We start from the raw sequence: 49,525 nt of genomic DNA, 5'->3' as shown, positions 1-49,525 counted from the left end.
CCGCCGGTGGGGCCAGGCACCGACATGACCGCGGTGCGCACCACCACGCCGACCACCGATCCGGCCGAACAGTATCGGGCACCGCGGCCGCGACCGCAGCCGACGCAGGTGATGATCACGCTGCCCGGTCTGCCGCCGATCCCGTGCGGGATCTTCTGCCCGGCTCCCGAGCAGGTGAATCCGTGCGTGGGGCAATCGGTTCCAGCACCGATGCCGTTCCCGGACCTACCGGGGACCGCCCGGGTACCGCTGGCGCCACAGCAACCCAACGGCGCCGCACCGGCCGAGCCCCACAAGTTCGGTCCAGCCGACCCGGGGGCGGCCGAGAGGCCCGCGGAGGCCGCCTCCCCGGCACAACCCGGCACCGCAGGGCGGCCCGGTACCCCGGGACAGCCCGGCACGCAGGACCAGCTCGCCGCCGGATGCGGTCAGCCGGACACCACGCTCGCCACCGCGGAACCGACCCCCATCCCGGGTGACCTACCCGCCCGCGACGACGAATCCCGCCGCGAATCCGAAGCCGTCACCACCACGCCGACCGCGCCCCAGCCCGAATCTGCCCCCGCCGCCGAGCCCACACCCCCGCCGCCGCCCGGCATCACCTTGCCCTTCGGCATCGTCATCCCGCTGCCCGCGCCACCGGCCGCGCCCCAGCAGTGATTCAAACCTCGCATCAGATCACGAAGCAGTAACAAACAGATCTCGGATGCGGTACCCTTCCCCTTGGTTCCATAACAAAGGGCTCACAGCGAGTCATGGGAGGGTCACCACACCGTGGGGCGTCATCGAAAACAACCGCCTGCCACCGTCCGACGGAGTTCCGTCATCGCGTTGACCGGATTGGTTCCCGCAGGGCTGGTATCCGTCACGGCCGCCTCCGAGGTAGGCGACACCGCGCCGCTCGCGACCGCCGTCCACACCCCGGATGATCAGGACGTTCTCGGCGCCGCGCAAATGGTCGCCGAGCCCGTCGCCGGGGCCGAATTCGTCGCGCACGCCATGGCCAAGGCCGCGCCCACCGCGACGCCCGTGGTGAAAACCGTTGCGCTCCCGAGTGGCAGGCAGGCCGCCGCGATGCCCGCCGGGCCACTGGGCGTCCCCGGAGTCGCCGTCGCGGCCTACCAGAACGCGGAACGGATCCTCGCGGCCGAGAACCCGGTGTGCGGCATGCCGTGGTCGCTGCTGGCCGGTATCGGCCGGGTCGAGTCCACCCACGCGTACGGCGGCAAAGCCGACGCCGACGGCAACCCGCTCAGCCCCGTCTACGGCCCCGTGCTGGACGGCTCGCTCACGGGCAACCACGTCGTCCGGGATTCCGACGACGGCGCGCTGGACGGCTTGGACGGCTACGACCGCGCGATCGGCCCGATGCAGTTCCTGCCCGACACCTGGAAGCGCTACGCGGCCGACGGCAACGGCGACGGCATCGCCGATCCGCAGAACCTCTTCGACGCCGCGCTGACGGCGGGAAGATACCTCTGCGACGGCGGCCTGAACATGCGCGACCTGGCACAACAGTCCAAGGCGATCCTCCGTTACAACCACTCCATGGCCTACGTCGCGAACGTCATGGCATGGGAGACCTCCTACAGCACGGGGGTCGCACCCCGGGCCGGAGACCTGCCCAAAATTTGACACGCCTAAAATTCCTGCCATGCCAGTGGTTACGGAATCGGATGTGCGGGGTGCCCTCGCGAAGGTCGACGACCCGGAGATCCGCAAGCCGATCACCGAGCTGGGCATGGTGAAAAGCGTCGTCATCGGCGCTGACAGCGATGTCCACGTGGAGATCTATCTGACGACGGCGGGCTGCCCCCTGCGCACCGAGATCACGCAGCGGGTGAGCAAAGCCATCGCCGACGTGCCCGGTGTGGGCGCGATCACCGTCGACCTCGACGTGATGGACGACGAGCAGCGCACCGCACTGCGCAAGCAGCTGCGCGGCGACTCCGCCGATCCGGTCATCCCGTTCGCCCAGCCCGGCTCGCTCACCCGCGTCTACGCCGTCGCCTCCGGAAAGGGCGGGGTCGGCAAGTCCAGCGTCACGGTGAACCTGGCCGCCGCCATGGCCGCGCGCGGCCTGTCGGTCGGCGTGCTGGACGCGGACATCTACGGTCACTCCATCCCCCGCATGCTCGGCACCGACGCCAGGCCGACGCAGGTGGAGCGGATGATCATGCCGCCGATCGCGCACGACGTGAAGATGATCTCGATCGCGCAGTTCACCCAGGGCAACACCCCCGTGGTCTGGCGCGGCCCGATGCTGCACCGGGCGCTGCAGCAGTTCCTCGCCGACGTGTTCTGGGGCGATCTGGACATCCTGCTGCTCGATCTGCCGCCTGGCACCGGTGACGTCGCGATCTCCATCGCCCAGCTGATCCCGAACGCCGAGATCCTGGTCGTCACCACACCGCAGCCCGCCGCCGCCGAGGTGGCCGAGCGGGCGGGCGCGATCGCGCTGCAGACTCGGCAGCGCATCGCGGGCGTGGTGGAGAACATGTCCTGGCTGGACCTGCCGGACGGCACCAGGATGGACCTGTACGGCTCCGGCGGCGGCCAGGCCGTCGCCGACCGGCTCACCCGCGCCGTGGGCGCGACGGTACCGCTGCTCGGCCAGATCCCCATCGAACAGTCGCTGCGCGAAGCGGGCGACGAGGGCACCCCGATCGTGCTGCGCGACCCCGAGAACCCCGCCGCCAAGGCTCTGGCCGAGGTCGCCGACAAACTCGCCGTCCGCCGACGCGGCCTCGCCGGCATGTCACTCGGCATCGACACCACCCGGCACTTGTAACGCCACGCGTGAGCCCACCTGTCGGGACTCCCTAATAAGCTCGGGCCATGCTCACCATGCTGTTGTACGTGCTGATCGTCGGCTTGGTCGCCGCGGTGCTGTTCCTCTTGGCCAGTGCGGTGTTCGGGCGCTCGGAGGAGCTGGGGCCGCTGCCGGAGGGCACGACGGCCACCGTGTTGCCGGTGGAGGGGATCACGGGGGCGGACGTGCGCGCGTTGCGATTCCAGCAGGTGGTGCGCGGCTACAAAGCCGGGGAGGTGGATTGGGCGCTGGCCCGGCTGGCCGCGCGGATCGATGAACTCCAGCACCAGCTGGCCGAGGCTCGAGCCGGGCGGTGGCAGACGCCGATCGCGCCGGAGTCGAAATGAACGCCACCGCCGACGACGGGCTGGTCCGCTGCGCGTGGCCGCTGGATTCTCAGCTCTACCGCGACTATCACGACAACGAGTGGGGCAAGCCGCTGCACGGCGACGACGCCTTGTTCGAGCGACTCTGCCTGGAGGCGTTCCAATCCGGGCTGTCCTGGCTGACCATCCTGCGCAAACGACCGGCTTTCCGCGCCGCGTTCGCCGATTTCGCGATCGAGCGCGTAGCGGAGTTCAGCGACGACGATGTCGCCCGGCTGATGGCCGACGCGGGCATCGTCCGCAACCGCAGCAAGATCGACGCGGCCATCGCCAACGCCCGGGTCGCGCGTGACCTCGACGTGGGCTTGGACGAGTTGCTCTGGTCGTTCGCCCCGCCGCCGCGCCCGCGGCCGCGCTCCGGCGCCGAGGTGCCCGCCACCACACCCGAATCCATCGCCATGGCAAAAGAATTGAAGCGGCGCGGATTCCGGTTCGTCGGGCCGACCACGGCGTACGCCCTGATGCAGGCGACCGGAATGGTCGATGATCATGTGGCCGACTGCTGGGTGGGCAGCGCCCGCCTCGACACGGGCCGACCGGTCACTTTTTGAACTCAGCTATCCGTCCACATCGGCGATAGGGAAGAATGGGACGGGTGTAGCTCGCCAAACGCCGGCGAGCTCGCTGGTTGGTGACAACTGGAGTTCCAAGAAAGTGCGCAAGGACCGCGCAGATCTGGAGGGAGCAGAGGATGGCGGCCATGAAGCCCCGTACCGGGGATGGTCCCCTCGAGGCAACCAAAGAAGGGCGTGGAATCGTTATGCGGGTTCCACTCGAGGGTGGCGGGCGTCTGGTCGTCGAACTCACGCCGGACGAAGCGGCGGCGCTCGGTGACGAACTGAAGAGCGTCACGAGCTGAGTGGCACCGGCTGACCCCTCGGCGCTCGCCGTCGCGGCCGGCGTCCTGGCCTGCCCGGAATGTTCGCGGGCGCACCGGGACGCCGCGCCGCTCGCGCTCGAACCTCGGGATCGAGCGCTGCGCTGCGGGCGCGGGCACAGTTTCGACGTGGCCAGACAGGGCTACGTCAGCCTGCTGACCGGTGCGTCGACCAAGATGACCGGGGACACCGCGGCCATGCTCGACGCCCGCGCCGCCTTCCAGGGCGAAGGCCACTTCGAGCCGATCGCCGACGCGGTGACGTGCGCCGCCACGGCGCGCGGGACCGACGGCCCGGTGCTGGAGATCGGTGCGGGCACCGGCTACTACCTCGCCCGGACCCTCGACGCCGCTCCCCCGGCCGTCGGCATCGGGCTGGACGTGGCCAAACCCGCCGTCCGCCGGTGTGCCCGCGCCCACCCGCGCGCCGCGGCGGTGCTGGCCGACGCCTGGCGCGGGTTGCCGATCCGCGACGGCGCGCTGGGCTGCGTGCTGTCCGTCTTCGCCCCGCGCAACCCCGGCGAGATCGCCCGGGTGCTCGCCGAGGACGGTCGCTTCGTGGTCGCCATACCCACCGCGCGTCACTTGCGGGAGCTGATCGAGCCGCTGGACATGGTGCGCGTCGACCCCGACAAGAACAGCAGGCTCGACGCCGCGATGGCGGGACATTTCGAGCCCGTCGACCGGACGCTGGTCGAGTATCCGATGACGCTCGCCAGAACCGATGTCGGCCATGTGGTCGGCATGGGTCCGTCCGCGCATCACGCCGCCGCCGGAGCGAAGCGGCTGGCCCGGCTGCCGGAGACCGTCGAGGTGACCGCGTCGGTCGTCGTCGGCGCCTATCGCCTGGCGGCATGATCGCCCGGCTCAGCCCTTCCTGACCTCGTCGTAGACCGCGACGGTGCGGGCCGCGATGCGCGCCCAGTCGAACTCGGAGACGGCGCGCTCGCGCCCCGCCGCGCCGAGCCGGGCGGCCAGCTCCTGGTCACCGGCCACCTCGTTCACGGCGGCGGCGAGCCCGCGCTCGTAGTCGGCGGCGGTGCCGGCGTCGTAGTGCACCAGTCGTCCGTTGCGCTCGTCGACCACCTCGGGGATGCCGCCGACGTCGGAGGCGACCACGGCGGTCGCGCAGGCCATCGCTTCGAGGTTCACGATGCCGAGCGGTTCGTACACCGACGGGCACACGAACACCGACGCGGCGGCGAGGATCTGCCGGATCCGCTCGGTGGGCAGCATCTCGCGCACCCAGAACACCCCGCCGCGCCGCTTGCGCAGCTCCTGGACCGCCGCGGCCACCTCCTGCGCCAGCTCGGGCGTGTCCGGCGCGCCCGCGCACAGCACGAGCTGGATGTCGGGGTCGAAGTCGCGGGCGGCGGCCAGCAGGTGGCCGACGCCCTTCTGGCGCGTGATGCGGCCGACGAAGGCGACGATGGGAAGATCGGTTCGCACGCCGAGTTCGGCGAGTACCGGCGGTTCGTCTCCCGCCGCGGGGCCGGGATGCCAGACGGCGCCGTCGATGCCGTTGTGCACCACGTGGACGCGGTCCGGGTCGACCGAGGGATAGGCGTCGAGCACGTCGTGGCGCATGCCTTCGCTCACCGCGATGACGGCGTCGGCGTGCTCGACGGCGTTGCGCTCCGACCAGGACGAGAGCCGGTAGCCGCCACCGAGCTGCTCGGCCTTCCACGGCCTGCGCGGCTCCAGGGAATGCGCGGTCAGTACGTGCGGGACGCCGTAGAGGGCCGCGGCCAGATGACCGGCCAGGCCGCTGTACCAGGTGTGCGAGTGCACCACGTCCACATCGCCCACCGCGTCGGCCATCCGCAGCTGGGCGGACATCATCTGCAGCGCGGCGTTGGCGGCGTAGAGCGACGGATCCGGTTGATGGACCACCGCATCGGCGCGCTCGACTCCCATGCAGTGCACGGTCACCTCGCACAGATGACGCAAATGCGCCGTCAGTTGCGTGACGTGCACGCCCGCTCCCCCGTACACCTCGGGGGGATACTCGCGGGTCAGCATCGCGACGCGAAGCCGGTCCCGCTCGCCGGATTCCACCGCCGAGTGCCCGCCGTTCGTGCCGAAACTCACCGATCCAAACTAGACGTTCGGCTCCGCGGCGGCCACTCACAGGCGGTTCACCCGGTAGTTTGGCAGGTGTGAGGAGCCAGCCGCACGTACTCGGAATCGTGCTCGCCGGTGGTGAGGGCAAGCGACTCTTTCCACTCACGGCCGACCGCGCCAAGCCCGCCGTCCCGTTCGGCGGCGCGTACCGTCTCATCGATTTCGTACTCAGCAACCTGGTCAACGCGGGCTTCCTGCGGCTGTGCGTGCTCACCCAGTACAAGTCGCATTCGCTCGACCGGCACATCTCGCAGACCTGGCGGTTGTCCGGTTTCGCGGGTGAGTACATCACCCCCGTTCCCGCGCAGCAGCGGCTCGGACCGCGCTGGTACACCGGCAGCGCGGACGCGATCCTGCAATCGCTGAACCTGATCTACGACGAGGACCCGGAGTACATCGCGGTTTTCGGCGCCGATCACGTCTACCGGATGGACCCGGAGCAGATGGTGCGCCATCACATCGATTCCGGCGCCGGTGTGACCGTGGCCGGCATCCGGGTCCCGCGCAGCCAGGCGAGCGCGTTCGGGTGCATCGACAGCGACGAGTCCGGCCGCATCACACAGTTCCTGGAGAAGCCAGCGCATCCGCCCGGCACCCCGGACGACCCCAATGTCACTTTCGCGTCGATGGGCAACTACGTCTTCACGACCAAGGTGCTCGTGGACTCGATCCGCGCGGACGCGGACGACTCCGATTCCGATCACGACATGGGCGGTGACATCATCCCGGCCCTGGTCGCGGCGGGGCAGGCCGGTGTCTACGACTTCGCCGACAACGACGTGCCCGGCGCCACCGACCGCGACCGCGGCTATTGGCGCGATGTCGGCACCATCGACGCGTTCTACGACGCGCACATGGACCTGGTCTCGGTGCATCCGGTGTTCAACCTCTACAACCGCCACTGGCCGATCCGCGGGGCGGCCGAGAACCTGCCTCCCGCCAAGTTCGCCCAGGGCGGCTTGGCGCAGGAGTGCATCGTCGGCGCGGGCAGCATCCTGTCGGCCGCCACCGTCCGCAATTCGGTGCTCAGCGCCAATGTCATGGTCGACGACGGCGCCACCGTCGAAGGGTGCGTGCTCATGCCGGGCGTGCGGATCGGGCGCGGAGCGGTGGTGCGGCGCGCCATTCTGGACAAGAACGTCGTCGTGGGCGAGGGCGAGATCATCGGGGTCGACCTGGCGCGTGATCGCAGCCGCTTCGCCGTCAGCAACGGAGGGGTCGTCACGGTGGGCAAGGGCGTCTGGGTGTGACGGCGCCGGGCTGTTCCTACGGCGCGCCCGGCTCCGGCGCGGGCGAGTTGATGCAGAACGGCGCGCAAGGCCCCGGCGTGCGCGGGACGGTCGATTTCGAAGCGCCACCGAAATCGGCGGTACTGACCAAATAGACCACCAGCACGGCGAACAGCAGCACGCCGGCGAAAGCGATCATGGTCCGGCCCCAATGGATCGGCTTGGGACGACGCTCGTCTTCGTCCCAGAGAAACATCATCATGACCATGCCGCACCCGCTTCCCGATCCATTCGGAACGTGACTTCTACCAGTATCGGCGATCTTTCGGATTTCGCGGCATCATGCGCCGAACCGTGGCGCTACGGTGGCAGTTTCGCGAACGCCGCCGGTCACCGGCGGGTAGTGCGCCGGATGGCCACTGCCGTCGGCGGATTACTGCGCGGGCGGGGCGACGTTCTGGGTGCAGAACGGTTCGCAGGATCCGGGCGGCGGAGTGGTTTTCTCGGGGCCGGTGTCGAAATCGGTGTTGCTCACCACGATCATGACCGCCACCGCTCCCAGAATCACGAGCAGCAGAGCCAACATCGTCGGCCGCAGCCAACTCGTTCGCCGTTCGGTCACGACTTCCCCCATCGCCGCTACTTCCAGGGGAGTTAGTTCACGCATAACTGTTTTCCTCACTGAGTTCTTTCTCAGCGCATACCCCGGATTCCGGGATGGAATCAGATCGTGGCGCGAACCGCTATCCTCGTGCGGCGCAGAGCAATCCGTCGCCGACCGGAATCAGCACACAGGTGAGTTCCGGATTCTCCGCGATGGCGCGGGTCGCGGCGCGCACCGCTTGCGTGGCCGGATCGCGTTGCGCCGGATCGGGTACGCGCCCGCCGAGCAGCGCGTTGTGCAGCAGGATGGCGCCGCCCTCGCGCAGCAGTCGCACCGCCTGGGCGACGTACTCCGGGTGCTCCAGCGGCGCGGCGTCGATGAAGACCAGGTCGTAGGCGCCGTCGGCCAGCCGGGGCAGCACGTCCAGCGCGCGCCCGTTGATCATGCGGGTGCGCGCGGGCGGGATGTCGGCGGCGCGGAACGCCTCCTTGGCCGCGCGCTGATGTTCCGGCTCCGAATCGATCGTGGTCAGCGTGCCGTCCTCGCGCATGCCGTCGAGCAGCCACAGCCCGCTGATGCCAGCGCCGGTGCCGACCTCGACCACCGCCCGCGCACCGAGCAACTGCGCGTACATGCTCAGCAGCGCGCCCACCGAGGGCGGCACCGGTACCGCGCCGAGTTCGGTGGCCCGTTCCCGCGCGCTGACGAGGATTTCGTCTTCCACGACGGATTCCTCCACATAGGCGAGATTCCGCTCCAGATTCGATGCCACGGGTATGAGGCTAACGCCGGGCGGGTGATCTCGGCGTTCCGGACAACACGCGCCGCCCGCCATTTCCGCCGCCGGTTTTCTCAGGCGACCCTCAGGATCTCCATAACCCGGCCATATCAGGACCAGAAAGAGTATGGGCAACGCAAGACCACCGACCGTGTTTACACGGGACGCGGGAACAACGACATACCGGATGTCGGTTGTAACCGTACGTGACGGACCGTAGACCCGGTCTCGAGCGAGTTCCCTACGTTTGCGGTCCCTAGTAGGAGGTAGCCCCATCCACATGGTCGATGCGGCGCGCGAATACGCCACCCTGCCCGAGCAGATCCTGCCGGTCGAGTCCGAGTCCGCCGAGGACGCGGTCGAGCTGACCGGGACTGCTGCCTTCGATGCCACCGGTGACCGGTCGGCGATGCCCACGTGGGACGAACTCGTCCGCGAGCACGCGGACCGGGTCTATCGCCTCGCCTACCGCCTCTCCGGCGACGCACAGGACGCGGAGGACCTCACCCAGGAGACGTTCATTCGGGTGTTCCGTTCGCTGTCGAACTACCAGCCCGGCACCTTCGAGGGATGGCTGCACCGCATCACCACCAACCTGTTCCTGGACATGGTGCGCCGCCGCAACCGGATCAGGATGGAAGCGCTGCCCGAGGACTACGACCGGGTGCCCGCCGACGGCCCTGGGCCGGAGCAGGCCTACCACGACGCCCGGCTGGATCCCGACCTGCAATCGGCCCTGGACTCGCTCGCGCCGGAGTTCCGCGCCGCCGTGGTCCTGTGTGACATCGAGGGGCTGTCCTACGAGGAGATCGGCGCTACGCTCGGCGTGAAACTGGGCACCGTGCGCAGTCGGATCCACCGTGGACGCCAGGCCCTGCGCGACTACCTTGCGCATAATGGAAGTGAGCAGCGGTTCGCCGCTGAAGCGAACATCGGGTGATTCGTCGGAAGCCGGCATCGCCCGAACGGTCGATGTCGGTTGGAAGGGTGAGCACCGAATGAGTGGCGACTTCAGCACGTCCGGTCGTCGTCCGCCCCGTTTCCGCCCCACCGAGCATCTGGCGAGTGAGGCGATCGCGGCGTACGTGGACGGTGAGTTGCGGATGAACGCCTACCTGCGTGCCGCTCAGCACCTCTCGCTGTGTCCGGAGTGCGCGGCGGAGGTCGACGCCCAGCAGCAGGCGCGCATCGCCCTGCGGCACGCGGGCCAAGTCGCGATTCCGACCGGGCTGCACGACAGCCTCACCAGGATCCCCCTCGCGGAGCTGACCGGCGGCGCGTCCAGTGGCCGCACGCCGTCCCCGGCGTCCGGTCAGTCCGGGCGCAACGACGCTGTTTTCGGGTTTCTGACCGATTCGTTCACCGCGACCAAGTGGACCACGTGGTGGCGCAAGTAGAGTTTCCCGAGTGACCACCGAATCGACGAATTCCGGATCGGCCGACACCTCGGATTCGGCGGCCAACCGCGGGAATCTCCGTCCGCCGGACGCACCCGTGCTCGGTCCGCGCCCGGTCTACCGGCCCCATGTCGACACGCACACCGCGCGGGCCTTCCGCAGACCGTCGGGCCTGTCCGGTTCGTTCGCCGAGCCGCTGCCGCTGCGCAAGTCGGGTCCCGCGCCGCAGTCCGGTCCCGAACTGCAGAACCGGCCGCCCGACGCGGTGCTGGCCGAAGCTTTCGGCCGTCCCGAAGGCTCCACCGAACTCTTGCAGCGCGATCCCGACGCGGCCGGCGGTCAGGCTCCCGCCGCCGCACCGGCCGATCCGTGGCGTGACCCGGAGGCCGTCGCGCGCCTCGGCGCTCCCGCGGTGCCGACCCCGAAGCCGGAGGCGCTGCCGCAGGCGGAGAAGCTCAGCGCCCGCGAAGTGCTGTTCGGCTCCCGGGTCGCGCCGAAGGCGCTGGCGCTGCTCGCGCTGGTCGCGCTCGTCATCGGCCTGCTCGGCGGGCTGGTCGGGCGCCTGACCGCCGAAACCGCGTCGACCCTCACCTCGCGCAAGGTGACGCTCGACCAAGGCGGCGAGGGGTCCCGCCCGCACGGGCTGATCGCCCAGGTCGCCAACGCCGTGCTGCCGTCGGTCGTGTCCATCCGGGTGACCGTCGGCGAGAACGGCGCCACCGGTTCCGGCGTGGTGATCGACGGCGGCGGCTATGTCGTCACCAACAACCACGTCGTTTCGATGGCCGCGCAGGACAAGACCAACCGCTCCGCGATCCAGGTGCAGTTCTCCGACGGCACCCGGGTGCCAGCCCAGATCGTCGGCCGCGACCCGAAGACCGACCTGGCCGTGCTGAAGGTCGATGTGAAGAATCTCACCGTCGCCCAGCTCGGCAAGTCCGGCAACGTCCAGGTCGGCGACGACGTGCTCGCCATCGGTTCGCCGCTCGGCCTGAGCAAAACGGTGACCTCGGGCATCGTCAGCGCGCTGCACCGCCCGGTGAAGCTGGAGGGCGAGGGCAGCGACACGAAGGCCGTGATCGACGCCGTGCAGACCGACGCGTCGATCAATCCGGGTAACTCGGGTGGCGCGCTGGTGGACATGGACGGCCGGGTCATCGGCATCAACACCGCCATCCGCAGCGAGACCGGCGGCTCGGTCGGCCTCGGCTTCGCGATCCCGGTGGACAAGATGACCGAGGTCGCGCAGACCTTGATCCGCGACGGCGTGGTGCATCACCCGACCATCGGCCTCAGCGCGCGCACCAAGCAGGTGGCCAACGAGGTCATGAGCGGCGCGGCGGTGGCCGACGTCACGGCGGGCGGTCCTGCCGCGCGGGCCGGGATCGTGGAGGGCGACGTGATCGTCAAGGTCGGCGATCGGGAGGTCACCGGGCCGGACGAACTGGTCGTCGCGGTGCAGTCGCGCAAGATCGGCGAAACGGTGAACGTGCAGTTGATCCGGGATGGCAGGCAGGTGGACGTGCCGGTCACCTTGGAATCCGACTGAACCGCAGGTCGGAACGCCAGGTAGCCTTGATACGTGTTCAGCAACATCGGCTGGAGCGAGATGGTCATCCTGCTCGTCGCCGCCCTCGTGATTCTCGGCCCGGAGCGCTTGCCCGGTGCCGTGCGCTGGACCACGCGCAGCTTGCGGCAGGTGCGCGATTACGCCAGCGGCGCCACCTCCCAGCTGAAGGAGGAGCTCGGGCCGGAATTCGAGGATCTGCGCAAGCCGCTGGCCGACCTGAACCAGCTGCGCGGCATGACGCCGCGGGCGATGGTGACCAAACATCTGCTCAACGGCGACGATTCACTGTTCCGGGATTTCGACAGCGCGCTGCCCGATCCCAAGGATCTGTACAGCACGAACAGCGGGATGCCGGACTATCCGATGCCCAAGTTGGATAAGCCTTTGGAGCGCAACGAACGTCCCCCGATCGACACCGACGCCACCTGAGTCGTCAAGCAGACTAGACGCATTGAGCTGTTCAGCTGTCTAGACTTCGCACATGTCGGCCGATGACGTGGCGCGCGTGTTCGCGATCGAGGACAAGGTCGAGCGACTGAAGGCGGCCACCGACGGGGTGGCGGCGGCCCAGCAGACCATCAACGAACTGACCAGGATTCGGCGGGCCGTGATCCGGGAGCTCCATGCCGAAGGCTGGACGTTCGCCAGAATCGGTGCGGCGGCCGGGCTTTCCCGTGCCCGCATCCACCAGGTGAGTACGCAAGGGCCCGCGCCGGAAGGATTGTTCTTCGGGCACGGCTCGCTCACCGTGCTCGTCCCGGAGGTGCGGGCAGGGCGGGTGATCGGCGCGCCGGATCCCGCGGCGCCGCAACGACTGGCCGAGTTGCTCCGCGAACTCGGGTTCACCGTGGCGGTCGAACATTTCCTACCGGGTCGTCCGGTCGACCTGCGGCGCGACGGTCTGATCGTGCTGGGTGGGCCGGAACTTTCGCCGAGTTTGCGTCAATTGGTCGCCGCCGACCCGCGATTGCGCCGCGCGGTGGCCAGGATGGGTGACGCGCGCCGTGGGATCGAGGACCGGGCGGCCCGGCGGGTGTACCGGCCGGGCGGACCCGAACCGCATGACATCGCCTATCTGGGCAGGCTGCCCAGACCCGATGGGCGGGGCAGCGTGCTCATGATCGATGGCATGCATCCGCCCGGCTCGCTCGGCGCGATCCGGTTGCTCGCCACCAGGCTGGCCACCTTGCACGAGCGGGCGAACAACCACCTGTTCTCGGTGCTGATCGCCTGCCGCTTCGACCGAGCGACCGGCGAACCGCTGGAGGCAGAACTGCTCACGCCGGTCTACCGCCACGATCCGGAGAACAGATCGCCCGCAACGGGTCTGCGCCGCTGAGCCGCGACCTGGACACGCCCCGCCGATCCCCGACCGGCCCAGTCGGCACCCTCCGCGCGACGCCCGAATGCGGCGGGCGAGCAATCGACGTCCCCATACGGCAGGACGGCGCGGAACCGCTTCCTTGCGCGTTGGGCACGCTGGCGCAACGGTTTTCAGCAAATCTTCGGTCACCATATTCGAGTATGAGCCCCACACAACGGCCGAAGTCTCCGCGATCGCCGGAGAGACAGCAACCCACCCATTCGATACCTGGTAACGGCGACTCCGAGGAGCCGTCGACGCAGTCCGCTGTCGATGTGGCGCCGGTCACCAGCCCTCCCCCGAACGCGTTCATACACGGATGATTGAATAGCTGGACGATAACCGCTCTCCGCGAAACGGACGCGTGCGGCGTCCGGCTAGGAGGAAATCGTGAATCCGCTATTGCTGATCGGCGGGGCCGTCCTGGCGGTGGGCCTGATCGGACTGATCATCAGCGTGCTGCTGCGCCCGCACGGGTCGAAGGCGCACGTCACCGTCGCCGATCTCCAAGCCCGGCTCGCGCGCGAGCAGTCGGCCACGTCGCCCGAGGCGGAGGGCCAGGCGGACGACGAACCGCGATCCGAAGCGCCGCGCGCAGGCGACGCCGAGTCGGCCGATCCCGGGCGCGAGGAATCCGACACCGATGGCGATGAGCCCCACGACACGGACGCGGCTCCGGGCACAGAGGCGGACCAGGTGCTGCTGCCGGATCACCTTCGCCGCGACAAGTAGCCGCATATTAACCACGCGGGCGGCAGGGTGAGTATTTCGCCGACCGCTCCAGGGAGCGATGCGCCGCGACCGGACCCAGGCGAAACAGGGTCGATCTCCACGCGCAAACCCTCGATACTTCCCCCCTCCCCGCCCAGCGAGCCGGGGAAGGTGACATCTACCCGGATTCTAGCTGCGGAATCCCCTCTCGGAGTCAACTCGATCCCAGGCCGCGGATTGGACCGCCAGCCGCCGGGCATACCCGCCACGTAGCCGGAACACCGGCCCGCGGCGCGTCCCGATCCCCCTTGCACGACGCGCCAACTCGGCCCACACTAGATTTGCTAAAAGTTAACTGCATGTAGGTGACGGTGCGTTGCGCTTCGGCCCCGCCACGTTCTGCCCTGGCCCGCCCCACCGAGAGGAGAATGCGCCGTGACCGCCACCCAGATCGCCGTCCTCTGTTCGCTCGTCGGCGCGGCGAGCCTGGTCGCCACCATCGTGTTGTTGCACGGACCGGCGACCCGCAGGCGCCGGGTCGGCGTCGGCGAACAGGCGATCGCGGAACAACTGCCCGCCCCCGCGCTGCCGACCTGCCCGATCGGCAGGCCGCAGCGCGCACTCGTCGAGCCGTTGACCGTGGCGGAGGCTCACGAGATCATGCAGCGCCACCGGATCTGTGAACCCGCCGAGTGCGTCTACAAGTACGCGGCCTTCCGCACCCTGATCGAGGCCGGATACATGCGCGATCCGCACGCGGAAGGGGTCTGACCCCGTCCGCGTGCGGCGCGAGAACGCGTCAGGCCGCGGCGCGGGCCGGCCGGAGGGTGATCATCGGCGGGCGATCCAGCAGGGAGACCTCGGTGCGATGCGCGGTGAACTCGTCACCGATCAGCGGGAACTGGGTCAGCGCGGCGCCGGAGTCCTGGATGCCGCTGCGACCGAGCACGGTGCCGAGGATCTGGCGGCTCATCACGCCCAAGTCGGCCAACGGCCGGTTGCGATGCGTGCGCACACCGAGGTTGACCTGGCCGATGGCGGACATGCCCAGCCGGTCGTAGGTGTCGAGCAGCAGCCCGATCTCCACCCCGTAGCCCGGTGCGAACGGCACCGAGGTGAGCAGTTCCCGGGTGCCCGCGTACTCACCGCCGAGCGGCTGCAACACCTGCGCGAGTTCCGGTCGCAGTGCGGCCAGCAGGGGCCGGGCGACCAGCTCGGTGACGCGACCACCGCCGTGCGCGTCCACCGCGCCGCCCTGCCGCAACGGCCTGCGGTAATACGCCTTGGCCAAGTGCAGGTCGTCGACCGTGAGCAGCGGGCCGAGCAGTTTCGGCACGAAGGCGGGATCAGGGTCGATGAGGTCGGAGTCGACGAAGGCGATCAGATCGCCGCTGGTCACCGCCAGCGAGCGCCACAGAACCTCGCCCTTGCCCGCGACCGGTTCCAGCTCCGGCACCGCCTGCTCGCGGCTGATCACCTCGGCGCCCGCGGCGCGGGCCCGCTCCGCGGTGGCGTCGGTCGAACCGGAGTCGAGCACGATCAGTTCGTCCACCAGCGTGCCGAGCAGCGGCCGGATGCTGGCCACCACGTCGGCCACGGTGCGTTCTTCGTTCAGCGCGGGCAGCACCACCGACACGGTGCGCCCGGCTTTCGCGGAGACGAGTTCGTCCACGCGCCAGTTCGGGGTGTCCCAGGTATTGGTCGTCGCCCACGCGGGCTCACGGTGTTGAAATGTCATGCCAGACCTCGCAAGGTTCGTGCGGGGGGCCGGATGCCCTGGATTGCGGCGATCATGTCCACGACCCGCCGCGTCGCGGCGACTTCGTGGACACGAAAGACTCTGGCGCCTGCCGCCGCCGACCACGCTGTCGCCGCCAATGTGCCCTCCAGCCGTTCGGAAAGACCGACACCTAGAGTCTCCCCGATGAAATCCTTGTTGCTCAGCGCCATCAAGACTGGCCATCCGGTTTTTACAAGAACGTCGACTCGGCGCAATAGTTCGAGCCCGTGATAGGTGTTCTTGCCGAAATCATGCGTCGGATCGATCAGGATCGAATCCCGGCGCACCCCCGCCGCGAGCGCGTTCTCGGCGGCCCGCACCACCGTCTCGGTGACCTCGCCCACCACGTCGGCGTAGCGGACCCGGTGCGGCCTGGTGCGCGGCACCGCGCCGCCGGTATGACTGCACACCACACCCGCGCCGTGCGCGGCGGCCACCGGAACGAGATCGGGATCGGCGCCGGCCCAGGTGTCGTTGATCAGATCCGCGCCCTCGTCCACCGCGGCCGCCGCCACCTCGGCGCGCCACGTGTCGACGCTGATCAGCAGCTCCGGGTACTTGGCGCGAATGGCCGCCACGAACGGCACCACCCGGCGCGTCTCCTCGGCCGCGTCCACCGAATCACCCGGCCCCGCCTTCACCCCGCCGATATCGACGAGATCGGCGCCCTCGTCCACCGCGCGTGCCACCGCGTCCATGGCCGCCGCGTCGGTGAACGTGGCGCCGCGGTCGTAGAACGAGTCCGGGGTGCGGTTCACGATCGCCATCACCAGCGCTCGATCCGTCGCCACCGGCCGTCCGCACAGCGTGGGAAGCGGCGCCGCGGTCGAGCTGAACATGTCGCTGTCCCGCCTCTCCGCGAATCAGGCCGTACAAATCAGGAGACCGGGATCGCGGTCGAGTCGTGACGGGTCCGGGGTGCCCGACGAGTGACCATGTGGTCGCGAAACCGGTCGTCTCCTAATTCCCAGACCGTACCAGTCGAGTGCCACAAGATCAGCGCGCAGTCCTGCGGCACCGCTGTGACAACCACCGCCACCAGGCTCTTTCCGCTGCCGGCCGTCAGCTCTTCGGAACGCGGCCCGCTGCTACGTCGGCGGCGTAATCGGCGTAGGCGGGGATGTAACCCTCGCTGCGGCCCGCGAGGACGTACAGCGTGCTGTCGGAGTCCTCGCTGTAGCCCTGCTTGCGCAGTTCGACCTTGCGGCTCTTGAACGTCGAGGTCTGCTCCAGCTCGTGCACGATCCGGACGAACAGCGGAACGGCATATCCCGGCAATCGCTCATAGGCCAGCTTCGCCACCGCCGCGCCGTCGAATTCCGCGCCGGGACGCAGCGTCACCGCGGCCATGCCCGCCTTGCCGTCGGTGCCGGGGATGTCGACGCCGTAGACCACCGCCTGCTCGATCGCCTCCGCCTTGCTCAGCGCGCCCTCCACCTCGGTGGTCGCCACGTTCTCCCCTTTCCAGCGGAACGTGTCGCCGAGCCGGTCCACGAACGCGATGTGGTGCCAGCCCTGATCGCGCACCAGATCGCCGGTGTCGAACCAGACGTCACCCGATTCGAAGCCGTCGCGCACCAGCTTGGCCTCGGAGGCGGCCTTGTCGGTGTAACCGTCGAACGGGGAGCGGTCGGTCACCTTCGCCAGCAGCAGGCCGACGCCACCGGTGCCGACCCGGCGCAGGCGTCCGTTCTTGTCGCGCTTGGCCTTTCCGGTCTCCTCGTCGTACTCGACGACCGCGTACGGCAGCGGGCCGAAACCCGCCGTGCGGTCCACACCGAAGGCGTTGACGAAGGCGATGTTCGATTCGCTGGCGCCGTAGAACTCCACGATGCGGTCGATGCCGAACCGGGACTTGAACTCGTCCCACAATTCCGGACGCAATCCGTTGCCGACGGCGAGCCGGATCGAATGCCGCCGGTCGCTCGGCTTGGCCGGTTGATTGACCAGGTAGCGGCACAGCTCGCCGATGTAGATGAACGCCGTGGCCTGCTCGCGGATCACCTCGTCCCAGAACCGGGACGCGGAGAAACTCCGGCCGAGCGCGAACGCGCCGCCGGAAGCAAGCACCGCGGACAACGCGACGGTGAGGGCGTTGTTGTGGTACAGCGGCAGGCAGCAGTACATGGTGTCGTTGCCGCGCAGGCGGATACCGAGGCCGCCGAGTCCGGCCATGCTCTTGGTCCAGCGCAGATGCGTCATCACGCTGGCCTTCGGCAGTCCTGTGGTGCCGGAGGTGAAGATGAGGAACGCCCGCTCGCGCGCGGTGACTTCCGCGCAGCTCGGCGGGTCGCCGTCGTCGGCGTCGCGGGCGGCCGCGCTGAGTTCGTCGGCCGGGAGGACGTTCGCGGGCGGTTCGGGCAGCGAGTCGATCGCCTCGGAGCATTCCGCGCCGACCACGTTCAGCACGCTGTCGAGCAGGCCGATGCTGTGCGCCAGCACCTGGTCACGCTGATGATGGTTGAGCAGTCCCACCGTGGCCCCGAGCTTGGCCGTGGCCAGCACGACGAACAGCGTCTCCGGCCGGTTGGTCATCAGCACGCCCACCACGTCGCCGCGGCGCACCCCTCGTGCCGCGAGCACGCTCGCATACCGGTTCACCTCCGCGTTGGCCGCGCCGTAGGTGTAGGCCGTGCCCTCGAACCGCAGGAACGGGCGGTCCGGATGCCGGTGGGCGTTGCGCTGGAAGTACAGGCCCACCGACGACTTGGAATCCGGTGTCACGAGCATGTTCAGCGCGTTGCGCAGCATGCCCGGCGCGTCCATGGCCATCGCGGGCAGATGGCGGGCGAGGTCGGCCAGACTCACCGTCGAGCGGGCATCGGTGCTCACGTCTTCAGCTCTCCTCACGGGGTAGGCGCGCCTCCAGCGCCGCGAACGCGGACGGGAGATCGGTCACCACGGTAATCCGGGACAACGCTGTCTGGGGCACGAACTTCCGCTCGTACAGCTCGTCCAGCCAGGAGAACAAACCGTCGAAGAATCCATTGGGATTCAGCACAACAACGGGTTTCCCATGCTGTCCCAGATAGCCGCCGGTCCAGGTCTCGAAGAACTCCTCCAGCGTGCCGATGCCGCCGGGCAGGGTGAGGAAGGCGTCGGCGCGGTCCTCCATCACCTGCTTGCGCTGGCGCATGGTGTCGGTGACGACCAGTTCGTCGGCGTCGACATCGGCGACCTCACGGTGCACCAGGTGCTTGGGGATCACGCCGATGGTGTTCGCGCCGCCCGCGCGCGCCGCGGTGGCGACCGCGCCCATCATCGAGACGTGCCCGCCGCCGGACACCAGTTGCCAACCGCGCCTGGCGATCTCGGTGCCGACCCGGGCGGCCAGCGACAGGTGGTCCTGGTCGGTCGTGCTCGCCGAGCAGTAGACACAGACGGCGAAAGGCCGCTCGCTCACCACTGATCCTCCGTCCCGATCGCGTCCTCGGCGCCGCCTGCTATCGCGGCGGCCTGGATGATGTCCACGACCTCGTCGACGCTGTCTGTCACGTGCAGCAGTCCGAGGTCGCCCGGGGAGATCTTGCCGGAGCCGCCCAGCGAATCGCGCAACCAATCGACCAGCCCGGCCCAATACCTGGTGCCGAACAGGATGATCGGGAACCGGGTGATCTTGTGTGTCTGCACCAGCGTCAGCGCCTCGAACAACTCGTCGAGCGTGCCGAAGCCGCCGGGCAGGCAGATGAACGCCTGCGAGTACTTCACGAACATCGTCTTGCGGACGAAGAAGTAGCGGAAATTGATACCCAGATCGACCCAGTCGTTGAGGCTCTGCTCGAACGGCAGCTCGATGCCGAGGCCGATCGAGTAGCCGCCCGCCTCGCAGGCGCCCCGGTTGGCCGCCTCCATCGCGCCCGGACCGCCGCCGGTGATCACCGCGAAGCCCGCACGCGCCAGGGCGGCGCCGATGGCCAGCCCGGCCTGGTACTCCGGATGGTCGGCGGAGGTGCGCGCGGAACCGAAGACGGTCACCGCTCGGGGCACCTCGGCGAGCGCGCCGAAGCCCTCGACGAACTCGGCTTGGATACGCAGCACGCGCCAGGGATCGGTGTGCACCCAGTCCGTGTCGCCGCGCTTGTCCAGCAAGTTCCGGTCGGCGGTGCTGACACCGTCGGCACGGTCGCGCCGGAACATGATCGGCCCGCGGAACTTCGGTGTCGACTTCGGTTTGCTGGTGACCTCACGGTCCGCGGCGTCGGTGGACATGCGTTCCACGCTACCGCCAGGCAAGGGGGTCTCCCTGGCTGGACGGGAGAAGTCGTCCGATGTTCAGCCGGAGGCAGGCGGGCTGAGACGCGGTCGCAATCTCGGCGCTCAGGGCGCACGCCACCGCGCGAACCACGGTCGCGGGCTCTCGTCGGCCACTGGCGATCTCGATGACCGGCGGTGATCGAACGGCATGGCGGAGCGGGCATACGCGCCGGTCCGAGTCGGAGTGCGGGGATGCGCCGACCAGGATCGACGCCGCGGCGGCTCAGTCCGGCGTGCCGCTCAGGTAGCTGCGGAGCATCGCGGTGACGGCGGTGATCTGGTCGACGGGCACGTGCTCGTCGCGCTTGTGCGCGAGGTTGGGATCGCCGGGACCGAAGTTGACTGCGGGGATGCCACGGGCCGCGAAACGCGAGACGTCGGTCCAGCCGTACTTCGCGCGCACACCGCCGCCGCCGTGGCGCTGCACCGAGGCGATGAGGTCCTTGGCGGCCGTGGCCGTCAGCCCCGGCAGCGCGCCCGGCGCGGCGTCGATGACCTCGAAGGACAGCTCGAGGCCGGCGAAGACCTCGCGCACGTGCTCCACGGCCTGGTCGATGGTGCGGTCGGGCGCGAAACGGAAGTTGACCTCCAGCTCGGCGGCGTCCGGCACGACGTTGCCCGCCACACCGGCCTCGACCCGCACCGCGGACAGGCCCTCGCGATAGACGCAGCCGTCGATGTCCACTTCCCTGGCGCGGTAGTCGGCCAGCCGCCGCAGGATCGGAGCCAGCCGATGAATCGCGTTGTCGCCCAGCCACGCCCGCGCCGCGTGCGCGCGCACGCCGGAGGTGCGCAGCCCGATGCGCATCGCGCCCTGGCAACCGGCCTCGATCCAGCCGCCGGACGGTTCGCCGAGCACGGCGAGGTCGCCGGCGAGCCACTCGGGCAGGTCGCGTTCGATGTGCCCGAGGCCGTTGAACTCGGCGGCGATCTCCTCGCCGTCGTAGAAGATCAGGGTCAGGTCGTGCACCGGGTCGGCGACGGTGGCGGCCAAGTGCAGGAAGACCGCGTCGCCGGATTTCATGTCCACCGAGCCGCAGCCGTAGAGGACTCGCTCACCCGCCGCGTTCACCGCGAACCGGCCGGGCACGTTGTCGGCGATCGGCACGGTGTCCAGGTGCCCGGCGAGGATCACCCGGGTGGGCAGGCCGCGATGGGTGCGCGCCAGCACCACATTCCCGTGCCGGAGGATCTCGAACCCCGTGGTCTGCTCCCGCAGCGCGCGCTCCACCACATCGGTGACGGCCGCCTCGTCGCGCGAGACGCTCGGGATGTCGACGAGCGCGGCGGTCAAGGTGATCGGGTCGGCATGCAGGTCGATGGTCACGCGCTTCACCCTACGACCGGTGCCCCGCCGCGGCCGCCGGTACCGGCCGGTGTGCCACCCCCTCGCACGGGATAGCCGTCCGCGCGGACGACGTCGGCGACCACCGGGTCGGCGATATATCAGCGGCATGGCCGGAACCTGCCGCTACGCGGACGGCGCGGCCCGGTGGGCGGACCGACACATGCGCAGCAGCAGGTCCCACCAGGACACTCGTCCCACCGGTCCGGCAGCCGGACGCGTATCGAGCCTGGTGATCGGGGTCGCCGGAGCAGCCGCACCATTGCCCGGCACGGGTCGGTAACCTCTAGGCCGTGAGCATCCAGGGAGCAGCAGCCATCGGTATCGCCAACGTGACCGCGGACGGGACCGTGCTGGACACGTGGTACCCGAACCCGCAGCTGGGCGAGTTCGCCGAGACCGGCACCAAGCGGCTGGACGAGGCGCCCGCCGAGTACGCGGCGCTGCTCGGCTTCGACGACGCGCGCGGGGTCGACGTGATCGCGGTGCGCACCACGATCGCCGACCTGTCCGCGGCCCCGGTCGACGCGCACGACGTCTACCTCCGCCTGCACCTGCTCTCGCACCGCCTGGTCAAGCCGCACGAAGTGAGCCTGGACGGCCAGTTCGGCCTGCTGACCAACGTGGTGTGGACCAATCACGGCCCCGCCGCGGTCGATGGCTTCGAGGCCACCCGCGCCAAGCTGCGCGCCCGCGGGCCGGTCACGGTGTACAGCGTGGACAAGTTCCCGCGCATGGTCGACTACGTGCTGCCCTCCGGCGTCCGCATCGGCGACGCCGACCGGGTCCGCCTCGGCGCGCACCTGGCCTCCGGCACCACCGTCATGCACGAGGGCTTCGTGAACTTCAACGCGGGCACCCTCGGCGCGTCCATGGTCGAGGGCCGCATCTCCGCGGGCGTCGTGGTCGGCGACGGCTCCGACATCGGCGGCGGCGCGTCCACCATGGGCACCCTGTCCGGCGGCGGCACCACGGTCATCTCCATCGGCGAACGCTCCCTGCTCGGCGCGAACTCCGGCCTCGGCATCCCCCTCGGCAACGACTGCGTCGTCGAGGCGGGCCTCTACCTCACCGCGGGCACCAAGGTCACCACCCCCGACGGCACTGTGGTCAAGGCCGCCGAACTGGCAGGCCGCGACAACCTCCTGTTCCGCCGCAACTCCACCACCGGCGCCGTCGAAGTGGTCCACCGCAAGGGCACCGGCATCGAACTCAACGCCGACCTCCACGCCAACGACTGAACCGGCCCCGCGAGTGGCACATGGTGGTGCCACTCACGAAGCCAGGCCGAAGGCGATGACCCGGTGGGGGTGGATGCGGATCATTTCGCGGGAGACGCCGGAGATGTAGGGGTCGACGTCGGTGAGGGCTTCGGCGGTGCCGCGGATCTCGAGGCAGCGGACTCGCCATGGCTGGACCGATGCCACGTCGTCGACGACGAACGCGACGCGGTCGTTGGTGGCGAGGTTGCGGAACTTCCACGAGGCGCCCATGTTCCAGCCCGCGATGTCGATGGTGCCGAGGTCGGCGTTGTAGCGGAAGCCGACCGGGTTGTTCTGCGGGGTGCCGTCGGGCCGGACGGTGGCCAGCCGGCCCAGCCGCTGGGTGTTCAGGTAGTCGATCTGTTCGGGAGTCAGGGTCGCAGTCATGCGCCGACCGTAGAACCTCTACTTAACTCGAGGTCAATCCCCACGGTCAGCCGAGCTGCTTCTTCTGCACCTTTCCCATGGCGTTGCGGGGCAGCGCGTCGACCATGCGGATCTCGCGCGGGCGTTTGTGCACCGAAAGTTGCCCGGACACGTGGTCGATCAGCTCGCGTTCGGTCGCGGCATCCCGCAGTACGACGAACGCGGTGATGCGCTGGCCGAGGTCGTCGTCGGGCAGACCGACCACCGCGGCCTCCGCCACCGCGGGGTGGCCGAGCAGCACCGTCTCCACCTCGCCCGCGCCGACCCGGTACCCACCGGACTTGATCAGATCCACCGATTCCCGGCCGACGATGCGGTGGAAGCCTTCCTGGTCGATGACGGCGACGTCGCCGGTCCGGAACCAGCCGTCCTCGGTCCAGCTCTGCGCGGTCGCCTCCGGGCGGTTCAGGTAGCCGTCGAACAGCATGGGCCCGGACACTTCCAGAGCGCCGATGCTCTCGCCGTCGTGCGGCACCGGAGCCCCGGACTCGTCCCTGATCCTGGTGCGCACACCCCGCACCGGCGTGCCGACCCAGCCCGGCCTGCGCTCACCGTCGGCCCGGGTGGACAGCGTGATCATGGTTTCGCTCATGCCGTAGCGCTCGACCGGCGCGTGCCCGGTCAGCTCGCGCAGCCGCTCGAACACCGGCACCGGCAGCGGAGCGCTACCGGAGACCAGCAGCCGCGCGTCGGCCAATTGCTTCGCCGCGTCGGGGTCGTCCACCACCCGCGACCACACGGTGGGCACACCGAAGTAGAGCGAACCCTTGGCCGCCGCGTACGCCTGCGGCGCCGGCTTGCCGGTGTGGATCAGCGGACTGCCCACCCGCAGCGGACCGAGCAGACCGAGGATCAGCCCGTGCACATGGAACAACGGAAGCCCGTGCACCAGCGTGTCGCTCGCGGTCCACGCCCATGCCTCGGCGAGGGCGTCCAGACCCGCGGCGATCGCGCCGCGGCTGAGTATCACCCCCTTGGGCAGGCCGGTGGTTCCCGAGGTGTAGAGGACGAAAGCCGTGCCGGCCGGATCGGGTTCGGGATAGGTGTGCCAGGACCTGGCGTGCAGCCGCACCGGCACCACGGGCAGCGAGGCTTCCTCCGGCGCTTTCCCCAACCACGCCTGAGCACCCGAATCGGCCAGGATGTGCGCCCGTTCCGTGGTTCCGCTATCCGGGGGCACCGGCACCACCGTGACGCCCGCGATGAGGCAACCCACCACCGCGAGCACGGTCCGCACGGTGGGCTCGGCCAGCACCGCCACCCGTTGCGCGCCCGCGACGCGCTCGGCCACCGATGTGGCCGCGCCGAGCAGATCGCTGCGCGAGAGGGTGGTTCCGTCGATGGTGACGGCGTCGGGGATGTCCGCTCCGCCTGCGACGGCGAGCGGGTTCAGGGAGCTGAGCAGCAGCGGCGGACCGAACGGCATTCGCTCACGCTACTTCGCCGGATTCGCGGCGGCGTCGCGGCGTCCCGCGCGAAGCGGCGCCGAGTATGACGGTTGACACTCGCGCTGACGTGGTGAGAACGTTGGTGTACAGCTTTCTCAGCACTGCGAGGTCGACGATGACCAGGCCACTTCCCGCGACGCATCGTCCCGAACCGCCGGATTCCTTCGACATCGGGCACTACATCGACGGCGTCGCGGGCCTGTTCGGCGGCGTCGCGAACGTCATCATGCAGCTGAGCACCCCTCCGGTCGGCTACGGCGTGCTGGAGAGCACCGTCGACAGCGGGAATGTGATGTTGCATCCGGTCAAACGGCTGCGCACCACGTTGACCTACCTCGCCGTGGCGATGCTCGGCACCGACGAAGAACGCGCCGCCTACCGCGAGGCGGTGAACGTCGCGCATCGCCAGGTGCGTTCCACAGACTCCAGCCCGGTGCGCTACAACGCCTTCGATCCCGCGCTGCAACTGTGGGTCGCGGCCTGCCTGCATTGGGGAGCGCGGGATCTTTACGAGCGCATGCACGGCCCGATGGACGAGGCGACGGCCGAGGCATTCCACCGCCTCGGCGCCCGGCTCGGCACCACCCTCCAGATGCCCGAGTCGATGTGGCCCGCCGACCGCCGCGCCTTCGCCGAGTATTGGGCCGCCCATCTCGCCGACACCAGCATCGACCCGACGATCCGGGCCTATTTCGACGATCTCATCGACCTGCGCATGCTGCCGCGGCCCGCACAGCTGGCCCTCGGGCGCCTGCACCGCTTCTTCGTGACGGGTTTGCTGCCCGCGCATCTGCGCGACGAGATGGGGATGACCTGGACCGACCGCGACGAACGCGTGCTCGGCCACATCCTGCGCGCCGTCGGCGCCACCCAGTCCCGGCTTCCGCGACCGATCCGCGCGTTCCCGCTGAACGCCTATCTGCTGGATATGCGTGTCCGGCGCCGCCTCGGGCTCCGCCTGGTCTGAAGCGGCCGTCGTTTCACCACAGTTATCACTGGGCAATCGCATCTCGTACTGCTGATCGCCATCCGACGCGATCCGGCGCCACCGGCCAGGAGGAGACGATGGGCTATCGAACGACGTTGACCGGGCTGATCGCCTGCGTGTTCGTGGCGCTGTCCGCGCCGGTCGCCGGTGCCGACGACTCGGCCGAAACCGAGGTCGCCGCAGTGCCTCCGCGCACGTCGATCTCCGTGCGCACCGTGGTCGGCATCGGCTGGGGCACCCCGAACGAGCACGAGTCACGCTCGAGCCTGTCATTGGCCAAACTCTTCCTCGCCGACTACGCCTTGCGCCACGGCGACGGCTCGCCCGAGGACCGCATGCTGGGCGAGCGAATGATCCGCTACTCCGATGACGGGGCCGCGACCGCGATGGAGGCCAAGTATCCCCAGGCCATCGCGGCCGTCGCCGCCGAATACGGACTCGCCGAGACCGTGCCCGGCCCCGACTGGGGCGCCGGGGCGACCAGCACCGCGAACGTGTCCGACTTCCTGGCCACCAAACTGCGCACCGATCCCGGATCGCCGATCTTCGAATGGATGGCCGCCGCGGGATCGACGGCGCAAGACGGCACCGAACAGGACTGGGGCACCGCCCGGTGGCCGTTCGTGCAGGGCACCAAGTGGGGCTGGTCGGATTTCGGCGAGCCCGAGGTCGCCTCGACGTCCTTCGGTCCGGGTTTCGCGGTGACCGCGCACACCCGCGGCACCGCGGCCGAGCAGACCGCGGACGTCATGGCCGCGCTCGGAGCCATGCTGTTCGGCCTGCCGCTGCACCGCTGAGTCAGCGCACGCGGAAGGACACCACCACGTGGTCGCGTGCGAACTGCCGGATCGCCGCGTCGTCGCCGAGCGGGATGACGGTCTGCGGCGTCAGCGCCAGTGACAGCGCGGTGCGCGCGATCATCTCGGCCAACGGCTCCGGATCGTATTCGGGCAGCTTGCCCTCCCGCTGCAAGCGCGTGATGAACTCCGCGAGGTAATCCCGGCCGAGTTCGATGACCGGCGCGCCCTGGGTGGTCAGGTAGGGCAGCACGAGTTCGGGTTCGGTGGCCAGCAGCCGGTGGATCAGCTGGTTGCCGCGCAACCCGTTGATGAACGCGGCGAACAGCTCGACGATCTGTTCCTCGGCGCCGGCGTCCCGGTCGACCTGGCGCTGGAGCGCGGCGTCGACCTCCTCGATGAACTCGCGCGTCTGCCGCAGCCCCACGGCCATGATCAGATCGGACTTGCTCGCGAAGCGGCGGTAGAGGGTGGCCAGGGACAATCCGCCGCGGCGGGCCACTTCCACCATGCTGGTTCGCTTGATGCCGAAGTCGAGGAACGCCAGCAGCGCCGCGTCGAGCACGCGCGCCTGGTTGCGATCCTCCGGGGCAGTGCTGCGCACCAGCGGCAGCAGTCTGGTCAGCCTGGCCATACCTTCAACCCTATCCGCGACGGCGACACGATGACACTTTCAGCATCGCACATCATCACCGCCGCCTCAGTCCGATTGACAGGCCCCCGAGTCGATGAGAGGGTTAGGACATAATCTTCTCATCGACCGATCCTCCGGGGATCGGGCGGATACGAAAGACGAGGTCGACGATGACCGCGCCGCTGCGCACCGCCGAGCACGAACCGGATCCGAGCCGGACCCTCACCCCCGAGACGGCCGCGGAGTACGTGGACGGCATCGCCGCGTTCCTCGGGGGCGCCGCCAACGTCATCATGCAGCTGAGCCTGCGCCCGGTCGGCCGGGGCGTGCTGGAGAGCACCGTCGACAGCGGCAAGGTCACCCTGCATCCGATCAAGCGGCTGCGCACCACCCTGACCTACATCGCCGTGGCGCTGCTCGGGTCGGACGAGGAACGCGACGCCTACCGCGAGGCCGTCAACGTGTCGCACCGGTCGGTGCGCTCCACGGCCGCGAGCCCGGTCAAGTACAACGCCTTCGACCCGAACCTCCAGCTGTGGGTCGCCGCGTGCCTGTACTGGGGCATCGATGACCTCTACACCCGGATGCACGGCCCGATGGACGACGCGGCCGCCGACGCCTTCTACGCCTACGCCGCGCGACTGGGCACCACCCTTCAGATGCGGCCGGAGATGTGGCCGCCGAATCGCGCCGAGTTCCAGCGGTATTGGGATGAGAACCTGAAACAGCGCGGCATCGAGCCGGAGTTGCGGGACTACTTCAACGGCCTGATCGACCTGAAGATGATGCCGCGACCGGTGCAGGTGGTCTTCGCCGGGTTGCAGCGCTTCGTCGTCACCGGCCTGCTTCCCCAGCACCTGCGTGACGAGATGGGCATGACCTGGACCGACCGCGACCAGCGGCGGTTGGACCGGCTGCTGCGGGTCATCGGAGCCGTGCACGGACGGCTGCCGGACGGGGCGCGTATGTTCCCGCTCAACGCCTACCTGTTCGACCTGCGCAGGCGCCTGCGGCAGGGCAAACCGTTGGTGTGATCACCGGTCCATGTGCGGGTAGCGGTAGTCGACGGGCGGCACGAACGTCTCCTTGATCGTCCGCGGCGCGACCCAGCGCAGCAGGTTCAACGGCGAGCCCGCCTTGTCGTCGGTGCCGGAGGCGCGTGCCCCGCCGAACGGCTGCTGCCCCACCACAGCGCCCGTGGGCTTGTCGTTGACGTAGAAGTTGCCCGCCGCGAAACGCAATGCGGCGTCGGCCTGTTCGATCGCGAACCGGTCCTGCGCGAACACCGCGCCGGTCAGCGCGTAGGGCGCCGCCGACTCGACTTCGGCGAGTATGGCGCTGTAGGCGCCCGGTTGGGTGTCGTCGTAGACGTACACCGAGAGGATCGGCCCGAAGTACTCGGTGGCGAACGATTCGTCGTGCGGGTTGTCGGTCAGGAACACCGTCGGCCGGACGAACCAGCCCTCGCTGTCGTCGTAGGTCCCGCCGACCGGGATGGCGACGCCCGCGTCGGCGGCGCGCCGGATGGCCGCCGCGTTCTTGTCGTAGGCGCGCCGATCGATCAGCGCCCCACCGAAATTCGACAGATCCGCCACGTCGCCGTAGGTCAGCCCGTCGGCGTCGTGCAGGAAATCATCACCCATCGCGCGCCAGACCGACCGCGCGATATAGGCGCGCGAAGCCGCCGAGCACTTCTGGCCCTGGTACTCGTAGGCGCCGCGAATCAGGGCGGCGCGCAGCGCGCCGGGGTCCGCCGAGGAGTGCGCGACGATGAAGTCCTTGCCTCCGGTCTCCCCCACCAAGCGCGGATAGCCGTGGTAGCGACCGATATTCGCGCCGACCTGCTGCCAGAGATACTGGAACGTCGTGGTGGAACCGGTGAAATGGATGCCGGCCAGCCGCGGATCGGCCAAGGCCACCTCCGACAGTTGCGCCCCGTCGCCGGTGACCATGTTGATCACGCCGGGCGGCAGGCCCGCCGCCTCCAGCAGCCGCATCGTGTGGAAGGCCGACAGCGTCTGCGTCGGCGACGGCTTCCACACCACCGTGTTGCCCATCAGCGCGGGCGCGGTCGGGAGATTCCCGGCGATGGCGGTGAAGTTGAACGGCGTGATGGCGTAGACGAACCCTTCCAGCGGCCGATAGTCCATCCGGTTCCACACCCCGGCGCTGGAGCGGGGCTGCTGCTCCAGGATCTCCCGCGCGAACGCGACGTTGAAGCGCCAGAAGTCGACCAGTTCGCACGGCGCGTCGATCTCGGCCTGCTGTGCCGATTTGGACTGCCCGAGCATGGTGGCCGCGGCGATCGTCTCCCGCCACGGCCCGGCCAGCAGGTCCGCGGCGCGCAGCAGCACCGCGGCGCGCTCCTCGAACGGCAGCGCCCGCCAGCCCGGGGCGGCGGCCGTCGCGGCGTCGATGGCCGCGTGCGCTTCCGAATGCGTGGTCTGGGTGTAGGTCCCCAGCACGTGCCGATGCCGGTGCGGGGCGACGATATCGTGCCGTTCGCCGAGACCGGGCCGGTGCTTGCCGCCGATCACGAGCGGCACGTCGACGGACTCGGCGGACAGCTCGGCGAGCTTGCCGAGCAGTAGCTCCCGTTCCGGACTTCCGGGCGCGTAGGAGTGCACCGGTTCGTTGGCGGGCGTAGGGACAACCGTGACAGCGTCCATACCTCAGGCTAGCTCGCCGGGCACGGCCGACGCGTACGCCGACACGCCGCCGCACAACGTGGTGCGGCGACCAGCCCCCTGAGCGTTGCTGCGCTCGCCGGAGCCGGGCGACGCAGGCGTCAGCCCGCGGTCAGCCGTTCGGCCGCCGCCGCGATCCGCTCGTCGGTCGCGGTCAGCGCGATCCGCACGTGCTCGCTCGCGCCGGGGCCGTAGAAGTCGCCGGGCGCGGCGAGGATGCCGCGGGCGGCGAGCCACTCCAGCGTGGTACGGCACGGCTCGCCGCGCGTCGACCACAGATACAGGCCCGCCTCGGAGTGATCGATCCGGAAACCCGCCGCTTCCAGCGCCTTCCGCAACACGTCGCGGCGGGCGCGGTAGCGCTCCCGCTGGCGCGCCTCGTGGGCGTCGTCGCTGAGCGCGGCGGTCATCGCGGCCTGGATCGGGAACGGCACCATCATGCCCGCGTGCTTGCGCACTTCGAGCAGTTCCGCGACCAGCTCCGGGTCGCCCGTCACGAATCCGGCGCGGTAGCTGGCCAGATTGGAGGTCTTGGACAGCGAATGCACGGCCAGCAGGTTGGTGTGGTCGCCGTCGCACACCTCGGGGTCGAGCACGGAGACGCCGCGCCCTTCCCAGGTCAGGCCCAGGTAGCACTCGTCGGAGGCGACGATCACGTCGCGCTCCCTGGCGAAGGCGACCACCTTGCGCAGATGTTCGACGCCGAGCACCCGGCCGGTGGGATTGGACGGCGAGTTCACGTAGATCAGCGCGGGCGTCTGCGGACCGAGCCGGGTGAGTCCGTCCGCGCGCAGCACCTGCGCGCCCGCCAGCAGCGCGCCGACCTCGTAGGTGGGATAGGCGACCTCGGGGATGACGACCAGGTCGCCCGCGCCGAGTCCCAACAGCCGGGGCAGCCCCGCGATCAGCTCTTTCGTGCCGATCGCGGGCAGCACGGCCGCGGGCTCCAGTCCGGTGATCCCGTAGCGCCGCTTCAGCGCGTCGACCGCGGCCGCGCGGAGCTCGGGGGTGCCATGCGTGGTCGGGTAACCGGGGACCGTCGCGACGGAGTTCAGCGCCGTCCGGATCAGCGGGTCGACCGGGTCGACCGGGGTGCCGACGGACAGATCGACGATCCCGCCGGGATGGGCGGCCGCCCGAGCCTTCACCGAAGCGATGGTGTCCCAGGGAAAATCGGGCAGCAGACTGCTGACCCGGCCACGCGGTGACACGTCAGATCTCACTCACTCGCCATCGGGGGCAGTTCCTTGATGAACGGCGGGTCGTAGTCGACCTTGCCGACTTTGGTCGCGCCGCCGGGCGAGCCCAGCTCGTCGAAGAAATCCACGTTGGCGTTCACGTATCCGCTCCACTGGTCCGGGGTGTCGTCTTCGTAGAAGATCGCCTCCACCGGGCACACCGGCTCACATGCACCACAGTCCACGCACTCGTCGGGATGGATGTACAGCATGCGACCGCCCTCGTAGATGCAGTCCACGGGGCATTCCTCGATGCATGCCTTGTCCTTCACGTCAACGCACGGTTCAGCGATGATGTACGGCACTGCCGCTCTCCTAGTCTGTCCTCGCCTGCGGGATGGTCCGCCCGGCGAAACCCTATCCCGGCACCCCACGTTACTACTGGTCAGCCTGCCCTAACTTCCTGCCCGGCGCACCCCGACGCGGGGCACGATTCGGACTCCGCCACCCGCCGCACGCCCCGGGGACCACGTTCCGGGAGGTAGCGCCGGAGCGCGCGGCGGCGGGGCCGCATTCGCGCCGGTCCCGGCTGCCCGCGGCCGACCGGAGAACCGGTCGCGCCGTGGGCCCGAACCTGTCGCCGTCGCCGGGCCACGACGCGATCGGCGTATCAATCGACCAGTACCGCCTGAAGCCCCGGGGAGACGGACGATCCGCGGTGCTTCGGGACGCCGTAGGTCGTCGTCCGCTCCCGGGCCGGCCGTCCGATGCCGGAGGCGATCTCCACCAGCTCGGCGACCGTCTTGGCCGAGCCGTGCTGCGAACCCGCCATCCGGGAGATGGTCTCCTCCATCAACGTGCCGCCCAGATCGTTGGCGCCGCTGTTGAGCATCACCCTGGTGCCGGTGATGCCGAGCTTGACCCAGCTGGTCTGGATGTTGCGGATCCGCCCGTGCAGCATGATCCTGGCCAGCGCGTGCGCGGCGCGGTTGTCCCGGTTGGTCGGACCAGGCCGCGCGGCGCCCGCCAGGTACAGCGGTGCGCTCTGGTGCACGAACGGCAGCAGCACGAACTCGGTGAACCCGCCGGTCTCGTCCTGGATGCCGCGCAGCACCCGCAGGTGCCCGACCCAGTGCTTCGGGTTGTCCACGTGGCCGTACATCATGGTCGAACTGGACCGGATGCCGACCTGGTGCGCCGTGGTGATCACGTCGATCCACGCCGAGGTGGGCAGTTTGCCCTTGGTGAGCACCCAGCGCACCTCGTCGTCCAGGATCTCCGCGGCGGTGCCGGGGATGGTGTCCAGGCCCGCCTCCTTCAACGCGACCAGCCAGTCCCGCACGCTCTGGCCGCCGCGCGAGGCGCCGTTCACGATCTCCATCGGGCTGAACGCGTGCACATGCATCGACGGCACCCGCTGCTTGACCGCCCGCACCAGGTCCGCGTACCCGGTGACCGGCAGGTCGGGGTCGATGCCGCCCTGCATGCAGACTTCGGTGGCGCCGTCGACATGCGCCTCCCAAGCCCGGTCGGCGACCTCCTCCGTGCTCAGGGTGAACGCGTCCGCGTCGCCCTTGCGCTGGGCGAACGCGCAGAAGCGGCACCCGGTGTAGCAGACGTTGGTGAAGTTGATGTTCCGGTTCACCACATAGGTGACGTCGTCGCCGACGGTGTCGCGACGCAGCTGATCGGCCAGCGCGGCGACCGCGTCCAGCTCCGCGCCGTCGGCCGTGGCCAGCGCGAGATATTCGGCGTCGCTGAGCCCGGCCGGGTCCCGCTCGGCGGCGCGCAGCGCGGCGAGCACGTCGGAGTCCAGCCGCTGCGCAGGGGCGGCGGCGAGGTCGCGGGCCTGTTCGCGAATGGTGTCCCAGTCGCCGAAGGCACCGACGATGTCCTGCCCGAGCGCCGAGTCGCTGCGGGCCTCGGTGTTGCGGCCCTCGGTGTCGATGGCGGTGTTGAGGTCGACGCGTCCGGCCGACTCCCAGGACTCGTCCGGCTCCTGCCAGGGCAGGCCGACCGGGATCGCGTCCGGATTCGCCAGCCCCGTCGCCGGGTCGGTGAGCGCCGCGACGTGCGCGCCGATCCGCGGATCGACCCACGGGTTGCCCGCGCGCACGTACTTCGGGTGCGCGGAGGTCCGCTCGACCAGCCGATAGCCCGCCGCCTCGGTGATCTCCCGCAACGTGTCCAGGTTCGGCCACGGACGCTCAGGGTTCACATGATCGGGTGTCACCGGCGAGACGCCGCCCCAGTCGTCGATGCCCGCGTCGATCAGCGCGCGGCACTCGGCGTGCGAGACCAGGTTCGGCGGCGCCTGCACCGGCACGTCCGGCCCGAGCAGGATGCGGGTGACGGCGATGGTGGCGAGGAATTCCTCCAGGCCCGCGTCCGGCACGTCCCGCATCGCGGTGTCGTCCTTGGCGCGGAAGTTCTGCACGATGACTTCCTGGATGTGCCCGAAAGCCTTGTGCTGCTTGCGAATCGCCATGATCGATGCGGCCCGCTCCGCCATCGTCTCGCCGATGCCGACCAGGATGCCGGTGGTGTAGGGCACCGAGAGCCGCCCGGCGTCGGTGATGGCCCGCAGCCGCACGGCCGGGTCCTTGTCCGGACTGCCGTAATGGCAGTTGCCCTTCTCGGTGAACAGCCGCGTCGAGGTGGTCTCCAGCATCATGCCCATGGACTGCGCCACCGGCTTGAGCCGCGCGATCTCCTCCCAGGACATCACGCCCGGGTTCAGGTGCGGCAGCAGGCCGGTCTCTTCCAGCACCATGATCGACACGGCGCGCAGGTAGTCCAGCGTGGAGTCGTACCCGCGCTCGTCCAGCCACTGCGCGGCCTCCGGCCAGCGGTCCTCGGGCCGGTCACCCAGCGTGAACAGCGCCTCTTTACAACCGAGCGCCGCGCCCCTGCGTGCGATGTCGAGCACCTCGTCGGGTTCGAGGAACATGCCCTTGCCCTCGGCGCGCAACTTGCCCGGCACCGTCACGAAGGTGCAGTAATGGCACTTGTCCCGACACAGGCGGGTCAGCGGGATGAAGACGTTGCGGGAATAGCTGATCGTCTTCGGACGCCCCGCTGAGGCCAGCCCGGCGTCGCGCACCCGCGCGGCGCTGCGGCACAGATCGGCCAGGTCGTCGCCGGTGGCGTGCAGCAGCACCTCGGCCTCGTCCACGTTCAACGTGACACCGTCGCGGGCCCTGCGCAGCGCCCGGCGCATGGCCGAAGGACTGGGCGGCGCGGACGGGACGCTCGGGTTCGGTAGGTCGGTCACGCCCTCGATCATGCGCTACACATCCGGAACTGTCTCCCTCCAGTGCTGGTTGCGGCGAAGCGGACGGCCACGGCTCCGCTCGCCACGGAGCCCACGCGGGGACGCGGAGCGCCGTTGAGCGTTGACAACTGCGCGGTACCCGAGGCTATTCCGTGCCGCTGCTCTGCGACGCCGGCTCGGGGAGAGCGCCGAGACGATCCTTCCCGTCTCGCGCCGCACACCCACGACGGACTCGTGCTCGAATCGGATGGCGCGCAGTCGTTCTCGTCCAGTAAGGAGAAGCCCCCGGCCACCCGCCTGCCGGATCGGCGAAGTCACGTAACGGCTCATCGTCGACTGCGACAGCGACCGTGTCTTCGTGCAACTATTGGCAGCATGTCGCAGCCGCGCACGATCATGGCCGATCCGGCCTGGCGCCCCAGTCCGAAGGCGAAGCTCCTGTGGACCGTGCAGGCCGCCATCGCGTGGGTGATCCCGTTCGCGGCCCTGCTGGTGTGGGCGGTGCTCGATTCCGCGCATCGCGGCTGGCAGCTCGGATTCTTCCTGGTCGCGCTCGTGCCGGCCGCGGTGAACATCGGCGTCGCACCGTGGTGGCGGTACGCGGTGCACCGCTGGGAGGTCACCGACGAGGCGGTCTACACCCGGGTCGGCTGGCTCACCCAGGAAAGCCGGGTCGCGCCGATCTCCCGGGTGCAGACCGTCGACACCGAACGCGGACCGCTCGAACGCCTGCTCGGACTGGCGACGGTCACCGTGACCACCGCGTCCTCCGCCGGCGCGGTGCAGATCAGCGCGCTGGACCTGCCGGTCGCCGAGGAGACCGTGGCGCGGCTGACCCGGATCGCCGCCCAGCACCGCGGAGACGCGACATGAGCGCCGAAGCGACCGACGCCGGGCAACCCTGGCAGCGGCTGGACAAGCGGATGCTGCTGGTGCACCCGATCACCGAGGTGGTGAAGTTCATCCCGGTGCTGATCGGTTCGGTGATCCTCGGGACCAGCAGCGGCAACCACGTGTGGAGCGTCATCCCGCTCGCGTTGATCGTCGGATTCGCGCTCACCCGCTGGTTCACCACGACGTATCGAGTCGGGCCCACGCACGTCGAACTGCGCACCGGGCTGCTGGAACGCAAGAAACTGTCGGTGCCCCGGTCTCGGATCCGCTCGGTGGACATCGAAGCCGACCTGCTGCACCGGGCCCTCGGGCTTGCGGTGCTGGCGATCGGGACCGGCCAGCAGGCGGATTCGGGTGAGAAGTTCAAGCTCGACGCCCTGGACGCCCGCGTCGTCCCGCCGTTGCGCGCCGCGTTGCTCGCCCATACGGCGGACCGCGTCGACGCGAGCAAGGACCGAGAACAGCCGCAGCAGAACGTGTCCGGCGGTTTCACCGCCGCGCGGACCCGGGCGCGCGAGATCGGGCACTGGCGTCCGGCGTGGGTGCGCTACGCCCCGCTGTCGCTGACCGGGTTCGCGATCATCGCGCCGATCGTCGGCTTCGCGCTGCAATACGGTCTCGGTGAGATCGTCTTCCGGTCCGACGCGGTGCACGACGTGGAGGACGGCGGCGTGCTCGTCCTCGTGCTCGCCGGGGTCGCGCTGCTGAGTGTCATCGTCGTCGCGGTCAGCGCTGCCGCGTGCGCGCACTATCTGACCACTTATTTCGGGCTGCGCGTCCGCGACGACGGCAAGACCTTGCAGCTGCGCCACGGCCTGTTCACCACCCGCCAGATCACCCTCGACCGGGCCCGGCTGCGCGGAGCGACGGTCTCCGAACCGCTGTTGCTGCGCCTGGCGGGCGGCGCCGAACTCGAGGCCATCATGACCGGCCAGAATCCCCGGCAGCGGATTCTCCCGCAGGCTCCGCGCGGCGCCGTGGAGCACACCCTCGGACATCTGCTCGCCCCGGAAGAAGTGCGCGACAACGACATTCCTGTCCGTCCGGACGCGCGGCCCACCGGCGCGGGCGCGGCGGACGCGCACGCCGTCCCGGCGCCGGGCAGCGCCCCGTTGACCGCGCACGGCCCGGCCGCCCGGCGACGCAGACATACCCGCGCACTCGCGCCGGTCGCCCTCATCGCGGCGGTGCTGCTCGTCAACTCGCTTGCGGGACAGCACTATTCGCCGTGGTGGTGGCTGCTGCCCGGCCTCACGCTGCCGCTCGCGCTCGCCCTCGCCGAGGACCGCTACCGTGGCCTCGGGCACGCGGTGCTGCCCCGCACGACCGGCAACCCCGCCTGGCTGATCACCCAGGCCGGATCGCTCGACCGCGACCGCGACTGCCTGGAGGCCCCCGGCGTGATCGGCTGGACCGTGCGCCAGACCTTCTTCCAACGCCGCGCCGGAGTCGCCACCGTCATCGCGGCCACCGCGGCGGGCAAGAAGCGCTACGCGGTGGTCGACCTTCCCGCCGACCAGGCGTTGGGACTCGTCGAAGCCGTCACACCCGGGCTGTCCGGCGCGCGCTGACGCCACCCGGCAGGTGTCGCTGATCGGTTGCCGGCCGACGGCGGAGTTCAATGGACGCCGTGGTGACCAAGACCGAGCCGCACCATACGGAGCCACGGATCGCCGACCGCAGGGTCCGGCAGATGCAGCGGGCGGACAAGTTCCGGCTCACCGCGGTGGGCGGGCTCGCCGCGCTCTCGCTGGACGCGTTGTCCAGCGTGGCCTACGGGCCGGAGGCGATCGTGCTGGTGCTGGTGGCGGCGGGAGCGGCGGCCGTCTCCTGGACGCTACCGGTGGCCTGCGCGATCGCCGCGCTGTTGCTGGTGCTCGTGCTCTCCTACCGGCAGGTGATCGCGGTGCACCCGGACGGCGGCGGCGCGTACGCGGTCGCCAAGAAGCAGCTCGGCAGGCCCGCCGCGCTGCTCGCGGCCGCGAGCTTGGTCGTGGACTATGTGCTGACCGTCGCCGTCAGCCTCGCCGCGGGCGCCGCCAGCTTGGCCAGCGCGTTCCCCGCCCTGGCCGACGAACTGCTGCCGATGACGCTGATCGGGCTCGCGGCGCTGACCGTGATCAACCTGATCGGGGTGGCGGAATCGGCGCGGGTCCTGATGGGGCCCGCGCTCTTGTTCGTCCTGCTCATAGGCGGCGTCATCGTCGTAGGACTGCTGCGGCCGGAGCCTGCCGCGCTGATCGGCGGCGACCCCGGCCCGATCACGCCGGTCGAGGCGCTCGGAATCGTTCTGCTGCTCAAGGCTTTCGCGGCGGGATGCTCGTCGCTGACCGGTGTGGAAGCGATCGCCAACGCCGTGCCCGCCTTCCGCAGCCCCGCCGTGCGCCGCGCGCAGCACACCGAGGTGGCGCTCGGCGTCCTGCTCGGCGCGATGCTGCTCGGGCTGGCGGTGCTGATCCGCGCGCACCACGTGACGCCGCGCCAGGACGTGACCGTCCTGGCGCAGCTGGCGGCGGGGGCGTTCGGCACCGGCTGGCTGTTCTACCTCACCAACCTCGCGGTCACCGCGGTGCTGTTGCTCGCGGCGAACACCAGTTTCGGCGGTCTGCCGGTCCTGCTGGCGCTGCTGGCCAAGGACCACAGGGCGCCGTCGCTGTTCGCGCTGCGGTCCGAACGCCCGGTCTTCCGCTACGGCGTCAGCGCCCTGGCCTTGCTGGCCGGGCTGGTGCTGCTGGCTGTCGACGCCGAAACTCACCGATTGCTGCCTGTTTTCGCGATCGGCGTCTTCATCGGGTTCACCATCAGCCAGACCGGCCTGGTGCTGCACTGGTGGCGCGTGCGTGAGCGCGGGTGGCTGCCGCGCGCGCTGCTGAACGGATTCGGCGCGACCCTCACCGCCGTCGCGGGCGTCGTGCTGCTGGCGGAGAAGTTCACCGAGGGCGCGTGGCTGCTGCTGCTCATCATCCCCGCGCTGGTGACCCTCTTCTACCGGATCGAGAACTACTACGGCGAGGTCGCGAGGCAGCTGCGGCTGCGTGCGATCCCGCCCCGCCCGCGCCCCGCACCGGAGGCGAAAGAACTGGTCGTCGTCCCGGTGGTCACCATGAGCGAGGTGACCTATCGCGCCTTGGAAGCCGCCTTGCGCATGCGGGGCGAGATCGTCGCGGTGGCCGCCGACATCGATCCGGCCACGACCAAACGGCTCAGCGCCCAGTGGAAGGAGTGGGATCCTGGCGTCCCGCTCGCGGTGCTCCCGTGCCCGCATCGCAGCCTGGTGTCCACCCTCGTCGGCTACGTCCGCAAGCAGACCGACGCCGGGCTCGGCGTCACCGTGCTGCTCGCGCACGTGGAAGCCAGGCACTGGTGGCAACGCCCGCTGCACAATCCGCGCGGGCCGGTGCTCACCGCCGCGTTGCGCGTTCGCACCGAGGCCGTGATCGCGACCCTGGCGGTTCGGCTCGCGTGAGTCAGCGGCGGCCGAAGACGCGCGCGTTCGCCTGGATGTAGAGGTAGGCCAGCGGCGGCAGCAGTCCCGCGAACAGCAACAGCGCCGTGCGCCAATCGCTGCCGAGCAGAATGTCGCCGCCCGGCCCCGCGCTGGCGCAGACCAGGAAACCGAACGCCCAGGAAACGAGTGGAAGGCCGAACAGCGCGGGACGCCGGGTGACCGATCGCGCGCCCATGACGAGCAGAACGTTCACCACCCCCGCCACCACGGCGGAAACCGGGAACGCGACCGAGCCCAGATAGGTCGGCAGGTACAACACCTCGAGCGCCAGGGTGAGCAGGGCGTCCACGGTCAGTACGACGAGAATCGCCGGCCCGAGAATGCCCACGGTGAGCCGGGTGGCACCGGATGCCACGGGAGCGCGATCGCCTGCGGGGTCGTCGACCGTGGTCGTCACGACACCGGCGGGTAGCCGAGGAGGGTCAACAGATGACTCTGCATGTCGGCGAACGCGTACAGCACCGTCATATACAGGTCGTGCTGCTCCTGCCAGTGCGGCCGCATGCTGTCGACGAACGCCGCGATCGCGTTCTGGACCTCCCAGTTGTACATACTGCCGAGTCTATTCCGGCGCGACCGGGCGCATGATCAGTTCTCCCGGTCGGCAGGCAGTGCGGCGACCACGGAGGATTCGCCGGTGGCGCCGCCACGCTCCGCGGCGATAGCCAGCACCCGCTTGCGCGCGGCGAACCAGCCGACGATCAGCGCGGGGACGATCAGGGCGATGGTCGCGACCGTCCAGGTCCCCACCGGATAGTCGAACCCGGTCAGCACGACGACGAAGAACAGGAACACCAGCGTGAGCAGACCGGTGTACGGCGCGCCGAACATGCGGAACGCGGGCCGCTGCACGCGTCCTCGAACCGACCAGCGCCACAACTGCAACTGGCACAGCACGATGGTGGCCCAGGAGGCGACGATGCCGAGCGAGGCCATGTTCAGCACGATCTCGAACGCCTGATCCGGGACGATGCCGTTGAGCGCGATGCCGACCAGCGCGATCAGGCTGGTGAGCAGGATGCCGCCGTAAGGAACGCCGTTGCCGCCCATCACCCCGGTGAATCTCGGCGCGCTGCCGTTCATCGACATCGAGCGCAGGATGCGGCCGGTCGAGTAGAGACCGGCGTTCAGGCTGGAGAACGCCGCGGTCAGCACCACCAGATTCATCACGCTGCCGATCCCGGGGACGCCGAGCATGGTGAAGAAGGTGACGAACGGGCTCTCGTCGGCGGTGTAGTGCGTGTAGGGCAGCAGCAGTCCGAGCAGGACCAGCGAGCCGACGTAGAAGACGGCGATCCGGAGGATCACCGAATTGATCGCCCGCGGCATGATCTTCTCCGGGCGCTCCGTCTCACCCGCCGCGGTGCCGACCAATTCGACAGCGGCGTAAGCGAACACGACACCGGACACCACCACGACCAACGGCATGACGCCGGTCGGGAACAGGCCGCCGTGCTCGGCGACGACGCTCGGCCCGGTCGCGGCGCCCTGCACGGTGAAGCGGCCCAGCAGGAAGATCGTGCCGACGATCAGGAACGCGCTGAGCGCGAACACTTTCACCAGCGCGGCCCAGAATTCCATCTCACCGAACCACTTCACCGACACCAGGTTGATGCCGAGCACGATGACCAGCGCCACCAGCGCGAGCAGCCATTGCGGAACGGCGGAGAACCCCGACCAGTAGTGGAAGTACTGCGCGATCGCGGTGGTGTCGGCGATGCCGGTCATCGACCAGTTCAGGAAGTACATCCAGCCTGCGACGAAGGCCGCCTTCTCACCGAAGAACTCGCGCGCGTAGGACACGAACGACCCGGACGACGGCCGGTGCAGGACCAGTTCGCCGAGCGCGCGCAGGATGAGGAACGCGAAGAATCCGCACACGCCGTAGACCAGGAACAACCCGGGTCCGGCGCTGGCCAGCCTGCCACCGGCGCCGAGGAACAAGCCGGTGCCGATGGCGCCGCCGATCGCGATCATCTGCAGCTGCCGCGGCTTCAGACTCTTGTGGTACCCGTGGTCCTCGATGCCGAGGTGGGCGTTGTCGCCGCGCGCTGTCATGAACCGACGGATCCTCCGTTGCGATGTCCCGAGATCACCGCCGAACGGTACCCGCCGTTCCGATACCCCTCACTGCCAGCCCTGGGGGTACAGAGCCTCGACGTCCGGATAAGTTCCGGAACAGGCGGGCGAATTATGTGAATTGTCCGGAATCGCGCATGGCGCCCGTAGGCGCGCTTCGTCACTCCAGTCCGGCGAACAGGTCGTGCTCCCGCCCGTCCGGCCCGAGTGGACCGCGCCGCCCCCGCACCAGGATGAAGTGTTCCTCGGGCAGCACCGGCTGAGCGACATCGTTCGACAGCGCGAATTCCCGGCCCGACGGCGCGAGGATGACCTGGGTGGCGTGCGCCCGCAGCGCGGCGCGCTTGGCCGCCAGCACCTCGGAGACATCGATCGTGGTGGTCACCGCGTCGCTGGGCACGCTCGCGAGCTCGCCTTCGGCGGGCAGCCGCCATCCGGGCGGCAGCGCGCCGGGCAGGCCGGCGGCCGTGCGCCGGGCCAGCGCGGCGGTGTGCAGGCGCAGCATGTCGGCGTCGGTGACGGTCCAGTAGTACTTCGGGACGTCCCAGCCCTCACTCGCGGCGGCGTGCACCGCGGCCGTGGTGACCTCGTGCGCCCGGATGTGGTCGGGGTGGCCGTAGCCGCCGTTCGGGTCGTAGCCGACCACCACGCGGGGTCGCAGGCGAAGCATCACGTCCGTGAGCGCCAGTACCGCGTCGTCGCCGGAGCGGGTGAACGCGCGCGGCTTGTCCGCGGCGGGCGTGCCCGCCATCCCGGAGTCGCGCCAGCGTCCCGCGCCCCCGAGGAAGTGCGGCGGTCCGGCGTCCAGCGCGGCCAGCGCGTGGGTCAGTTCGAGCACGCGATAGCCGCCGAGTTGGTCGGCGTGGTCCGCGACGAGCAGCGCCCACTCGTCGCCGATCACCTCGCCCTCCTCACCGAGGGTGCAGGTCACCACGGTGACCGGCACACCGCGACGGCGGTAGTGCGCGATCGTGCCGCCGGTGGTGATGGACTCGTCGTCCGGGTGGGCGTGGACCAGCAGCAGCCCACCGGCCGCCGCGGTCACGGGATCCTGCGCCACATGGACGCGTCGCCGAAGATGCCGACCTGTATCGCGCCGCTGAGCGAGGCGCCGTCCAGCCGGGGACCGGACGCGGCGACGGCGTTGTCCTGCACGATCGGCAGCACCGTCGCCATGGCCCACAGCTTGGGCTCCGCTTCGGCGAGCACCCGTCCCACGTCGCCGCCGCGCAGCGCGTCATCGATCGCGGGTTGCAGGGTCGGATCACATACGCCGGACAGGTTGCTCGGCGCTCGCTGCGCTGCCTCGGCGATGGCCTGCGCCGGACCGGTGACCCCTGGCAGCGCGGGCGGCGGGCATCCGTACCGGGAAGCCAGCACGGTCGCCGGGTCGGAACCGGCCACCTCCCAGCCGACGATCGCGTCGACCGTGCCCTCCAGCAGTTCCTTGCCGTACAGCTCGTCGGCGGCGACACTGTGCACCGTCGCGTCGATACCGGCGCTGCGCAACTGGTCGGCGGCGGTGTTGGCCACGGCCAAGGCGGTGGCGTCCCGGTCGACCGCGCCGATGCGGACGGTCAGCGGCTTGCCGTCCTTGCCGACGGTGCGCGGCTGCGGGGCGGGCGAGGTCGGGGATGCGGCGCGCGGCGGCTCCGGCGCCCGGCCGTACCCGGCGGCGGCGAGCAGCGCGAACGCCTCCTCCGCCGACGGCCGAGGCGGAGCGGTCGGGGCGTATCCGGGATCGGACGGTGCGAGCACCTGTGCGCGCGCGGGTTCCACCCAGTTGCCGGTCTGCGCGCCGACGGTGGCCAGCAGGGCCGGATCCAGCAGGGCGAGCACACCCGAGCGGACCCGGGGGTCGCTCAGTTCCCCTTTGCGTCCGTTGAGCGCCATTTGCAGTACCCGTGACTGCGGCATGATCGCGGTTCGCACCGACGGAATCGCCCCCAGTTGCGCCTGGGTCGCCACTCCCCCGTGCACCAGCGCCATCTGCACGTCGCCGGTGCGCAGCGAGCCCGCCAGCTGCGCGGGCGTGCCGCCGCGGCGCAGCAGGATCTGGCCCGGCATCGCCGGTGTGCCCCAGAAGCGGTCGTTGCGTTCCAGCAGCATCTCGTCGCGGCCGGGGTCGGCCGAGCGGATGCCGAACGGCCCTCCGGACACCCGGACGCCGTTGACCTGACCGTTCATCCCCCTGGCGAAGCCGCCGGGAGCGTCCTTGAGCAGATGGGACGGCAGCAGATCGGTGAACAACTCGCGCCAGCCGGGGTAGGGCTGCGTCATCACGACGGTGACCGTCTTGCCGCCCGCCGACGAATTGACATCCGAGATCATCCGGTAGCCCGCCGGGTCGACGACTCCCGGTTCGGAGATCATCTCCTGCCACAGGTAGCGGAAGTCCTCGGCCGCGATCGGCGCACCGTCCGACCAGGACGCTTCGTTGCGCAGCTTGTAGGTGATCGTGAACGGTTCCTGCGCGGTGACTTCGGCGGACACCAGCAACGACGAATCCGGCACCCAGGCCGTCGCTCCCGGCCGGGCCGGATCGGGCACCGGCCGGAACGGGCTCGGCAACACCAGGGACGCGATCGCCGAGGTCGCGGCGGACTGATCCGAGCGCAGGTGGGGATTGAACGCGGTGCCGATGGTGTCCAACGCGACGACCACGGTCGTCTCCGCGGGCTTGACCGGCGTGGTCTTCGGGCTGTCGGTGCTCTCGATGGGCGGCGGCGGATTCGCCGCACAGCTGCTGATCAACGTCAGCACTGCCACGGCCGGCAACAACGTGCGCCACGCTGCGCGTTTTCCTGCGCCCACTTTCACGCTCGGGAACTCTACCGTACGGCCGAGTCCGTTCCCAGATTCCGCTGGCGGACAGGGAAACAACGCGGTCGCGCTGATATCGCGGAGCGGAAACACAACAGCGCCACGGGTCCACCTCGCGCGGCCATACTGCGGGAACCCGGCAAATATTCGGCGTGCCTGCCGTAGTGCAATAGCAGGCCATATCGGCGCGTAAGTCGTTCGACAATCCGATACGCATCGGGCCGTTCGCGCGAGAGCGATACGACTCGACACAGAAGTGAACGGTTGCGCAGACACGAACAGAAGGCGAATGTGATTCGACAGCACACCGTCCGGCGGGCAGGGCAACCACCCACGCACCCTGCCTGGTCCGACCATGTCCGGTCGCTCGGTAGCCGGAAAAGCTCACGCCGAGACCGATCGGTACGACCGAGGACGAGATAAGGAAGGCACACTGCACGGCCTTTTACTCGATCAGACCACGCAAGACCTTCCCAGATGCGACCCGGCGGGAAATCCCGGAGAAACTTTTCCCGCCGACCGAGCGGGTCCGGGAACTATTTCCGCATAAATCGACCGATTCCGAACCCGCATAGATGCGCAGGAATCACCGATCCGAATTACGCACAGTGGAATGAATACTTTTCGATGATGGCGCACCGGACTTCACCGCAACACATATCACGGCAACATAATTCTCCCGATCGCCACCACGACGCCTCGTGATCGCGATGAATTCCGGTGGCATCCAAGCGCGCACCGATCGGAAACGAGCTCGCGGCTCACCGCGCGCCCAGTGCCGACGGCCCCCACCTGCGGCTCCACCCGGTATTCGGTACCGCTCGCGGCGGCACCGAATACCTTGCGGGAAGAGCGATTACAGCGCCGCGCGGTCGCGCGCCTTGCGCCGGGACAGTTCCCGTGCGCGCTCGTTCTGCGCGAGGATCACCTTGCGCACCCGCACCACCTCCGGGGTGACCTCGACGCACTCGTCGGCGGCGCAGAACTCCATGGCGCCTTCCAGATCCAGCTGCAACGGCTTGGCCAGGGTCTCGATCACGTCGGCTGTGGAGCTGCGCATGTTGGTCAGCTTCTTCTCGCGCGTGACGTTGATGTCGAGATCCTCCGCGCGCGGGTTGACGCCGACGACGTGTCCCTCGTAGGTGTCCGCGCCCGGCTCGACGAAGAACTGGCCGCGGTCGGCCAGCTGGATCATGGCGAACGGCGTCACCGTGCCCGCCCGGTCGGAGACCAGCGAGCCGGTGTGCCTGGCCCGGATCTCGCCCGCCCACGGCGCGTAGCCGTGCGACACGGCGTTGGCGATGCCGGTGCCCCGGGTCTCGGTGAGGAAGTCGGTGCGGAAGCCGATCAGGCCGCGCGAGGGAACGATGAACTCCATCCGCACCCAGCCCGCGGCGTGGTTGCTCATCTGCACCATCTTGCCCTTGCGCGCGGCGAGCAGCTGGGTGATCGCGCCGAGGTACTCCTCCGGGCAGTCGATGGTCAGCTCCTCGTACGGCTCGTGCACCTTGCCGTCGACCTGCCTCGTGACCACCTGCGGCTTGCCGACGGTCAGCTCGAAGCCCTCGCGGCGCATGGTCTCGACCAGGATGGCCAGCGCAAGCTCACCGCGGCCCTGCACCTCCCAGGCGTCGGGGCGCCCGATGTCGAGCACGCGCAGCGACACGTTGCCGACCAGTTCCTGGTCCAGGCGCGCCTTCACCATGCGGGCGGTCAGCTTGTGCCCCTGCACCCGGCCGACCAGCGGCGAGGTGTTGGTGCCGATGGTGACCGAGATGGCGGGCTCGTCGACGGTGATGCGCGGCAACGCGACCGGGTTGTCGATATCGGCGAGCGTATCGCCGATCATGATCTCCGGGATGCCCGCGATGGCGACGATGTCGCCCGCGACGGCCAGCTCACCCGGCTTGCGCTCGACGCCGACGGTCTGCAGCAGTTCGGTGATCTTCACCTGCTTGACGCCGTCGGCGTGCATCCACGCGACGTTCTGCCCCTTGCGCAGTTCGCCGTTGTGAATGCGCACCAGCGCGAGGCGGCCGAGGAACGCCGAGGCGTCCAGGTTGGTGACGTGCGCCTGCAGCGGCGCGGACGGATCGCCCTTCGGCGCCGGGATGTGCTCGAGCAGCACGTCGAACAGCGCGTCGAGGTTCTCCGCGTCGGGGGCGTTGCCGTTGTCCGGGCGCTCCTTGGAGGCCTTGCCCTCGCGCCCCGAGGCGTACAGCACCGGCAGATCCAGCGCGAGCTCGGCGGCCTCGGCAGCGGCGTCGTCCAGATCGGAGGCCAGGTCGAGCAACAGGTCGTGGCTCTCCTCGACGACTTCCTCGATGCGGGCGTCGGGACGGTCGGTCTTGTTGACGACCAGGATCACCGGCAGCGACGCGGCCAGCGCCTTGCGCAGCACGAACCGGGTCTGCGGCAGCGGCCCCTCGGACGCGTCCACCAGCAGCACCACGCCGTCCACCATGGACAGGCCGCGCTCGACCTCGCCACCGAAGTCGGCGTGGCCGGGGGTGTCGATGACGTTGATCACGGTGACCGAGCCGTCCGGATGGTGCCGGTGCACGGCCGTGTTCTTGGCGAGAATGGTGATGCCCTTCTCGCGTTCCAGGTCGCCGGAGTCCATCACGCGATCGACGGGCTCGGCCCGCTCGGCGAAGGCGCCCGACTGGCGCAGCATGGCGTCGACCAGGGTCGTCTTGCCGTGGTCGACGTGGGCCACGATGGCGACGTTGCGAAAATCGCGTGCAGACGACACGCCTGAATCCTCCTGCTGTTCGGTGTTGGAGCCGACGTTGCTCGGTGTCCGGCGTGCACGGACTCTCCGTGGTTACGCAGGCTGCCGCCTCCGGGGCCTGACGCACACGCCGGGCTCCCTGCGGAACAGGGGAGAATCGAAACTCACCAGGCATCGCGGCGAACTACACCCTACCGGCAGTCCGCTCGGGGCAGCGTTTCAGCCTTTGTACTAAGGGTATGCTAACCGCCGTGGGCAAGGTCAAAGCCAAGAAGGTTTCGAGCCTGAAACCGAAGAAGAAGTGCTGTCGGAAGAAGACGCGCTGCCTGAAGTGCCCCGTGGTCATCATGCGGATGAAGAAGTGCGAAGCGGCCGGTGTGACCGGCAAGGATCTGAAGAAGGCACTCAAGCAGGCGCGCGCTGCCTGACCCCCGCCGCCACCCTTCCCGGGGCGGCCCGAGGCGAGTAGTAAGGAGTGTTATGGCGCAGCAGACACTGCTCTCCGATACCGAAATCGCCGAAGCTCTCACCGAATTGCCGGAGTGGTCCAGATCAGGGGACGCCCTGACCCGCACCGTCGAAGCGGCCACCTTCCCCGCCGGCATCGAGCTGGTGCGCCGGGTCGCCGACGTCGCGGAAGAGGCGAACCACCATCCCGACATCGACATCCGCTGGCGCAAGGTCACCTTCACCTTGTCCACCCACTCCGCGGGCGGCCTCACCGCACTGGATGTCGCGCTGGCGCACGAAATAGATCGGCTGTGTTGAATTTGCAGCGCCTGCGGCGCTGCGTGTTCGCGGCCCCCTTATGGCTCGCATCCGAGCGACCACCGCTAGCGACTGCGTCGCGGACGCGGCGGCCACTCGGACGCGAGCCGGGCCGCGAACGGAACAGGCTCGGTCTCGCTTCGCTCGAAAGACGTGGTTGCGGTGCGCTGGGCACGTCGGTGTCAATGCCCGCGATCAGGCGTACGCGGTTCGTAGGGGCTGATTGTCGGCTCGGCCGACTGTCCGCTCACTGCTTCGTCGCCTACGCGGCGGCCACGCGCACGCGAGCCGAGCCGCGAAGGGCGGATGCTCTGTCTCGCTTCGCTCGAAAGACGTGGTCGGGGTGAGCTGGGCGCGACAATATGGGATCTGCGGCATTTGAGTGACCTGCCGTCGAAGATCTCGGCGGTGACTTTCCGGGCACGGCAAGCGACACCTATGCGGCGCGCGGGGTGCCCTCGGTCGTCGCGGGGGTTCTTTCGTCCGAGGCTGGTCGCGCGTAGCGGGTTCCGAAGCGGATCACCCAGAGGTAGAACACCACGACGCCGAGCGCGTCGACGGCGCCGAGCCAGGCCAGCACGCCCGGCCGGGAGATGGTCCAGATCGAATCCTGGAAGAACGACAGCACCCACGGTGCGCCGACGAGCATGGTCACCAGCCAGTACCCGGCGATGATCCGCGCGCCGGGCGCCCCGCGCAGCGGCCCGTACACCAGCCACAGCACCGTCGGCAGCAGCCATACCCAGTGATGCGACCAGGAGATGGGCGAGACCATCAGCCCGAACAGCTGCACGACGATCAGCGTGCCGAGCCGGTCGTCCTGGTCGAGCGCGCGCCAAGCCAGGAACGCCAGCACCGCGACCACCAGCACGGCCGCGATCCACCACGGGCCCGACTGCACGTCGTAGCCGAGGATCCGGCTCAGCGTGCCGCGCAGCGACTGGTTCCACACCGACCCCACCGGGCCGATGCGGTCGGCGTCGCCGAGCAGCGTGCCGAAGTACTGGCGCGCCTCCACCGGGGCGATCAGGAAGCTCAGTCCCACCGTGGCACCGAAGACCACCGCCGACCACACCACCGTCGCCCAGCGCCTGCGCGCGACGAAATACAACCCCGTGATCGCGGGCGTCAGCTTGATGCCCGCGACTATCCCGACGAGTCCGCCGGAGAGCCACCACCGGGAACTGCGTACCGCCAGCATCCCGCCGAGCACCAGGAAGACATTGACCTGGCCGTAATCCATGGTGGTTCGCACCGGTTCCAGCCACAGCCCCAGCGCGGTCCAGCCGACGGTGGCGGCCCGCCATCCCGGCGTGCGCAATCGCTGCGCCCCGAACAGCAGTTCCAGACTGATGTGCACCACCGCGTACAGCGCCGCGGCGATGGCCAGCAACCATGCCACGGCGACCAGGGTGAACGGCAGATAGTGCAGGGGGAAGAAGACCACCGCGGCGAAAGGCGGATAAGTGAACGGCAACGGGAAGTCGGGTGTCTTCTCCGCATAGGTGAAGTCATAGAGCTGATCGGTCAGCAGCGCGGCCGACCCGCCGACGTAGACGTGCAGGTCGACGAGGTTCATCCCGTTCGGGGACAGCAGCATCCACAGCAGCCGGGCCAGCACGGACAGGCCCAGCACCGACACGGCCCATCGGAGATGACGATTCAAATCGCTGGCTTTCGGCTCGAGTGCGGTGCGTCGGTTCGGCGCGCCCGGACTTGGATGTTCTGGCGACAGCGCGGACGGCACCGATTAGATTAACCGCAGCTCGAATCCGGTCGGTTCCACCCTCGAACCACCGATAACATTTGCATCAACTTTCACATCAGTAACATCGGGGCGCGGTATCTTCTGCTAACACTGTTCGTCCACGGCGGCTTCCGGACCCCGCGGCTGTACACATAGCCGCAATGTCCCTAGAGTGACCCCGGAAACGATGGCTTTTAGCAATCGAACCCCTGATGTACCCGAGGTAAGGACGGCCAGACCAGTGCTTCGCACCCGAGGATCGCGGATCGCATTGTCCGCACTCGTCATCGCGGCGAGTGCCACGCTCGCCGCGCCGACGACAGCAATCGCGGCCCCCGCACCCGCCGCCACGGCGGCTACGAACAGCGTTCCCATGGTTCCCGAAGGTGTTCCGGTGGACGCGCTGGCCGCGCTCGCCCCAGCCATCGTCGGCGCCATCGCTGGCCCCGCTGATATCGCGAGCCCGGCGGGCATCGCCGGACCGCAGTCGGCCATCCTCGATCAGGCCCGCAGACTGCTGGCCACCTTGAACCTTCCGCCGCAGATCAAGTCCACGCTGGAACGGATCATCACCTTCCTGGACGGCAGCGGCGGCGGAGGCCCCGAGGTGCCGCAGGACGGCCCGGTGATCGCCCAGTTCCTGTACCCGAGCATCGGCAAGGGCTGCATCGGCCCGTCCGCCGACTCGGTGGGCACCGCCCTGGCCGTGCCCGGGCCCGCCACGCTGCCGCCCCCCGGCCCGAAGGCAGGTCAGACCGGTTTCGTCTTCACCGCGCTCGGCACCAAGGGGCCGACCCCGGTGCAGGACCCGCCGATGACGGTGCAGTGGCTGAACCTCGACACCCGCCAGTCCGGCGTCCTGCCGCTGACCGACGAGGCCAAGATCAACCCCGACGGCCCCGCCACGCTGTCCGCGATCGCCGACACGGGCACCGGCCGCGTCGTCGCGGTCGTCTCCGGCTCGCTGACCACCAAGGCCGCCGACGCGGAGGCGCGGACCTGCTCGTTCCTGCCGACACTCGGATTCTTCACCGTAGGCTGAATCCTT

Annotated in this window: 48 protein-coding genes and 1 pseudogene; 25 read left to right on the top strand and 24 right to left on the bottom strand. The window is 69.5% G+C overall.

The annotated features are described in order from the left end of the window. The 7 genes and pseudogenes from NB3_RS35615 to NB3_RS17595 form a co-directional block, all read left to right on the top strand. Positions 1–660, top strand: a pseudogene (locus NB3_RS35615) (hypothetical protein); the annotation flags it as partial. Positions 661–774: 114 nt separating this feature from the next. After that, positions 775–1,635 (top strand): lytic transglycosylase domain-containing protein, encoded by an 861-nt coding sequence (locus tag NB3_RS17615; protein WP_067804187.1) that lies wholly within the window; start codon positions 775–777, stop codon positions 1,633–1,635. 19 nt (positions 1,636–1,654) lie between these two features. Next, positions 1,655–2,791 (top strand): Mrp/NBP35 family ATP-binding protein, encoded by a 1,137-nt coding sequence (locus tag NB3_RS17610; protein ID WP_067804185.1) that lies wholly within the window; start codon positions 1,655–1,657, stop codon positions 2,789–2,791. A gap of 47 nt (positions 2,792–2,838) precedes the next feature. Beyond that, positions 2,839–3,159, top strand: a complete 321-nt coding sequence (locus NB3_RS17605) for a DivIVA domain-containing protein (protein WP_067804182.1) — start codon at positions 2,839–2,841, stop codon at positions 3,157–3,159. Then, positions 3,156–3,749: a DNA-3-methyladenine glycosylase I gene (locus NB3_RS17600; protein WP_067804178.1), complete on the top strand. Its 594-nt coding sequence runs from the start codon at positions 3,156–3,158 to the stop codon at positions 3,747–3,749. Before NB3_RS17605 ends, NB3_RS17600 begins: the two co-directional genes overlap by 4 nt. A gap of 140 nt (positions 3,750–3,889) precedes the next feature. Beyond that, on the top strand, positions 3,890–4,057 hold the full coding sequence (locus tag NB3_RS34195) for a DUF3117 domain-containing protein (RefSeq protein ID WP_011211259.1): 168 nt from the start codon (positions 3,890–3,892) through the stop codon (positions 4,055–4,057). Further along, the gene (locus tag NB3_RS17595; protein WP_084486323.1) at positions 4,058–4,933 is read left to right on the top strand and encodes a putative RNA methyltransferase; all 876 of its coding nucleotides are present in this window, start codon (positions 4,058–4,060) and stop codon (positions 4,931–4,933) included. Between the two features lie 9 nt (positions 4,934–4,942). On the opposite strand, the gene glgA is transcribed toward NB3_RS17595, so the two are convergent. After that, the gene (gene glgA, locus NB3_RS17590; protein ID WP_067804205.1) at positions 4,943–6,097 is read right to left on the bottom strand and encodes a glycogen synthase; all 1,155 of its coding nucleotides are present in this window, start codon (positions 6,095–6,097) and stop codon (positions 4,943–4,945) included. Positions 6,098–6,234: 137 nt separating this feature from the next. On the opposite strand from glgA, the gene glgC reads away from it, so the two are divergent. Then, the gene (glgC, locus tag NB3_RS17585) at positions 6,235–7,449 is read left to right on the top strand and encodes a glucose-1-phosphate adenylyltransferase (protein WP_067804174.1); all 1,215 of its coding nucleotides are present in this window, start codon (positions 6,235–6,237) and stop codon (positions 7,447–7,449) included. A 16-nt stretch (positions 7,450–7,465) separates the two neighbouring features. On the opposite strand, the gene NB3_RS17580 is transcribed toward glgC, so the two are convergent. The 3 genes from NB3_RS17580 to NB3_RS17575 all read right to left on the bottom strand — a co-directional run bounded on the left by NB3_RS17580 (position 7,466) and on the right by NB3_RS17575 (position 8,804). After that, entirely contained in the window at positions 7,466–7,696 is a 231-nt protein-coding gene (locus NB3_RS17580; RefSeq protein ID WP_067804172.1) for a hypothetical protein, read from the bottom strand. Positions 7,697–7,861: 165 nt separating this feature from the next. Then, the gene (locus NB3_RS35080) at positions 7,862–8,095 is read right to left on the bottom strand and encodes a hypothetical protein (RefSeq protein ID WP_157111837.1); all 234 of its coding nucleotides are present in this window, start codon (positions 8,093–8,095) and stop codon (positions 7,862–7,864) included. Between the two features lie 76 nt (positions 8,096–8,171). Next, entirely contained in the window at positions 8,172–8,804 is a 633-nt protein-coding gene (locus NB3_RS17575; RefSeq protein WP_371855915.1) for an O-methyltransferase, read from the bottom strand. A 286-nt stretch (positions 8,805–9,090) separates the two neighbouring features. Between NB3_RS17575 and sigE the strand changes: the two genes are divergently transcribed. The 7 genes from sigE to NB3_RS17540 all read left to right on the top strand — a co-directional run bounded on the left by sigE (position 9,091) and on the right by NB3_RS17540 (position 14,622). After that, positions 9,091–9,750 carry an RNA polymerase sigma factor SigE gene (gene sigE / locus NB3_RS17570; protein WP_067804168.1) on the top strand — a complete coding sequence of 220 codons (660 nt, stop codon included), beginning with the start codon at positions 9,091–9,093 and terminating at the stop codon, positions 9,748–9,750. Positions 9,751–9,808: 58 nt separating this feature from the next. Further along, on the top strand, positions 9,809–10,207 hold the full coding sequence (locus tag NB3_RS35075) for a hypothetical protein (protein WP_067804163.1): 399 nt from the start codon (positions 9,809–9,811) through the stop codon (positions 10,205–10,207). A 10-nt stretch (positions 10,208–10,217) separates the two neighbouring features. Next, the gene (locus NB3_RS17560; protein ID WP_067804160.1) at positions 10,218–11,756 is read left to right on the top strand and encodes a S1C family serine protease; all 1,539 of its coding nucleotides are present in this window, start codon (positions 10,218–10,220) and stop codon (positions 11,754–11,756) included. Between the two features lie 33 nt (positions 11,757–11,789). Then, a complete protein-coding gene (gene tatB / locus NB3_RS17555) occupies positions 11,790–12,206 on the top strand; it encodes a Sec-independent protein translocase protein TatB (RefSeq protein WP_067804157.1) in 417 nt (138 codons plus the stop codon). A gap of 52 nt (positions 12,207–12,258) precedes the next feature. After that, a complete protein-coding gene (locus NB3_RS17550; RefSeq protein ID WP_067804154.1) occupies positions 12,259–13,116 on the top strand; it encodes a hypothetical protein in 858 nt (285 codons plus the stop codon). Between the two features lie 414 nt (positions 13,117–13,530). Further along, positions 13,531–13,872, top strand: coding sequence for a hypothetical protein (locus tag NB3_RS17545; RefSeq protein ID WP_067804151.1), 342 nt, complete (start codon positions 13,531–13,533; stop codon positions 13,870–13,872). A 414-nt stretch (positions 13,873–14,286) separates the two neighbouring features. Then, a complete protein-coding gene (locus NB3_RS17540; RefSeq protein ID WP_067804147.1) occupies positions 14,287–14,622 on the top strand; it encodes a hypothetical protein in 336 nt (111 codons plus the stop codon). 28 nt (positions 14,623–14,650) lie between these two features. On the opposite strand, the gene NB3_RS17535 is transcribed toward NB3_RS17540, so the two are convergent. The 6 genes from NB3_RS17535 to dapE form a co-directional block, all read right to left on the bottom strand. After that, on the bottom strand, positions 14,651–15,589 hold the full coding sequence (locus tag NB3_RS17535; RefSeq protein WP_067804144.1) for a glucosyl-3-phosphoglycerate synthase: 939 nt from the start codon (positions 15,587–15,589) through the stop codon (positions 14,651–14,653). Further along, positions 15,586–16,470, bottom strand: a complete 885-nt coding sequence (folP, locus tag NB3_RS17530) for a dihydropteroate synthase (RefSeq protein WP_067804141.1) — start codon at positions 16,468–16,470, stop codon at positions 15,586–15,588. Before folP ends, NB3_RS17535 begins: the two co-directional genes overlap by 4 nt. A 223-nt stretch (positions 16,471–16,693) precedes the next feature. After that, complete coding sequence (locus NB3_RS17525; RefSeq protein WP_084486322.1) at positions 16,694–18,463, bottom strand: long-chain-acyl-CoA synthetase; 1,770 nt, start codon at positions 18,461–18,463, stop codon at positions 16,694–16,696. A 4-nt stretch (positions 18,464–18,467) separates the two neighbouring features. Beyond that, entirely contained in the window at positions 18,468–19,037 is a 570-nt protein-coding gene (locus NB3_RS17520) for an LOG family protein (protein WP_067804139.1), read from the bottom strand. Next, entirely contained in the window at positions 19,031–19,840 is an 810-nt protein-coding gene (locus NB3_RS17515; protein ID WP_067804198.1) for an LOG family protein, read from the bottom strand. Before NB3_RS17515 ends, NB3_RS17520 begins: the two co-directional genes overlap by 7 nt. Positions 19,841–20,108: 268 nt before the next feature. Continuing rightward, the gene (gene dapE / locus NB3_RS17510) at positions 20,109–21,212 is read right to left on the bottom strand and encodes a succinyl-diaminopimelate desuccinylase (RefSeq protein WP_067804136.1); all 1,104 of its coding nucleotides are present in this window, start codon (positions 21,210–21,212) and stop codon (positions 20,109–20,111) included. A gap of 311 nt (positions 21,213–21,523) precedes the next feature. On the opposite strand from dapE, the gene dapD reads away from it, so the two are divergent. Then, complete coding sequence (dapD, locus tag NB3_RS17505) at positions 21,524–22,471, top strand: 2,3,4,5-tetrahydropyridine-2,6-dicarboxylate N-succinyltransferase (protein WP_067804134.1); 948 nt, start codon at positions 21,524–21,526, stop codon at positions 22,469–22,471. A gap of 33 nt (positions 22,472–22,504) precedes the next feature. Here the strand turns inward: dapD and NB3_RS17500 are convergent, their stop codons facing one another. Together NB3_RS17500 and NB3_RS17495 are read right to left on the bottom strand one after the other, a co-directional pair. After that, the gene (locus NB3_RS17500; protein WP_067804131.1) at positions 22,505–22,879 is read right to left on the bottom strand and encodes a PPOX class F420-dependent oxidoreductase; all 375 of its coding nucleotides are present in this window, start codon (positions 22,877–22,879) and stop codon (positions 22,505–22,507) included. A 46-nt stretch (positions 22,880–22,925) separates the two neighbouring features. Further along, positions 22,926–24,344 carry an acyl-CoA synthetase gene (locus NB3_RS17495; protein ID WP_067804128.1) on the bottom strand — a complete coding sequence of 473 codons (1,419 nt, stop codon included), beginning with the start codon at positions 24,342–24,344 and terminating at the stop codon, positions 22,926–22,928. Positions 24,345–24,481: 137 nt separating this feature from the next. Here NB3_RS17495 and NB3_RS17490 point away from each other — a divergent pair, with 137 nt between their 5' ends. After that, a complete protein-coding gene (locus NB3_RS17490) occupies positions 24,482–25,333 on the top strand; it encodes an oxygenase MpaB family protein (RefSeq protein WP_067804126.1) in 852 nt (283 codons plus the stop codon). A gap of 98 nt (positions 25,334–25,431) precedes the next feature. Beyond that, positions 25,432–26,151, top strand: a complete 720-nt coding sequence (locus NB3_RS17485; RefSeq protein ID WP_067804123.1) for a hypothetical protein — start codon at positions 25,432–25,434, stop codon at positions 26,149–26,151. A gap of 1 nt (position 26,152) precedes the next feature. On the opposite strand, the gene NB3_RS17480 is transcribed toward NB3_RS17485, so the two are convergent. Beyond that, a complete protein-coding gene (locus NB3_RS17480; RefSeq protein ID WP_067804120.1) occupies positions 26,153–26,785 on the bottom strand; it encodes a TetR/AcrR family transcriptional regulator in 633 nt (210 codons plus the stop codon). 170 nt (positions 26,786–26,955) lie between these two features. On the opposite strand from NB3_RS17480, the gene NB3_RS17475 reads away from it, so the two are divergent. After that, positions 26,956–27,819, top strand: a complete 864-nt coding sequence (locus tag NB3_RS17475; protein WP_067804117.1) for an oxygenase MpaB family protein — start codon at positions 26,956–26,958, stop codon at positions 27,817–27,819. Here NB3_RS17475 and pruA read toward each other — a convergent pair whose 3' ends face one another. The 4 genes from pruA to NB3_RS17455 form a co-directional block, all read right to left on the bottom strand. Next, positions 27,820–29,454, bottom strand: a complete 1,635-nt coding sequence (gene pruA / locus NB3_RS17470; RefSeq protein WP_067804115.1) for an L-glutamate gamma-semialdehyde dehydrogenase — start codon at positions 29,452–29,454, stop codon at positions 27,820–27,822. A 119-nt stretch (positions 29,455–29,573) separates the two neighbouring features. Then, positions 29,574–30,683: a succinyldiaminopimelate transaminase gene (gene dapC / locus NB3_RS17465; protein ID WP_067804111.1), complete on the bottom strand. Its 1,110-nt coding sequence runs from the start codon at positions 30,681–30,683 to the stop codon at positions 29,574–29,576. Between the two features lie 8 nt (positions 30,684–30,691). Further along, the gene (gene fdxA / locus NB3_RS17460) at positions 30,692–31,015 is read right to left on the bottom strand and encodes a ferredoxin (RefSeq protein WP_014987978.1); all 324 of its coding nucleotides are present in this window, start codon (positions 31,013–31,015) and stop codon (positions 30,692–30,694) included. A 305-nt stretch (positions 31,016–31,320) separates the two neighbouring features. Beyond that, positions 31,321–33,936 (bottom strand): bifunctional FO biosynthesis protein CofGH, encoded by a 2,616-nt coding sequence (locus NB3_RS17455; protein WP_067804108.1) that lies wholly within the window; start codon positions 33,934–33,936, stop codon positions 31,321–31,323. 363 nt (positions 33,937–34,299) lie between these two features. On the opposite strand from NB3_RS17455, the gene NB3_RS17450 reads away from it, so the two are divergent. From NB3_RS17450 to NB3_RS17440, 3 genes are all read left to right on the top strand, one after another. Continuing rightward, positions 34,300–34,797 (top strand): PH domain-containing protein, encoded by a 498-nt coding sequence (locus tag NB3_RS17450; RefSeq protein WP_067804105.1) that lies wholly within the window; start codon positions 34,300–34,302, stop codon positions 34,795–34,797. Continuing rightward, positions 34,794–36,389, top strand: coding sequence for a PH domain-containing protein (locus NB3_RS17445; RefSeq protein ID WP_067804102.1), 1,596 nt, complete (start codon positions 34,794–34,796; stop codon positions 36,387–36,389). The genes NB3_RS17450 and NB3_RS17445 overlap by 4 nt, the downstream gene beginning before the upstream one ends. 62 nt (positions 36,390–36,451) lie before the next feature. Then, positions 36,452–38,284 (top strand): APC family permease, encoded by a 1,833-nt coding sequence (locus NB3_RS17440; protein ID WP_244891945.1) that lies wholly within the window; start codon positions 36,452–36,454, stop codon positions 38,282–38,284. A 1-nt stretch (position 38,285) separates the two neighbouring features. On the opposite strand, the gene NB3_RS17435 is transcribed toward NB3_RS17440, so the two are convergent. The 6 genes from NB3_RS17435 to typA all read right to left on the bottom strand — a co-directional run bounded on the left by NB3_RS17435 (position 38,286) and on the right by typA (position 45,983). Beyond that, positions 38,286–38,723 (bottom strand): hypothetical protein, encoded by a 438-nt coding sequence (locus NB3_RS17435; RefSeq protein WP_157111835.1) that lies wholly within the window; start codon positions 38,721–38,723, stop codon positions 38,286–38,288. After that, positions 38,720–38,878, bottom strand: a complete 159-nt coding sequence (locus NB3_RS35610) for a hypothetical protein (protein ID WP_169810701.1) — start codon at positions 38,876–38,878, stop codon at positions 38,720–38,722. The genes NB3_RS17435 and NB3_RS35610 overlap by 4 nt, the downstream gene beginning before the upstream one ends. A 36-nt stretch (positions 38,879–38,914) precedes the next feature. After that, a complete protein-coding gene (locus NB3_RS17430) occupies positions 38,915–40,384 on the bottom strand; it encodes an amino acid permease (RefSeq protein ID WP_067804097.1) in 1,470 nt (489 codons plus the stop codon). A 181-nt stretch (positions 40,385–40,565) separates the two neighbouring features. Further along, positions 40,566–41,465 (bottom strand): N-acetyl-1-D-myo-inositol-2-amino-2-deoxy-alpha-D-glucopyranoside deacetylase, encoded by a 900-nt coding sequence (gene mshB, locus NB3_RS17425; protein ID WP_371855914.1) that lies wholly within the window; start codon positions 41,463–41,465, stop codon positions 40,566–40,568. Beyond that, positions 41,447–43,174, bottom strand: coding sequence for an ABC transporter family substrate-binding protein (locus tag NB3_RS17420; RefSeq protein WP_280516587.1), 1,728 nt, complete (start codon positions 43,172–43,174; stop codon positions 41,447–41,449). Before NB3_RS17420 ends, mshB begins: the two co-directional genes overlap by 19 nt. A 910-nt stretch (positions 43,175–44,084) precedes the next feature. Next, positions 44,085–45,983, bottom strand: coding sequence for a translational GTPase TypA (typA, locus tag NB3_RS17415; protein ID WP_067804091.1), 1,899 nt, complete (start codon positions 45,981–45,983; stop codon positions 44,085–44,087). 230 nt (positions 45,984–46,213) lie between these two features. On the opposite strand from typA, the gene NB3_RS35605 reads away from it, so the two are divergent. Further along, the gene (locus NB3_RS35605; RefSeq protein WP_085994939.1) at positions 46,214–46,390 is read left to right on the top strand and encodes a hypothetical protein; all 177 of its coding nucleotides are present in this window, start codon (positions 46,214–46,216) and stop codon (positions 46,388–46,390) included. 52 nt (positions 46,391–46,442) lie between these two features. Further along, a complete protein-coding gene (locus NB3_RS17405; protein ID WP_067804086.1) occupies positions 46,443–46,730 on the top strand; it encodes a 4a-hydroxytetrahydrobiopterin dehydratase in 288 nt (95 codons plus the stop codon). A 436-nt stretch (positions 46,731–47,166) separates the two neighbouring features. On the opposite strand, the gene NB3_RS17400 is transcribed toward NB3_RS17405, so the two are convergent. Next, a complete protein-coding gene (locus NB3_RS17400; RefSeq protein ID WP_307694892.1) occupies positions 47,167–48,465 on the bottom strand; it encodes a mannosyltransferase in 1,299 nt (432 codons plus the stop codon). Between the two features lie 253 nt (positions 48,466–48,718). Between NB3_RS17400 and NB3_RS17395 the strand changes: the two genes are divergently transcribed. Further along, a complete protein-coding gene (locus tag NB3_RS17395; protein WP_067804083.1) occupies positions 48,719–49,519 on the top strand; it encodes an Rv1157c family protein in 801 nt (266 codons plus the stop codon). Positions 49,520–49,525 lie beyond the last annotated feature (6 nt).

The organism is Nocardia beijingensis NBRC 16342, assembly GCF_001612785.1.
In the GTDB taxonomy this organism is placed as follows: Bacteria; Actinomycetota; Actinomycetes; order Mycobacteriales; family Mycobacteriaceae; genus Nocardia; species Nocardia beijingensis.
This window is presented reverse-complemented; position numbering and strand designations above follow the sequence as displayed.

Coding starts and splice junctions, on each gene's coding strand:
- NB3_RS17475 (WP_067804117.1), top strand. CDS start 26,956: ATGACCGCGCCGCTGCGCACCGCCGAGCACGAACCGGATCCGAGCCGG.
- NB3_RS17500 (WP_067804131.1), bottom strand. CDS start 22,879: ATGACTGCGACCCTGACTCCCGAACAGATCGACTACCTGAACACCCAG.
- sigE (WP_067804168.1), top strand. CDS start 9,091: ATGGTCGATGCGGCGCGCGAATACGCCACCCTGCCCGAGCAGATCCTG.
- NB3_RS17610 (WP_067804185.1), top strand. CDS start 1,655: ATGCCAGTGGTTACGGAATCGGATGTGCGGGGTGCCCTCGCGAAGGTC.
- NB3_RS17490 (WP_067804126.1), top strand. CDS start 24,482: ATGACCAGGCCACTTCCCGCGACGCATCGTCCCGAACCGCCGGATTCC.
- NB3_RS17430 (WP_067804097.1), bottom strand. CDS start 40,384: ATGACAGCGCGCGGCGACAACGCCCACCTCGGCATCGAGGACCACGGG.
- NB3_RS34195 (WP_011211259.1), top strand. CDS start 3,890: ATGGCGGCCATGAAGCCCCGTACCGGGGATGGTCCCCTCGAGGCAACC.
- NB3_RS17580 (WP_067804172.1), bottom strand. CDS start 7,696: ATGGTCATGATGATGTTTCTCTGGGACGAAGACGAGCGTCGTCCCAAG.
- NB3_RS35080 (WP_157111837.1), bottom strand. CDS start 8,095: ATGCGTGAACTAACTCCCCTGGAAGTAGCGGCGATGGGGGAAGTCGTG.
- NB3_RS17605 (WP_067804182.1), top strand. CDS start 2,839: ATGCTCACCATGCTGTTGTACGTGCTGATCGTCGGCTTGGTCGCCGCG.
- NB3_RS17445 (WP_067804102.1), top strand. CDS start 34,794: ATGAGCGCCGAAGCGACCGACGCCGGGCAACCCTGGCAGCGGCTGGAC.
- NB3_RS17455 (WP_067804108.1), bottom strand. CDS start 33,936: ATGATCGAGGGCGTGACCGACCTACCGAACCCGAGCGTCCCGTCCGCG.
- NB3_RS17450 (WP_067804105.1), top strand. CDS start 34,300: ATGTCGCAGCCGCGCACGATCATGGCCGATCCGGCCTGGCGCCCCAGT.
- NB3_RS17405 (WP_067804086.1), top strand. CDS start 46,443: ATGGCGCAGCAGACACTGCTCTCCGATACCGAAATCGCCGAAGCTCTC.
- NB3_RS17485 (WP_067804123.1), top strand. CDS start 25,432: ATGGGCTATCGAACGACGTTGACCGGGCTGATCGCCTGCGTGTTCGTG.
- pruA (WP_067804115.1), bottom strand. CDS start 29,454: ATGGACGCTGTCACGGTTGTCCCTACGCCCGCCAACGAACCGGTGCAC.
- folP (WP_067804141.1), bottom strand. CDS start 16,470: ATGTTCAGCTCGACCGCGGCGCCGCTTCCCACGCTGTGCGGACGGCCG.
- NB3_RS17515 (WP_067804198.1), bottom strand. CDS start 19,840: ATGTCCACCGACGCCGCGGACCGTGAGGTCACCAGCAAACCGAAGTCG.
- NB3_RS35610 (WP_169810701.1), bottom strand. CDS start 38,878: ATGTACAACTGGGAGGTCCAGAACGCGATCGCGGCGTTCGTCGACAGC.
- NB3_RS17495 (WP_067804128.1), bottom strand. CDS start 24,344: ATGCCGTTCGGTCCGCCGCTGCTGCTCAGCTCCCTGAACCCGCTCGCC.
- NB3_RS17480 (WP_067804120.1), bottom strand. CDS start 26,785: ATGGCCAGGCTGACCAGACTGCTGCCGCTGGTGCGCAGCACTGCCCCG.
- NB3_RS17550 (WP_067804154.1), top strand. CDS start 12,259: ATGTCGGCCGATGACGTGGCGCGCGTGTTCGCGATCGAGGACAAGGTC.
- NB3_RS35075 (WP_067804163.1), top strand. CDS start 9,809: ATGAGTGGCGACTTCAGCACGTCCGGTCGTCGTCCGCCCCGTTTCCGC.
- glgA (WP_067804205.1), bottom strand. CDS start 6,097: ATGCTGACCCGCGAGTATCCCCCCGAGGTGTACGGGGGAGCGGGCGTG.
- NB3_RS17535 (WP_067804144.1), bottom strand. CDS start 15,589: ATGACATTTCAACACCGTGAGCCCGCGTGGGCGACGACCAATACCTGG.
- NB3_RS17600 (WP_067804178.1), top strand. CDS start 3,156: ATGAACGCCACCGCCGACGACGGGCTGGTCCGCTGCGCGTGGCCGCTG.